General features: G+C 51.1%; 69 protein-coding genes and 2 pseudogenes (2 of these 71 only partly in view). 19 read left to right on the top strand and 52 right to left on the bottom strand.

Annotated features, from left to right (window positions below):
* Positions 1 to 715: the 5' portion of a GlxA family transcriptional regulator gene (locus ACTJJI_RS04975; protein ID WP_440653543.1), read on the bottom strand. 350 nt of this gene lie to the left of the window's left edge; only the first 715 of its 1,065 coding nucleotides appear in the window; it begins with the start codon at positions 713 to 715; its stop codon lies beyond the left edge, outside the window.
* A 71-nt stretch (positions 716 to 786) separates the two neighbouring features.
* Here ACTJJI_RS04975 and ACTJJI_RS04970 point away from each other — a divergent pair, with 71 nt between their 5' ends.
* From ACTJJI_RS04970 to ACTJJI_RS04960, 3 genes and pseudogenes are all read left to right on the top strand, one after another.
* Positions 787 to 1,566, top strand: coding sequence for an alpha/beta hydrolase (locus tag ACTJJI_RS04970; RefSeq protein WP_440653288.1), 780 nt, complete (start codon positions 787 to 789; stop codon positions 1,564 to 1,566).
* Between the two features lie 25 nt (positions 1,567 to 1,591).
* Positions 1,592 to 2,227, top strand: a pseudogene (locus tag ACTJJI_RS04965) (FMN-dependent NADH-azoreductase).
* Between the two features lie 3 nt (positions 2,228 to 2,230).
* Positions 2,231 to 2,539, top strand: a complete 309-nt coding sequence (locus ACTJJI_RS04960) for a YciI family protein (protein ID WP_014831483.1) — start codon at positions 2,231 to 2,233, stop codon at positions 2,537 to 2,539.
* Between the two features lie 151 nt (positions 2,540 to 2,690).
* Here the strand turns inward: ACTJJI_RS04960 and ACTJJI_RS04955 are convergent, their stop codons facing one another.
* Positions 2,691 to 3,992 (bottom strand): oligosaccharide flippase family protein, encoded by a 1,302-nt coding sequence (locus tag ACTJJI_RS04955; protein WP_440653285.1) that lies wholly within the window; start codon positions 3,990 to 3,992, stop codon positions 2,691 to 2,693.
* A gap of 565 nt (positions 3,993 to 4,557) precedes the next feature.
* Between ACTJJI_RS04955 and ACTJJI_RS04950 the strand changes: the two genes are divergently transcribed.
* Complete coding sequence (locus ACTJJI_RS04950; protein ID WP_014831481.1) at positions 4,558 to 5,157, top strand: helix-turn-helix domain-containing protein; 600 nt, start codon at positions 4,558 to 4,560, stop codon at positions 5,155 to 5,157.
* Positions 5,158 to 5,299: 142 nt separating this feature from the next.
* Here ACTJJI_RS04950 and ACTJJI_RS04945 read toward each other — a convergent pair whose 3' ends face one another.
* From ACTJJI_RS04945 to icd, 3 genes are all read right to left on the bottom strand, one after another.
* The gene (locus ACTJJI_RS04945) at positions 5,300 to 5,836 is read right to left on the bottom strand and encodes a helix-turn-helix transcriptional regulator (RefSeq protein ID WP_050859540.1); all 537 of its coding nucleotides are present in this window, start codon (positions 5,834 to 5,836) and stop codon (positions 5,300 to 5,302) included.
* A gap of 17 nt (positions 5,837 to 5,853) precedes the next feature.
* Positions 5,854 to 6,336, bottom strand: a complete 483-nt coding sequence (locus ACTJJI_RS04940; RefSeq protein ID WP_440653283.1) for a hypothetical protein — start codon at positions 6,334 to 6,336, stop codon at positions 5,854 to 5,856.
* A 397-nt stretch (positions 6,337 to 6,733) separates the two neighbouring features.
* Entirely contained in the window at positions 6,734 to 7,984 is a 1,251-nt protein-coding gene (gene icd, locus ACTJJI_RS04935) for an NADP-dependent isocitrate dehydrogenase (RefSeq protein ID WP_440653281.1), read from the bottom strand.
* Between the two features lie 117 nt (positions 7,985 to 8,101).
* Between icd and rluE the strand changes: the two genes are divergently transcribed.
* The 7 genes from rluE to ACTJJI_RS04900 all read left to right on the top strand — a co-directional run bounded on the left by rluE (position 8,102) and on the right by ACTJJI_RS04900 (position 15,724).
* On the top strand, positions 8,102 to 8,755 hold the full coding sequence (gene rluE / locus ACTJJI_RS04930; protein ID WP_014831478.1) for a 23S rRNA pseudouridine(2457) synthase RluE: 654 nt from the start codon (positions 8,102 to 8,104) through the stop codon (positions 8,753 to 8,755).
* A gap of 9 nt (positions 8,756 to 8,764) precedes the next feature.
* A complete protein-coding gene (locus ACTJJI_RS04925) occupies positions 8,765 to 9,238 on the top strand; it encodes an NUDIX hydrolase (RefSeq protein ID WP_050861093.1) in 474 nt (157 codons plus the stop codon).
* A gap of 40 nt (positions 9,239 to 9,278) precedes the next feature.
* On the top strand, positions 9,279 to 10,391 hold the full coding sequence (mnmA, locus tag ACTJJI_RS04920) for a tRNA 2-thiouridine(34) synthase MnmA (RefSeq protein ID WP_014831476.1): 1,113 nt from the start codon (positions 9,279 to 9,281) through the stop codon (positions 10,389 to 10,391).
* A gap of 27 nt (positions 10,392 to 10,418) precedes the next feature.
* Positions 10,419 to 11,048, top strand: a complete 630-nt coding sequence (gene hflD / locus ACTJJI_RS04915) for a high frequency lysogenization protein HflD (protein WP_014169611.1) — start codon at positions 10,419 to 10,421, stop codon at positions 11,046 to 11,048.
* Positions 11,049 to 11,067: 19 nt separating this feature from the next.
* Positions 11,068 to 12,438 carry an adenylosuccinate lyase gene (gene purB / locus ACTJJI_RS04910; protein WP_014831475.1) on the top strand — a complete coding sequence of 457 codons (1,371 nt, stop codon included), beginning with the start codon at positions 11,068 to 11,070 and terminating at the stop codon, positions 12,436 to 12,438.
* A 573-nt stretch (positions 12,439 to 13,011) separates the two neighbouring features.
* Complete coding sequence (locus tag ACTJJI_RS04905; RefSeq protein ID WP_440653278.1) at positions 13,012 to 13,593, top strand: BRO-N domain-containing protein; 582 nt, start codon at positions 13,012 to 13,014, stop codon at positions 13,591 to 13,593.
* Positions 13,594 to 14,191: 598 nt separating this feature from the next.
* Positions 14,192 to 15,724, top strand: coding sequence for a flagellin N-terminal helical domain-containing protein (locus ACTJJI_RS04900; protein WP_440653276.1), 1,533 nt, complete (start codon positions 14,192 to 14,194; stop codon positions 15,722 to 15,724).
* A gap of 27 nt (positions 15,725 to 15,751) precedes the next feature.
* Here the strand turns inward: ACTJJI_RS04900 and ACTJJI_RS04895 are convergent.
* Positions 15,752 to 15,925: pseudogene (locus ACTJJI_RS04895) on the bottom strand (helix-turn-helix domain-containing protein); the annotation flags it as partial.
* 281 nt (positions 15,926 to 16,206) lie between these two features.
* Here ACTJJI_RS04895 and ACTJJI_RS04890 point away from each other — a divergent pair.
* The gene (locus ACTJJI_RS04890; RefSeq protein WP_440653274.1) at positions 16,207 to 16,599 is read left to right on the top strand and encodes a DUF1090 domain-containing protein; all 393 of its coding nucleotides are present in this window, start codon (positions 16,207 to 16,209) and stop codon (positions 16,597 to 16,599) included.
* Between the two features lie 424 nt (positions 16,600 to 17,023).
* On the opposite strand, the gene ACTJJI_RS04885 is transcribed toward ACTJJI_RS04890, so the two are convergent.
* The 45 genes from ACTJJI_RS04885 to ACTJJI_RS04665 form a co-directional block, all read right to left on the bottom strand.
* Positions 17,024 to 17,446, bottom strand: a complete 423-nt coding sequence (locus ACTJJI_RS04885) for a tail fiber assembly protein (RefSeq protein ID WP_440653272.1) — start codon at positions 17,444 to 17,446, stop codon at positions 17,024 to 17,026.
* 1 nt (position 17,447) lies between these two features.
* Positions 17,448 to 19,250, bottom strand: a complete 1,803-nt coding sequence (locus tag ACTJJI_RS04880) for a phage tail protein (protein WP_440653270.1) — start codon at positions 19,248 to 19,250, stop codon at positions 17,448 to 17,450.
* A gap of 2 nt (positions 19,251 to 19,252) precedes the next feature.
* Positions 19,253 to 19,807, bottom strand: coding sequence for a phage tail protein I (locus tag ACTJJI_RS04875; RefSeq protein WP_440653268.1), 555 nt, complete (start codon positions 19,805 to 19,807; stop codon positions 19,253 to 19,255).
* Positions 19,797 to 20,714: a baseplate assembly protein gene (locus ACTJJI_RS04870; RefSeq protein WP_440653266.1), complete on the bottom strand. Its 918-nt coding sequence runs from the start codon at positions 20,712 to 20,714 to the stop codon at positions 19,797 to 19,799. Before ACTJJI_RS04870 ends, ACTJJI_RS04875 begins: the two co-directional genes overlap by 11 nt.
* On the bottom strand, positions 20,698 to 21,051 hold the full coding sequence (locus tag ACTJJI_RS04865) for a GPW/gp25 family protein (protein ID WP_440653264.1): 354 nt from the start codon (positions 21,049 to 21,051) through the stop codon (positions 20,698 to 20,700). Before ACTJJI_RS04865 ends, ACTJJI_RS04870 begins: the two co-directional genes overlap by 17 nt.
* Before the next feature lie 38 nt (positions 21,052 to 21,089).
* Entirely contained in the window at positions 21,090 to 22,208 is a 1,119-nt protein-coding gene (locus ACTJJI_RS04860; protein WP_440653262.1) for a contractile injection system protein, VgrG/Pvc8 family, read from the bottom strand.
* A gap of 1 nt (position 22,209) precedes the next feature.
* Complete coding sequence (locus ACTJJI_RS04855; RefSeq protein WP_440653260.1) at positions 22,210 to 22,425, bottom strand: tail protein X; 216 nt, start codon at positions 22,423 to 22,425, stop codon at positions 22,210 to 22,212.
* Positions 22,400 to 22,861: a phage tail protein gene (locus ACTJJI_RS04850; protein ID WP_410374698.1), complete on the bottom strand. Its 462-nt coding sequence runs from the start codon at positions 22,859 to 22,861 to the stop codon at positions 22,400 to 22,402. Before ACTJJI_RS04850 ends, ACTJJI_RS04855 begins: the two co-directional genes overlap by 26 nt.
* Before the next feature lie 5 nt (positions 22,862 to 22,866).
* Complete coding sequence (locus ACTJJI_RS04845; RefSeq protein ID WP_440653258.1) at positions 22,867 to 24,783, bottom strand: hypothetical protein; 1,917 nt, start codon at positions 24,781 to 24,783, stop codon at positions 22,867 to 22,869.
* A 114-nt stretch (positions 24,784 to 24,897) separates the two neighbouring features.
* Complete coding sequence (locus ACTJJI_RS04840) at positions 24,898 to 25,185, bottom strand: phage tail assembly protein (RefSeq protein ID WP_063435352.1); 288 nt, start codon at positions 25,183 to 25,185, stop codon at positions 24,898 to 24,900.
* A gap of 61 nt (positions 25,186 to 25,246) precedes the next feature.
* Positions 25,247 to 25,753, bottom strand: coding sequence for a phage major tail tube protein (locus ACTJJI_RS04835; RefSeq protein ID WP_440653255.1), 507 nt, complete (start codon positions 25,751 to 25,753; stop codon positions 25,247 to 25,249).
* Positions 25,750 to 27,219, bottom strand: coding sequence for a phage tail sheath family protein (locus ACTJJI_RS04830; RefSeq protein WP_440653253.1), 1,470 nt, complete (start codon positions 27,217 to 27,219; stop codon positions 25,750 to 25,752). The genes ACTJJI_RS04835 and ACTJJI_RS04830 overlap by 4 nt, the downstream gene beginning before the upstream one ends.
* A gap of 38 nt (positions 27,220 to 27,257) precedes the next feature.
* Entirely contained in the window at positions 27,258 to 27,881 is a 624-nt protein-coding gene (locus ACTJJI_RS04825) for a phage baseplate assembly protein V (protein WP_440653251.1), read from the bottom strand.
* Positions 27,874 to 28,428, bottom strand: a complete 555-nt coding sequence (locus tag ACTJJI_RS04820; protein WP_440653250.1) for a hypothetical protein — start codon at positions 28,426 to 28,428, stop codon at positions 27,874 to 27,876. Before ACTJJI_RS04820 ends, ACTJJI_RS04825 begins: the two co-directional genes overlap by 8 nt.
* A gap of 8 nt (positions 28,429 to 28,436) precedes the next feature.
* Entirely contained in the window at positions 28,437 to 29,099 is a 663-nt protein-coding gene (locus tag ACTJJI_RS04815; protein WP_440653249.1) for a hypothetical protein, read from the bottom strand.
* 1 nt (position 29,100) lies between these two features.
* On the bottom strand, positions 29,101 to 29,457 hold the full coding sequence (locus ACTJJI_RS04810; protein ID WP_440653248.1) for a head-tail joining protein: 357 nt from the start codon (positions 29,455 to 29,457) through the stop codon (positions 29,101 to 29,103).
* Positions 29,457 to 29,795, bottom strand: coding sequence for a DUF2190 family protein (locus ACTJJI_RS04805; protein ID WP_440653246.1), 339 nt, complete (start codon positions 29,793 to 29,795; stop codon positions 29,457 to 29,459). Before ACTJJI_RS04805 ends, ACTJJI_RS04810 begins: the two co-directional genes overlap by 1 nt.
* 71 nt (positions 29,796 to 29,866) lie before the next feature.
* The gene (locus ACTJJI_RS04800) at positions 29,867 to 31,987 is read right to left on the bottom strand and encodes a ClpP-like prohead protease/major capsid protein fusion protein (protein WP_440653244.1); all 2,121 of its coding nucleotides are present in this window, start codon (positions 31,985 to 31,987) and stop codon (positions 29,867 to 29,869) included.
* Positions 31,935 to 33,452, bottom strand: coding sequence for a phage portal protein (locus ACTJJI_RS04795; RefSeq protein WP_440653242.1), 1,518 nt, complete (start codon positions 33,450 to 33,452; stop codon positions 31,935 to 31,937). The genes ACTJJI_RS04800 and ACTJJI_RS04795 overlap by 53 nt, the downstream gene beginning before the upstream one ends.
* 8 nt (positions 33,453 to 33,460) lie before the next feature.
* Complete coding sequence (locus ACTJJI_RS04790) at positions 33,461 to 33,676, bottom strand: hypothetical protein (RefSeq protein WP_440653240.1); 216 nt, start codon at positions 33,674 to 33,676, stop codon at positions 33,461 to 33,463.
* Positions 33,673 to 35,790: a phage terminase large subunit family protein gene (locus tag ACTJJI_RS04785; RefSeq protein ID WP_440653238.1), complete on the bottom strand. Its 2,118-nt coding sequence runs from the start codon at positions 35,788 to 35,790 to the stop codon at positions 33,673 to 33,675. Before ACTJJI_RS04785 ends, ACTJJI_RS04790 begins: the two co-directional genes overlap by 4 nt.
* On the bottom strand, positions 35,790 to 36,326 hold the full coding sequence (locus ACTJJI_RS04780; RefSeq protein ID WP_440653236.1) for a DUF1441 family protein: 537 nt from the start codon (positions 36,324 to 36,326) through the stop codon (positions 35,790 to 35,792). Before ACTJJI_RS04780 ends, ACTJJI_RS04785 begins: the two co-directional genes overlap by 1 nt.
* A 330-nt stretch (positions 36,327 to 36,656) precedes the next feature.
* Entirely contained in the window at positions 36,657 to 37,397 is a 741-nt protein-coding gene (locus ACTJJI_RS04775; RefSeq protein WP_112018326.1) for a PP2C family protein-serine/threonine phosphatase, read from the bottom strand.
* Entirely contained in the window at positions 37,394 to 38,161 is a 768-nt protein-coding gene (locus ACTJJI_RS04770; RefSeq protein WP_112018325.1) for a serine/threonine-protein kinase, read from the bottom strand. Before ACTJJI_RS04770 ends, ACTJJI_RS04775 begins: the two co-directional genes overlap by 4 nt.
* Before the next feature lie 115 nt (positions 38,162 to 38,276).
* The gene (locus tag ACTJJI_RS04765; RefSeq protein ID WP_440653233.1) at positions 38,277 to 38,789 is read right to left on the bottom strand and encodes a hypothetical protein; all 513 of its coding nucleotides are present in this window, start codon (positions 38,787 to 38,789) and stop codon (positions 38,277 to 38,279) included.
* A complete protein-coding gene (locus ACTJJI_RS04760; RefSeq protein ID WP_440653231.1) occupies positions 38,786 to 39,325 on the bottom strand; it encodes a lysozyme in 540 nt (179 codons plus the stop codon). The genes ACTJJI_RS04765 and ACTJJI_RS04760 overlap by 4 nt, the downstream gene beginning before the upstream one ends.
* On the bottom strand, positions 39,300 to 39,566 hold the full coding sequence (locus ACTJJI_RS04755; protein ID WP_440653229.1) for a phage holin: 267 nt from the start codon (positions 39,564 to 39,566) through the stop codon (positions 39,300 to 39,302). Before ACTJJI_RS04755 ends, ACTJJI_RS04760 begins: the two co-directional genes overlap by 26 nt.
* Before the next feature lie 130 nt (positions 39,567 to 39,696).
* On the bottom strand, positions 39,697 to 40,350 hold the full coding sequence (locus ACTJJI_RS04750) for a hypothetical protein (RefSeq protein WP_440653227.1): 654 nt from the start codon (positions 40,348 to 40,350) through the stop codon (positions 39,697 to 39,699).
* Positions 40,351 to 40,392: 42 nt separating this feature from the next.
* Complete coding sequence (locus tag ACTJJI_RS04745; RefSeq protein WP_440653225.1) at positions 40,393 to 40,584, bottom strand: hypothetical protein; 192 nt, start codon at positions 40,582 to 40,584, stop codon at positions 40,393 to 40,395.
* A gap of 372 nt (positions 40,585 to 40,956) precedes the next feature.
* The gene (locus ACTJJI_RS04740; RefSeq protein WP_440653223.1) at positions 40,957 to 41,739 is read right to left on the bottom strand and encodes a hypothetical protein; all 783 of its coding nucleotides are present in this window, start codon (positions 41,737 to 41,739) and stop codon (positions 40,957 to 40,959) included.
* Positions 41,740 to 41,741: 2 nt separating this feature from the next.
* A complete protein-coding gene (locus ACTJJI_RS04735; protein WP_232938547.1) occupies positions 41,742 to 41,975 on the bottom strand; it encodes a hypothetical protein in 234 nt (77 codons plus the stop codon).
* A gap of 145 nt (positions 41,976 to 42,120) precedes the next feature.
* On the bottom strand, positions 42,121 to 42,717 hold the full coding sequence (locus ACTJJI_RS04730) for a hypothetical protein (RefSeq protein WP_440653221.1): 597 nt from the start codon (positions 42,715 to 42,717) through the stop codon (positions 42,121 to 42,123).
* The gene (locus ACTJJI_RS04725; RefSeq protein WP_440653219.1) at positions 42,714 to 43,070 is read right to left on the bottom strand and encodes a RusA family crossover junction endodeoxyribonuclease; all 357 of its coding nucleotides are present in this window, start codon (positions 43,068 to 43,070) and stop codon (positions 42,714 to 42,716) included. Before ACTJJI_RS04725 ends, ACTJJI_RS04730 begins: the two co-directional genes overlap by 4 nt.
* A complete protein-coding gene (locus ACTJJI_RS04720) occupies positions 43,063 to 43,356 on the bottom strand; it encodes a Ref family recombination enhancement nuclease (RefSeq protein WP_440653217.1) in 294 nt (97 codons plus the stop codon). Before ACTJJI_RS04720 ends, ACTJJI_RS04725 begins: the two co-directional genes overlap by 8 nt.
* Before the next feature lie 139 nt (positions 43,357 to 43,495).
* Positions 43,496 to 43,663 carry a hypothetical protein gene (locus ACTJJI_RS04715; RefSeq protein WP_164879454.1) on the bottom strand — a complete coding sequence of 56 codons (168 nt, stop codon included), beginning with the start codon at positions 43,661 to 43,663 and terminating at the stop codon, positions 43,496 to 43,498.
* Between the two features lie 184 nt (positions 43,664 to 43,847).
* Entirely contained in the window at positions 43,848 to 44,171 is a 324-nt protein-coding gene (locus tag ACTJJI_RS04710) for a hypothetical protein (protein ID WP_440653215.1), read from the bottom strand.
* 185 nt (positions 44,172 to 44,356) lie between these two features.
* A complete protein-coding gene (locus tag ACTJJI_RS04705) occupies positions 44,357 to 44,866 on the bottom strand; it encodes a class I SAM-dependent methyltransferase (RefSeq protein WP_440653213.1) in 510 nt (169 codons plus the stop codon).
* Between the two features lies 1 nt (position 44,867).
* Positions 44,868 to 45,377, bottom strand: coding sequence for a hypothetical protein (locus ACTJJI_RS04700; protein ID WP_440653211.1), 510 nt, complete (start codon positions 45,375 to 45,377; stop codon positions 44,868 to 44,870).
* Positions 45,374 to 45,607 carry a hypothetical protein gene (locus tag ACTJJI_RS04695; protein ID WP_440653209.1) on the bottom strand — a complete coding sequence of 78 codons (234 nt, stop codon included), beginning with the start codon at positions 45,605 to 45,607 and terminating at the stop codon, positions 45,374 to 45,376. Before ACTJJI_RS04695 ends, ACTJJI_RS04700 begins: the two co-directional genes overlap by 4 nt.
* Positions 45,604 to 45,810 (bottom strand): hypothetical protein, encoded by a 207-nt coding sequence (locus ACTJJI_RS04690; protein WP_440653208.1) that lies wholly within the window; start codon positions 45,808 to 45,810, stop codon positions 45,604 to 45,606. Before ACTJJI_RS04690 ends, ACTJJI_RS04695 begins: the two co-directional genes overlap by 4 nt.
* The gene (locus ACTJJI_RS04685) at positions 45,803 to 46,465 is read right to left on the bottom strand and encodes a DUF1627 domain-containing protein (RefSeq protein WP_440653206.1); all 663 of its coding nucleotides are present in this window, start codon (positions 46,463 to 46,465) and stop codon (positions 45,803 to 45,805) included. Before ACTJJI_RS04685 ends, ACTJJI_RS04690 begins: the two co-directional genes overlap by 8 nt.
* Before the next feature lie 17 nt (positions 46,466 to 46,482).
* The gene (locus ACTJJI_RS04680; RefSeq protein WP_440653204.1) at positions 46,483 to 47,223 is read right to left on the bottom strand and encodes an ATP-binding protein; all 741 of its coding nucleotides are present in this window, start codon (positions 47,221 to 47,223) and stop codon (positions 46,483 to 46,485) included.
* Positions 47,224 to 47,225: 2 nt separating this feature from the next.
* The gene (locus ACTJJI_RS04675) at positions 47,226 to 48,143 is read right to left on the bottom strand and encodes a helix-turn-helix domain-containing protein (RefSeq protein ID WP_248229676.1); all 918 of its coding nucleotides are present in this window, start codon (positions 48,141 to 48,143) and stop codon (positions 47,226 to 47,228) included.
* Positions 48,144 to 48,165: 22 nt separating this feature from the next.
* Entirely contained in the window at positions 48,166 to 48,618 is a 453-nt protein-coding gene (locus ACTJJI_RS04670; protein ID WP_440653202.1) for a toxin YdaT family protein, read from the bottom strand.
* A complete protein-coding gene (locus ACTJJI_RS04665; RefSeq protein WP_440653200.1) occupies positions 48,618 to 48,872 on the bottom strand; it encodes a YdaS family helix-turn-helix protein in 255 nt (84 codons plus the stop codon). The genes ACTJJI_RS04670 and ACTJJI_RS04665 overlap by 1 nt, the downstream gene beginning before the upstream one ends.
* A gap of 99 nt (positions 48,873 to 48,971) precedes the next feature.
* Between ACTJJI_RS04665 and ACTJJI_RS04660 the strand changes: the two genes are divergently transcribed.
* Positions 48,972 to 49,412 carry a helix-turn-helix domain-containing protein gene (locus ACTJJI_RS04660; protein WP_440653198.1) on the top strand — a complete coding sequence of 147 codons (441 nt, stop codon included), beginning with the start codon at positions 48,972 to 48,974 and terminating at the stop codon, positions 49,410 to 49,412.
* Between the two features lie 307 nt (positions 49,413 to 49,719).
* Positions 49,720 to 49,914 (top strand): hypothetical protein, encoded by a 195-nt coding sequence (locus ACTJJI_RS04655; protein WP_440653196.1) that lies wholly within the window; start codon positions 49,720 to 49,722, stop codon positions 49,912 to 49,914.
* On the opposite strand, the gene ACTJJI_RS04650 is transcribed toward ACTJJI_RS04655, so the two are convergent.
* Positions 49,892 to 50,146: a hypothetical protein gene (locus ACTJJI_RS04650; protein ID WP_020884641.1), complete on the bottom strand. Its 255-nt coding sequence runs from the start codon at positions 50,144 to 50,146 to the stop codon at positions 49,892 to 49,894. The two genes, ACTJJI_RS04655 and ACTJJI_RS04650, sit on opposite strands and share 23 nt — an antisense overlap.
* A gap of 428 nt (positions 50,147 to 50,574) precedes the next feature.
* Here ACTJJI_RS04650 and ACTJJI_RS04645 point away from each other — a divergent pair, with 428 nt between their 5' ends.
* The 5 genes from ACTJJI_RS04645 to ACTJJI_RS04625 all read left to right on the top strand — a co-directional run.
* A complete protein-coding gene (locus ACTJJI_RS04645; protein WP_440653194.1) occupies positions 50,575 to 50,847 on the top strand; it encodes a hypothetical protein in 273 nt (90 codons plus the stop codon).
* Positions 50,848 to 51,069: 222 nt separating this feature from the next.
* Positions 51,070 to 52,941 carry an exodeoxyribonuclease VIII gene (locus tag ACTJJI_RS04640; protein WP_440653192.1) on the top strand — a complete coding sequence of 624 codons (1,872 nt, stop codon included), beginning with the start codon at positions 51,070 to 51,072 and terminating at the stop codon, positions 52,939 to 52,941.
* A complete protein-coding gene (locus ACTJJI_RS04635; RefSeq protein WP_010429806.1) occupies positions 52,928 to 53,167 on the top strand; it encodes a DUF4060 family protein in 240 nt (79 codons plus the stop codon). Before ACTJJI_RS04640 ends, ACTJJI_RS04635 begins: the two co-directional genes overlap by 14 nt.
* A gap of 61 nt (positions 53,168 to 53,228) precedes the next feature.
* The gene (xisR, locus tag ACTJJI_RS04630) at positions 53,229 to 53,444 is read left to right on the top strand and encodes an excisionase family protein (protein ID WP_010429804.1); all 216 of its coding nucleotides are present in this window, start codon (positions 53,229 to 53,231) and stop codon (positions 53,442 to 53,444) included.
* Positions 53,444 to 53,711 carry the 5' end (the start) of an Arm DNA-binding domain-containing protein gene (locus tag ACTJJI_RS04625; protein WP_440653542.1) on the top strand. The gene runs 1,019 nt beyond the window's last position, so the window shows 268 of its 1,287 coding nt (coding positions 1-268); it begins with the start codon at positions 53,444 to 53,446; the stop codon falls past the right edge of the window. Before xisR ends, ACTJJI_RS04625 begins: the two co-directional genes overlap by 1 nt.

The following is a 53,711-nucleotide window of genomic DNA, read 5'->3' as shown; positions in this document are numbered from 1 at the left end:
AGTTGAGAAAACCTGCGGGCGCATAGATTTGCTGTGACAAAGGCTGGTTGTCAGCAACGGCCATGTCAGCTGTCAATTTTGCCAGCTCATTACCAGCATGTTTGCGTACGAGGTATATAACCAGATCGACCCATGAAAGCGGGCCGCCCGCGGTTATTACATTGTCCTGTTCGGCCAGGGTTTTTCCCCAAATGGGTTTTGCAAGTGGATAGCGTTCAGCGAAAGTTGGATATAACCACCACGTAGTGGTGCAGATCCGTCCGTTGAGTAAACCCGCCTCTCCCAGTACAAAACCGCCCGCACATGCTGAGGCAATACAGCTTCCCGCTGAATACTTAACTTTCAACCACTCGGCTGCACTCGATACAGCTGCTCTGTCAGCCGGAAATCTTTGCTCATCCAACTGCATACCGCTGGCAATGATCAGCTCGAAGTTGTCAGGTTCATTAAATGAGCCATCACTTTCAATGATTCGTCCCTGAACGTCCCTGACGGGCTGCCCATCCGCGGTAATCGTCCTGACGTCAAAAAATGGATTAGCCCTGGATATTTCAGGACTCACTGTAGGGTTTAGCCTGATCACCTGATTCGCCAGCCAAAACATATCAGCCAGCCCTGCCAGCGCCGAACGCATGTTGCCCGGAAGCGCAAGTAACGCAACTCGCATTTTAACCCCAGTGTCAAAGAATGTCTTATTTCGCATGTTACCTGTCATTAATGACACTTCATACCCCCCTGTCAGCATGATTACACTGCCTGAAACTGAGAAATACGGGAAATAGAGTTATGCGTAAGCAAAATTTAATGTCGGTCGCGCTGCGAAAAGGAGTATTTGCTTTGTGTCTTTTATTTATGAGCAACCCGCCGCTTATGGCACAGGATTCGGGTGTAAAAAATATCGTGCTGGTTCACGGTGCCTTTGGTGACGGATCGAACTGGTCAGCCGTCATCGCTCTCCTGCAGGACCGGGGCTACCACGTTACTGCTGTTCAGAATCCCCTGACATCCTTACGAGAGGATGTGGCTGCAACAAAGCGTGTACTTGAGCGTCAAAATGGTAACGTACTGCTCGTTGGCCATTCATGGGCAGGGGCGGTGATCACCCAGGCTGGTAATGCGAATAACGTAAAGGGGCTCGTCTATTTGTCCGCCCTTGTTCCGGACAGCAATCAGTCTGTTTCTGACGCACTTGCGCACTTCAATGCCCCCATGAAAGGTATGGAAGCCGATAAAAACGGCCTCATCTGGCTTGATAAGCCAGAGTTGTTTCATCAGGTTATGGCTAATGAGCTAAGCATGAAACAGAGCCTTCTGATTTCTGCGGTGCAACAGCCTATCGCCGCTGCCGCTTTTAACGAAAAAGTGAATGCGGCAGCCTGGAGAGAGAAACCCTCCTGGTATCTCATCACAGAAAACGACAACGCACTGAACCCGTTAGTACAGGCAAGTTTTGCCCATGAAGCAGGCGCACATATCACACGAATTCACTCAGATCATCTATCCATGATTTCTCATCCCAAAGAGGTTGCAGCACTGATTGAAAATGCTGCGCAGAGTATCCACTGACCCTTACACAACAGGACGATATGCAATGAAAATTCTCCATCTTGATTCAAGTATCAATTATGAATTTTCAGTAACCCGACAGTTGTCGGCTGAAACAGTGAAACAACTGATGGCAACCAGTCAGGGGAATCAACTGACTTACCGGGATCTTGTAAAAGACGAAATCAGCCATCTCACCGGGGAAATCGCTGCAGAATTCAGACCTGTTACCGGACGACCTGCAACTACAACTCGCCTGGACTCTGAGCGAGAATTATCAAATGCTCTGGTCTCTGAGTTTCTTGAAAGCGAGGTGATTGTTATCGGAGCGCCAATGTACAACTTTTCCGTTCCCAGCCAATTAAAAGCCTGGATGGACAGAATCGCGCAGCCAGGGAAAACCTTCAACTACACCCCAACAGGCCCTGTTGGTCTTGCAGGGGAAAAAAGAGTCATCATAGCCTCAGCCCGGGGTGGTTTTTATGCCGGTACGGCATTTGAAGAAATGGACTTTCAGGAGCAATTTCTGCGTAAGTTTCTGGGCTTCCTGGGCATCTCAAATGTTGTGTTTGTCCGGGCTTAAGGCGCATCTAAAGGGGAGGATGTAAAGCTCAGAGAACTATCCCGTGCTTTCTCTTTAATACCACAAGCCATTAATAACGTTTCTGCCGCTAAGGAATAAACCATGTTGCACGCCGTCACGCTGAGTTACCTGACACAACCTGATGCGATTTCTGATCATCTTGAAGCACATAAACAATGGCTGCTGAGGGGGTTTGATGAAGGAGCAATTCTTTTTGCCGGCCCGCTCAGCAATGGTACTGGCGGCTTCATTCTTTTTCAGGGGGATAACATCAGCGATATTCATAACTTTCTTCAGGATGACCCCTTTATAATTCATAACATTGCAGATGCAGAAGTAATGAGTATCGAGCCGGCGTTATGCGCGCCGGGATTCCCAAAAAAATGGGCGGAGAAAGCTCGTTTCATCTGACCATTACTCACTCTAAAGCGTCCTGAAACCTATGAAATGAGTCTGTTTCATGGTTTTCGAGGACGCTTTTATTTGTCATTGAACAGCGCACCATTAAAGATAAATCATAGAAGGCTTTTTTAATTTGACTCAGTTTTGAGGCTGCACTTAATTAGCTTCCATCTAATTTTTTCATTCCAAACACCCTCCGGAAACATACATAAATAATTTTAAACATCTCGATATGGACCAGTAATATAAATCCCTGCATAAACAAATAGTTGATAACTGTCAGAGAAAAAAATTCAGTAATGATAACCGCTGATGCAGCCCCCATCAATCCGAACCTGATAGACAAGAAATAAGAAAGGACCAGACTTAAAACCAATATAAATATAGTCTTCCATAATAAAAACCTATACCCAGAAAACTTAATTATTATTTTTGATGAAGCCATGCCAAGTGTAGATAATAATGTTGAGAAACATAACAAAATACAGGGTGCTATTGACTCCTTATAAGATTCCCCGTATAGATAGAGAATTGCGAAGTTTACTAAAAATGTAATCACCAACATTACTGGAATCGATAATAAAATAATATTTAAATGTAATCTAGCCCCTGCTCTAATTATTTTTTGATTATTTTTCTCTCGAAAAACAGACGGAAGACAAGAAGTCAACAACGATAATAAGATGAAACTCCAACTCGTTGCAATGCTTTGAGAAACTGAATAAATACCGACATCATGATTACCATATAAAAAAGAGATTATAAGCACATTCAACCTTGGATAGATTGATGAAATGATTGAAGGGATAACAAGAATGCTACCAGCATAACTCAGATGGAATAATCTTTTTTTTAGCACGTTATACTTAACTGTTACCATCCCTTTATATTGTTTTCTAAATACATATGATTTTAGAAAATAAGGAATAGCACTTATCATTATAAGAGGCAATCCAAAATAGATAATCGGCACTTTATATCTAACCATTAATGCTCTGGCTACTAAGCCGAAAATAAGTCCAACTACGTTTGCAATAGCATTAACTCTAGAGTTCAGCAGTGACTCATTAAAGCTTGTATAAGTATCAATAGTGTAAAAATAATACGCCGTACAGATTGACAGCACTAATGTCATACCTGTTAAATCCATTCTCACATTTAAAAACAGTATGCAAACGCTTGCAAAAAAGATAAATATTATACTTCTCAACATAAATATAGGCATCATTAATTGTATGCCGCTAATCAAATTTATGCTTATTCTTTTATAGAAAATACTATCGCTGCCAAACACCCCAATAACCTGAACAATTTGAAAAATAGCAGTTGCAATTGCTATTTGACCAATTACCACAGGCCCCAGGTATTTAGCCACCAAAGCATTTATAAAGAAAAGACCCACTACGCCGATTGTTTTTTCTGCAATCATCCACAAGAAATTCTTTTGAGTTTTGCTTAACACTTACTCAACCTCATATAAATATTTATTTCTCTTCATCATCTCTATAAAGTAAATCTATGAATTGAGTTACATCCATACTGTTTTTATTTGATCGAATAAAATAAAAAACAACTGCTATTAGTATCAATAAGGCTATACATAACAATAGAAATAACATATCGAGTCCCCGTTTTGATACTCAACCCAACTTAAAAATGAGATGATTCTTTAAGTGTTAAGCATCAATTTATATAGAATTAAAGAGTTGTTTTGAGCAATACCAATAAATAGTAAATAGTCGTATATCATTCCTATATAAAAATTAATCCCCACGTAAATCATTAACTCAAAAAATCACGCTCAAATAACATAAAGCCATCTTCGAATCGACTATTAATAATGATAGGTTGATAAAATTTTACGAGCTCAGCACTTACTTATTTTTGATGATCTGGTCTATAAAAATTAAATTATGTATAATTACACAAACACATATTTAAATTTAAACTTGCCATCTTCTAAAAAGGTTATATGATTACCTAACATCAAACTTTAAGAATGAAAATAGTAGCAGAGGCTTCACACCATGTTTAACCATATCTTAGAGATTGTTGAAGGATCTAACAAGTTTATGCGCATTTATGCGTCAAATGGACAACGAATAAACTTCACGCTTAATAATAAACCACACGTATACTTTCTCACAGAAGGAAGAGTAGACATTTATAGAAAAGCAGACGATATTTTAATTTTCACTGTATATGCGCCCTATATTTTAGGGATAATCTTTATGTTCGAAAAGGATGATTACCATTACTTTCGAGCTTCAACGGATGCAACTTTCACAGCAATTTCAACTGTGGAATTGGATTGTTTGGCTGATAGTAATAACTTGTGGAAACATTTTTTCTTAATGACTTGTGAAATCACTTTAAACTTTTTCAAAAGAGACCAAAGATTTTCATCAAAAAATGCCTACGATATTATAAAAAACAATTTAGAAGCCATATGGGAATTACCAGAGAATGAAAGATCTCAAATTTCAGTTTTCAAGTTCATTTTATCCAGAAGCTCAATTTCTCGTAGTTCCTTAAATAAAGTCTTAAAAGATTTGAATGATGGTGGATATATTAATATTCACAGAGGAAAGCTACTAAACATCAAAAACTTACCATTAAAATATTAATCATTTAGGAGGCAGAAATATCTTTCGCCATAATGGTGTTGTTTCTGATGCAATTCTTTTGTTTTCATTGATGCGATAATTAGCATAAAAACAATAAATTGAAAATGGAATCAATACCATTATCGATAAAATAGATATTATATTATACGTGTTCATACAACCCTTCTTTCGTTGCCAAAGCATACATATACAATTCATGCCTATTTTTCAAGTTTAATTTTTGCAAAATATTACGCCTATGAGAGCTGATTGTCTTTTTTGTTATATTAAGCATAATAGCAATTTTGTCATCTGTTGCTCCCTCCGAAAATAAAGTTAACAACAGGGTCTCTTTCGATGATAGTTTTTTAAAATAAAGCGCACTGTGAAGATAATCTTGGTTTGTTAAATCATTAAAACACTCTATATATTTCTCCAAATCATAATTACATGGCAAAATTAAAGTTTTTTCCGGTCTATATTTTGAAACTGCGTAACAATGTAAGAAATTATCTGTAATGATTATATCTTGAGTATGATACTTATGATAAAAAATAAGAGCTGGAAGCTTAGTGGTTTGCTCAACGTTATATGTATAAGATTCAAATACTTTAGAATCGTAAATGAGCTCCCTGATGCCGTAATATAAAAAATAGTTATCAGTAATAACATATATTCTTATTATTTTTTTTGATATCATTTCATTCACCTTGAAAGTCAGAGCAAATATCCTATCCCAATGATGAAAGTATCTATTCCTTTGTTATCAACAAGACCCAATTCATATCCTGTATTTAATTGAATATTGTCTGTTAAGTTGTAAAACAAACCAGCACCAAAAGCTGCCCCATAAATCTCATGACTTTGATCAGGTTTCATTTTTGAACCACAAGAAATACCAGCAAGCCCATATAAATTTATATCTTGTGTGATATTAATAGCAAGCCCAGGCATAATTGATGCATATTTGTTTTTCAAATAAGAGTCCCCGGAACCGCTGGTGTTCTGTATATAAGAACCTGATGCGACCAGTGCAAAATTACCCATATCGTGTTTAAACATCACATTCATGCCATGCATCTTTTCGGCCCCACTCTCTTTGCCTGCAGCATAGTTTATAGACATTGAATTACTGGCAGATACCGGCATGGTAAAAGCGCCAAAAAAAAGAAAAGAAGCTGCTAGATTAAATTTATGCATAGTTCCTCCAATAATTTCTCTTAAATATACAGAGATAAAATTGTGTTACCAGCATATAAATACACATGCAAAAGTTTTAATTGCACAACAAAATGTTTATTTTTATATATTGACTAAGGGTACTAACACGAACCAGTCATTCCTGGATAAAGGATTTTGAGGAAATGAAATTCGGAATTGTTTATTTTTGATAAGTGGGGAAGTGAAATGCGAATACAGTTTTTATATTTACAGTAGCGAATACACCCTGCCCTAAATTGTTGTGGCAGATGCAGAGAGAACAGGAAATAACATCTGCTTAAGAAAGGGTTTTGATAACTTATTGATAACAATACGAAAAATAATAATAAAAACGGGAACCAACTGGCTCCCGTTCTTTACTAACCCAGCGAGTGGATTACATATTCGCGATAATCGCGTCGCCAAACTCTGAACATTTCAGCAGTTTAGCGCCTTCCATCAGACGTTCGAAGTCATAAGTAACGGTTTTGGCGTTGATCGCGCCTTCCATACCTTTAACGATCAGGTCTGCGGCTTCGAACCATTCCATATGACGCAGCATCATTTCTGCGGACAGGATGATAGAGCCTGGGTTCACTTTGTCCTGACCTGCGTATTTTGGTGCAGTACCGTGGGTGGCTTCGAACAGGGCGCACTCGTCACCGATGTTCGCGCCTGGGGCGATACCGATACCGCCAACCTGTGCTGCCAGGGCGTCAGAGATGTAGTCACCGTTCAGGTTCATACAGGCGATCACGTCGTATTCCGCTGGACGCAGCAGGATCTGCTGCAGGAACGCATCGGCGATCACATCTTTAATGATGATCTCTTTGCCGGTGTTCGGGTTCTTGATCTTCTGCCATGGGCCGCCGTCGATCAGCTCACCGCCGAACTCTTCTTGCGCCAACTGGTAACCCCAGTCTTTGAACGCGCCTTCGGTGAACTTCATGATGTTGCCTTTGTGAACCAGGGTCACAGAGTCACGGTCGTTGGTGATCGCGTATTCAATTGCCGCGCGCACCAGACGTTTGGTCCCTTCTTCGGAGCACGGCTTGATGCCGATACCGCAATGCTCAGGGAAGCGAATTTTCTTCACGCCCATCTCTTCGCGCAGGAATTTAATCACTTTTTCTGCGTCAGCAGAGTCGGCTTTCCATTCGATACCCGCGTAGATGTCTTCTGAGTTTTCGCGGAAGATAACCATATCGGTCAGTTCAGGATGCTTAACCGGGCTTGGGGTGCCCTGATAGTAACGAACCGGACGCAGACACACGTACAGGTCCAGCTCCTGACGCAGTGCCACGTTCAGAGAACGGATACCGCCGCCAACTGGCGTCGTCAGTGGGCCTTTAATAGCAACGCGGTAGTCGCGGATCAGGTCCAGCGTTTCGGCTGGCAGCCAGACATCATGGCCATAAACTTGAGTAGATTTTTCACCGGTGTAAATTTCCATCCAGGAAATTTTACGCTCGCCTTTGTAGGCTTTCTCAACAGCGGCATCAACCACTTTCAGCATTGCCGGGGTAACGTCTACACCGATACCATCACCTTCGATGAATGGAATGATCGGATTGTGAGGAACGTTAATCTTGCCGTTTTGCAGGGTGATCTTTTTACCTTCCGCCGGAACAACTACTTTGCTTTCCATTAACCTCTCCTTCGAGCGCTTCTGGTTGTTACTGATCTTATGTTAATAAATTGTAATGAGCCCTTCGATAGTACCTGATTGTCCGACGCCATGAAAGGTCTTCGTTATTAGGCTATAATGCGGCAATTGATAACGCCTGAAAATACCATGAAGAAAACTTCTTTTACAAAACACCGGGTTGAGCGATTCAGCTCGCGACAAGCCGCCAGAAGACCGCAGGAAAGCCAGCCAAAGCGGGTCATTTTGTTCAATAAACCCTACGATGTTTTGCCGCAATTTACCGACGAAGCCGGGCGCAGCACGCTCAAGGATTACATCCCCGTTCAGGGTGTCTATGCCGCCGGTCGTCTGGATCGTGACAGCGAGGGGCTGCTGGTTTTAACCAACGATGGCGCCTTACAGGCGAAACTCACACAGCCGGGAAAACGTACCGGCAAAATTTACTACGTGCAGGTGGAAGGCGAGCCGGATGAAGCGGCGCTCGCGGCACTCCGCAACGGTGTGACGTTAAACGATGGCCCCACCCTGCCCGCAGGGATTGAACGCGTGAATGAACCGGAGTGGCTGTGGCCGCGCAACCCGCCCATTCGCGAGCGCAAATCTATTCCTACCAGCTGGCTCAAAATCACCCTTTATGAAGGCCGCAACCGACAGGTTCGGCGCATGACCGCCCACGTGGGCTTCCCTACCCTGCGCCTGATTCGCTATGCCATGGGCAGCTACACGCTGGATGCCCTGGCTAACGGTGAATGGCGGGACGTTGCCCCTTAAGGAGTCACTATGTTTAAACCTCATGTTACGGTCGCCTGTGTGGTTCATGCACAGGGGAAATTCCTGGTGGTGGAAGAGAGCATCAACGGTAAAGCATTGTGGAATCAACCTGCCGGGCATCTCGAAGCGAACGAGACGCTGCTGCAGGCCGCGAAGCGCGAGCTGTGGGAAGAGACGGGTATCCGTGCCGAACCGCAACATTTTATCCGCATGCACCAGTGGATTGCCCCCGACCACACGCCGTTCCTGCGATTTTTATTTGCCGTTGAGCTTAGCGAAACGTGCGCCACTGAACCGCACGATGACGATATCGATCGCTGCCTGTGGGTCAGCGCCGACGAGATCCTGAACGCGCCAAACCTGCGCTCACCGCTGGTTGCCGAAAGCATCCGCTGCTGGCAGTCAGGCGCACGCTTGCCGCTGGAGGTCATCGGAGAATTTAACTGGCCGTTTACAGAGGGTGTCAATGGTGGGGGGGCGTGATAGAATACGCCGCCTTGAAGTTCAATGTCGTGAGTATTCCATGTCAGATAACAGCCAGAAAAAAGTGATCGTCGGCATGTCCGGCGGTGTCGATTCCTCCGTTTCCGCCTACCTGTTGCAACAACAGGGCTATAAGGTGGAGGGCCTGTTCATGAAGAACTGGGAGGAAGATGATGGCGAAGAATATTGCACTGCCGCTGCGGATCTCGCCGATGCGCAGGCCGTGTGCGACAAGCTCGGCATTGAACTGCACACCGTTAACTTTGCCGCAGAATACTGGGATAACGTGTTTGAGCTTTTCCTGGAAGAGTACAAAGCGGGCCGTACCCCGAACCCGGATATTCTGTGCAACAAAGAGATCAAATTTAAAGCCTTCCTCGAATTCGCGGCGGAAGATCTGGGCGCAGACTATATTGCGACCGGTCACTACGTGCGTCGCGCCGATGTGAACGGCAAAAGCCAGCTGCTGCGCGGTCTGGACGGTAATAAAGATCAGAGCTATTTCCTTTATACGCTAAGCCATGAACAGATTGCACAAAGCCTGTTCCCGGTTGGCGAGCTGGAAAAGCCGGAAGTCCGTAAAATCGCTGAAGCGCTGGATCTGATCACCGCGAAGAAAAAAGACTCCACCGGTATCTGCTTTATTGGCGAGCGCAAATTCCGCGATTTCCTTGGTCGCTACCTGCCTGCGCAGCCGGGCAAAATTGTCACCGTCGATGGCGACGAAATTGGCCAGCATCAGGGGCTGATGTACCACACCCTCGGCCAGCGTAAAGGCCTGGGCATTGGCGGTACCAAAGACGGTAGCGAAGATCCGTGGTATGTGGTCGACAAAGATGTCGAAAACAATATTCTGATTGTCGCTCAGGGGCACGACCATCCGCGTCTGATGTCCGTTGGCCTTATCGCACAACAGTTGCACTGGGTCGATCGTGAACCACTCAAAGGTACCCTGCGCTGCACGGTAAAAACGCGCTACCGTCAGACGGACATCCCGTGCACCCTTACCGCGCTGGATGACGATCGCATTGACGTGCGTTTTGACGAGCCGGTTGCAGCCGTTACCCCGGGCCAGTCTGCCGTCTTCTACAGCGGTGAAATCTGCCTGGGCGGCGGGATCATTGAACAGCGCCTGCCGCTGACCGCTGTTTAACCCGATTGCACACATAAAGGAGACCGTGTGGCGAAGAACTATTATGACATCACCCTGGCCCTGGCAGGAATTTGCCAGTCAGCCCGTCTGGTGCAACAGCTGGCGCATCAGGGTCATTGCGACGCTGACGCGCTGCACGTTTCGCTCAATAGCGTTATCGATCTCAACCCCGGTTCAACCCTGGGTGTCTTCGGTGGCAGCGAAACCAATCTTCGTCTCGGTCTTGAAACCTTGCTTGGCGTGCTTAACGCCAGCAGCCGTCAGGGCTTAAATGCGGAGCTCACCCGCTATACGTTAAGCCTGATGGTGCTGGAACGTAAACTGAGTGCGGCAAAAGGCGCGCTGGATACGCTGGGCGACCGCATTGCCGGATTGCAGCGTCAGCTCGACCATTTTGATCTGCAGTCTGAAACGCTGCTGAGCGCCATGGCCGGTATTTATGTCGATGTTATCAGCCCACTCGGCCCACGCATTCAGGTCACCGGTTCACCTGCCGTACTGCAAAGCCCACAGGTTCAGGCAAAAGTGCGCGCCTCGCTGCTGGCCGGTATCCGTGCCGCCGTGCTGTGGCATCAGGTTGGCGGTGGCCGCCTGCAGTTAATGTTTTCTCGTAATCGCCTGACGACTCAGGCAAAACAAATTCTTGCTCATTGTTAACCTCCCGGAGTTGCGAATTATGGAATTATCCTCACTGACCGCCGTATCCCCTGTCGATGGACGCTACGGCGATAAAGTCAGCGCGCTGCGCGGGATCTTCAGCGAATATGGCTTGCTGAAGTTCCGTGTTCAGGTTGAAGTACGCTGGCTGCAAAAGCTGGCCGCCCAGGCAGCAATCAAGGAAGTTCCTGCTTTTGACGCCCAGGCAAACGATTACCTTGATAAAATCGTTGCTGACTTTAATGAAGAAGATGCTGCACGCATCAAGACCATTGAACGTACCACCAACCACGACGTAAAGGCGGTTGAGTACTTCCTGAAAGAGAAAGTGGCGAGCGTCCCTGCGCTGCATGCGGTGTCTGAATTCATTCACTTCGCCTGTACATCTGAAGACATCAATAACTTGTCTCACGCGCTGATGCTCTCCACCGCGCGCAAAGAGGTGGTTCTGCCTTACTGGCGTAAAATCATTGACGCGGTGAAAGCCTTGTCTGCGGAATACCGTGATATTCCTCTGCTCTCCCGTACTCACGGCCAGCCAGCCACCCCGTCCACAATGGGTAAAGAGATGGCTAACGTGGCGTACCGTATGGAGCGTCAGTACCGTCAGCTGGAGCAGGTTGAAATCCTGGGCAAAATTAACGGGGCGGTGGGCAACTACAACGCCCATATCGCCGCCTACCCGGAAGTGGACTGGCATCAGTTCAGTGAAGAGTTCGTAACCTCTCTGGGTATTCAGTGGAACCCGTACACCACTCAGATTGAGCCACACGACTATATCGCTGAGCTGTTTGACTGCATCGCTCGCTTCAACACCATCCTGATCGACTTCGATCGTGACGTGTGGGGTTATATCGCGCTCAACCACTTCAAACAAAAAACCATCGCCGGCGAAATCGGCTCTTCAACCATGCCGCACAAAGTGAACCCGATTGACTTCGAAAACTCCGAAGGCAACCTGGGTCTGGCCAACGCCGTACTGCAGCATATGGCGAGCAAACTGCCGGTTTCCCGCTGGCAGCGCGACCTGACCGACTCCACCGTTCTGCGTAACCTGGGCGTGGGTATTGGCTATGCGCTGATCGCCTATCAGTCGACCCTGAAAGGGGTGAGCAAACTGGAAGTGAACCGCGATCGTCTGCTGGACGAACTGGATCACAACTGGGAAGTGCTGGCCGAGCCGATCCAGACCGTGATGCGTCGTTATGGCATCGAAAAACCGTACGAAAAACTGAAAGAACTTACCCGCGGTAAACGTGTCGATGCGGAAGGTATGAAGCAGTTTATCGATAGCCTTGCATTGCCGGAAGCGGAGAAAACCCGCCTGAAAGAGATGACACCGGCGAATTACATTGGCCGTGCCATCACCATGGTCGACGAGCTGAAGTAATCCACTCCTCCCCCTTTTCGCCCGAAAAGGGGGCTGCTTTTTCCCCGGTTTACTCAATGTTTATCTCCACAACAACATAATCAGCGTTAGACTGTTTAGCGAAAAATACAACTAACATCAAAACAATAACTTATATATTTATCAGTAGCTTACAACAATTACAATGCAGACATTATCGGACAATATTGGTCGTTTTAACGCCCCAAATCATGCCCCCTGCTCAATTATGCCCCCAAATTTGCCCCCAAAATTGACACTTTTTTGTGGCATTTTTGCACTGGCATAGAGAACTTTTTTTACCGACGTTGACTTAAAAATGATTTTTTCTCATACTCACCTTGCACCAGCAAAATCTGGTGTCGGGATTGGCGTCCCGGAACAAGCAAAGCGCATAACCGCGCCAAGCGGTTTTTTTATGCGTTAAGCACGGCCACATTCGCATTATGGTGGGGCGTGCGGGGGCGGAGAGATCCGCGCCGGGTCTTTGCTGCCGGTTACGCCAACCCCGTACGTCTCACCACCTCAATGATTGGCGTCATACGTGGTGTTAACCTTTACAGCAAAGGAATATCCATGAATACCGAACTCACGTTTCGCAACCATACCTTCACTCCAGCCATCCGCGACAATAAACTTTGGCTCACTTCCTCACAGATCGCAGAAGCACTTGAGTACTGCAGCACAAAATCTATAAGTAATCTCTACAAACAAAATGAGGATGAATTCACGCCGGAAATGACTCAGGTCACTGATTCAGTGACCTCAGGAAATTATCGGAAAAAGGTCCGCGTTTTCTCTCTGAGAGGCGCACACCTGATCGCCATGTTTGCCAGAACGCCGGTCGCTAAAGAATTCCGTAGGTGGGTATTAGACATCCTCGAAAAAGAAGTTATGAAGCCAGCAACTCAGGCGAGGCAGGCTGATGCTCGTCAAAATTACGCAATAATCACCTATTTCGAAAATGGCCTGCCCGTGGCCTGCCACCCTCTTATGCCTGGCGAAGTAGTTATGAACCCAGATTCATGCTTGGAACATGTGATCCGTTCTGGCTATGTGGTAATGCCATGTGATGAAGCAGAAAAATTCACGCTCGGTGAGATACAGGAAATGATCGCCATAGCACGTCAGGCTCGTAATAAGTATATGCGGCCATAGTGCCCTGCAGCCGCCCGCTTGAGTATATAGCGGGTGGCGATGCTATCCGTTTGAAGAAAGATAAAGTTCTTATAATTCTTATGAAGAGCTCGCTGAAAGGAGAATGGATAATGCAGAAGTACAAGGAAAATGAATTTAAAAAAAAGCCTGTACCAACGCAGAGACAGGCAGGATAGAAGAAATGTTAGTTCACCATTGAAATCATTTGCAACTGACCAGTGATGTGCTTCGCGCATATTTTCGCACGTATATATAAACCTCCAACGACAGAGGTGCATACACTAACCAAAACATTGTCATATGTTTGAGTCAAATAGTCAACAGAATGACAAGCCGCCCATTCTTAGATATAGCTCCATTATTTCCTCCATTTTACCAAGTAGATATTAAAGCTGATTTCCGCCCCATAACCCCGCCACCAAAAGCAGAATATAGTATCAATATTGACGCCATTTCTTAAAATAGAAAATTCATCCCCATAATCCACAAAAAAAATTTTAGTAATTTCTCTCCCCCTCCGATTCCTAAGTTATGCGCAACATGAATCGCATAAACTCGTTAACTACATTCGAACGTTTATATTTATCAGGAGAATTATATGGCCCAGGTCATTAATACCAACGCACTGAGTCTGATGGCTCAAAACAACCTGAACAAATCTCAGAGTCAACTGGGCACCGCTATCCAGCGCCTCTCTTCCGGTATGCGTATTAACAGCGCAAAAGACGATGCAGCCGGTCTGGCAATCTCTAACCGCTTCACCTCCTCTATCCGCGGTATGACCCAGGCGGCGCGTAACGCCAACGACGGTATCTCCCTGGCGCAGACCACCGAAGGCGCGCTGGAAGAAGTGACCGAAAACATGCAGCGTATCCGCGAGCTGACCGTACAGGCGAAAAACGGCACTAACTCTGCAAGCGACCTCGACTCCATCAAGAAAGAGATCGGTACCCGTCTGGAAGAGATTCAGCGCGTAGCGGAAACCACCAACTTCAACGGCGTGAAAGTATTCGACGGTTCTAAAGAAAAAATCACTATTCAGATCGGTGATAAAGACGAAGATACCATCGATATCACCCTGAATAAGCTGGATATGGAAACGCTGGGTCTGGATAAATTTATGGATGATTTCGCCGATATCGGGATCACCATGAATGGTGCGGGTATTGCCAGCAGCAAGTATGACGGTGCAGCAGCGAAAAAGATTGCTGGTGAAGATACCGGTATTGAGACAGGCTCACCTGGCGGCACAGCTACAGATAAATGGAAAGTGGATGCTGCCGATATAACGGCGCTCAAGACTGCAATAGCAAATGGCGGTGCACCACTGACCAACGATCCCGAGATTTATATTAAGGATGATGAGGCTTTCGTCCTGAACAAAGATGATGGCAAGCTGTATAAAATCGACACTGATGCAGTTACCTGGGCTGATAATGGCGCTGGTGCATCAAAAATCGGTGCGGTGACTTTTGGCAACCTTCAAGAAATGAATGAAGAAGATACTGACATGCTGCTCAATGGTCCGAGCGATTTCACCACAGGCACGTCGACTCCTCTTGCAGCAGGCGCTACAGTTAAAAACACCGCTGGCGGGGATGTGACCCTCGACTCTGCCAAACTCGACGAAATCGCTACTGCCGCATTTGGTCAGGACGCTAAAGCGTCAGGCATGAAGATGATCATGATGAATGATGGCACAAGCGACCGTTACTTTGCTTACGGCGAAGATGCTAGCCATAATAAGATTTTAAAAGAAATTACTTTTGATGATGCTACTGGTAATGCAGCAGTTGCTGATGATGTTCGTCCTGCCGATTCCGACATTGTTATGAAGGAGTTTGGTGCAGCTGCGGCCGACGGCCTGCTGGCTAAGCTGGATGGCGCGATCACTCAGATTGCCGACTTCCGCGCCGACCTCGGTGCCGTTCAGAACCGCTTTAGCTCTATCATTGCCAACCTGAACACCAACATCATCAATACCACCGAAGCGCGCTCCCGTATTCAGGACGCTGACTTCTCCGTTGAAGTGTCCGCCATGAGCCGCGCCAACATCCTGCAGCAGGCAGGTGTGTCAGTACTGGCCCAGGCGAACCAGGTTCCGCAGAACGTCCTGTCCCTGCTGCGTTAATCTGGACAGAACCACCTTACATTGTGATTACGCGCGTGCCTCACGCGCGTTTTGCCCTCCTCCCCCGGAGGGCTTTTTTATTTCCTTAGGGAATTTTCTATAAAGCGTGCACACTGCCACATCGTATATGATCGCCACCAGCTACCTGTCCACGCCGCCCGCAATCTATCTACCAGCCTGAGCCCATTGCTCGGCCAACAAGTCGCCGGTTGAGCATCAAAGGACAAATAAACAGCCATATAACAGATAATTGCCATCGTTCTGTTTGTTCGACCTATCCATCTTTGTCAACATTAACTCTTATTGTTTATTGTTTATTGTTTATTGTTTATTGTTTATTGTTTATTGTTTATTGTTTATTGTTTATTGTTTATTGTTTATTGTTTATTGTTTATTGTTTTCTAAGGGATTTAAGGATTCGTTAAGAGTTTTCTGTAAAATTGTCTTTGCTCATAAGGATGAGCCAAAATTTTCAGGAGAATATGATGAAACACACTAAATTTCTGCTTGCTGGTATGCTGATAATGGCTCCTGCCTTTTCCACGCTGGCTGCGCCTCAGGCGGCAACCGGATGCGAAGCCAAGCGCCAGAATATTGAGCGGCAAATAGATTACGCCCGCACACACGGCAATAATCATCGCGTCGCTGGTCTGGAAAAAGCCCTTTCTGAAGTCATTGCTAACTGCACAGACGAAGGGTTACGCGCTGAACGTAAATCTGATGTGCTTAAAAAAGAACAAAAGGTTGAGGAACGCCGCCGGGAACTGTCCGAGGCTCAGGCTGATGGTCGTGCTGATAAAATTAGTAAAAAACAGCAGAAACTTGACGAGGCTCATGCTGAGCTTGATGAAGCCAAAAGCCAGCTAAATAAATAGTTACGCATTGATGACACAGACTGTAGCGCACGAAATTTTCTGAACTGTTTTGCACTCAGTTTTGGACTATGGTTCGACACGAATTAAGATGATTTTGGATCATTCCGGAATTGATTGCAAATGGTCAATAGCAGATAAAAGTAACCCCGATTTAAAATCGGGGTATGTTTGTTAGCTTGCCTCTGTGTCGAGTTTTAATTTCTCCGCTAGTCGATGTAGCCCATTTACCCCTAAAAATTCTTCCGCCCTTGTGGCGAACTCCTGCCAGTTCTCGCCAATAAACCAGGTCAAAACCTCGCGTTCAAGCTCTGTAAGTTCCACTAATACACCCCTTATCAAGTTAGGGGATAAGTGTTCTTTTAATATCCTCACCATTCAAATAGATACTACAGATCAATTATCGGTTATTGATCGTTAGCAACGATCAATCAGGCGCGACAGGCCATTCGATATCGGGCGCATGCCACGTATCGACCCGCATTAACAGCACGCGATACTCTCGCCATGCCAACAGGCAGGCCTCCTCTTCCTTTGTTGCCATGCCCAAATCAACCGCATCCTTCAATGGTGCAATGGCGTCGCTGGCGATACTCATAAGCGCCGCTTTCTGAGCTTCAGCTTCGGAAATAAGTTGCTCTTTAGTCGGGAGGGCCGGGTCAGCAAGAACCGGCTGCCCATATTCATTAACCGTCACAATCCTACCGAGAGATTGTCCATTGAGAAGATGCTGATACCATCGGTCTGATATTGCCGCTGCATCAGTTGGCCACGTTCCAGCAGCCATATAATCATTCTTGAGCGCATCATCATAAAATCCGTTTTCTGCTGCACTAAAATAAATAGTCATCTCAATACCCCGTAGCTATAAGCATGAACTTACCATTTGCATTCCACGCTTGGATAGTGCAACCCGTCTTTGAATAAGCTGTCACTGCATATGCTGAATCAGAATCATTTCCGTGCCCATTACCGTCATAAGAAATCACAGTGGCCACACATGCATTCGGAAATGCTGTTGGGAATGTAACCGCAACTGAAGCGTTATTCCCTACAGTAATGTTACTCATCGCAATAGTGATAACACCAGTCGATGCATCCTTGCTGTACATGGAGTTTGCGGTTTTTGACGCTGTATTAATTTGTGAGTAACGTGCATCACTTTCAGCTTTGGTATATGACGCCCCAGCTGCTGCGTAATTGCCTTTAGGCTGGAAACGTCCGTCGCTCTCTGTTTTGGTATATGCGCCTGTTTTTGCCATATAGCCATTATCAGATTCTGCTTTAGTATACGCGTCGCCTTTTTTCGCCAGCTCCACTACAGCATTGCTGGCCTTGTGACGCATGTAAGGCCTTGTAGCATCTCCGCTTGCAAATCCGGCATGAGTTGCACTGTCAGCTAACAGGTAGCGGGCGTCAAAGTTCGAAAAGTCTCCGGGAACAAACTGTCCACCTGTTGTAAGCTGCTTGCTGCCGCTCGCGTAGGAGAGAATATGATCTCCAGCGGTAGAATCTTCGTCAATACGAAAACCACTGCCATCGACTACGATGAAATATTTTTTCCCGGTGTCAGTTTCGGTTAACTGGATAATTGGAGCGGCGTGATAAATTTCTAAAGTCCCTGTTAGCCGACCGCCTCCAGTTGGCAGCGCCCCTACATCCCCGGCAGTGGGTTTATTCTTATCGGTATAAAAATATTGGTAACTCTTTGTTTGCCCACCATCCCAGCGAATCGCAATTTTATTTCCGGTGCCTGTTGGAATAATCAGATGTATGTCGTTCCTGTTTCCCCCTCCGTCCTGTTGTAATGTAACTGTGTGAGCGTACGGACCACCACCAACAGCATGCGTCCAGAAGCCTGAAGGTAATCCGGTTGGGATATTGTCATAGCTATCAGATGCAGCTACCGCTGTACGCGGCGCTACACTTCCCAACCCCATCCAGCCAACTACAGGAACACGGTTCGCTGTCGTATCTGTCATTGAGGTGACAACTTCTTTTTGCGCGGCCGTTTTTAATTCAAGGTGTTCTCTTGCTTTAGCCTTATCGGTAAGGTCGGACAGGTTGTTATTTTTCTGCAGTGCATTAACGATGCGCGTGTCATCCCCAGCAGCAACCGTACCGGCAGTTTTCCCCACATCCAGCACGGCCGCCCCTTTCAGCCCAATATTTTCCCGTGATTCAGCGGCATCCTTTACATCACCCAGATTTGCATCCTGGCGAAGGAACAGGCCATCCCCGGTAGCCACCTTCAGCTCAATATCTGCTGTCTCTGATACCGCAAGACGGTACTGCATCCGGATGCTGACGCTCTTCTCCGGCTTTTCGATGGCCGCACAGTTCGCCAGGGAGTAAAGCTCACCGGCCTCCGTCAGCAGCCCCACCTCACGCACCACAAAGCCCCCCACGTCTGCCGGCAGCACCAGCTGCGCGATAAACTGGTTTGCCTGGTCGGGCGAGACCTGCAGTGCAGATACCGCGCTGCGGTACACCTCATTCATCAGGGCCGTACGGACCGGATCGGGAATAACTGGCGCGCCGTTACCGTCCCCGACCACAAAATCGGTGATCACCACCGGCTTGCCTGTCGCCGCCGACTCCGCCTCGAGTTCCTTTCCCCGGTTGGTCAGGATGCTGTAATATTTTTCTGCCATCTTTATTCTCCTGCTGCTATATCAATATCTGCCCAGGCGGTCACTGCCCCGCCGGTGTAATACGTCCCTTTCGCGCCCAGATCGGCAATCACATCAATAGTGGTGAGCTGGCTGCGCAGATTCTTGGCTTTCTCCACCTGACGACGGATGCGCCGGTACAGCGCCTCATCAATGGCCTGGATGCTGTACACCACCACCCGGAAGGTGTACGGCGCCCGCCGTGGCTCATCCTCCCACCACTCCACCACCGTCGTGGGCAGGCTGACGGCGCTTAGCGACCGTCTCACCGCGCCGGCAGTCCCCCGGTGCTGATGGACATAGGCCGCATCCCGCAGCACCTGCCGTTTTTCCGCTTCGGTCCAGGCGTCTTCCCAGAAGTCCACCGCAAACTCCCAGGCCAGCCACGGCAGCAGGTGCGCCGGACAGGTGTCCGGATTTTTCATCTTCCGCACCATGTCTGCGTCCAGGATGAGGATCTGCTCCGTGGTGGCCTGCTCCTGCGCCCGCTCTGACGGGAAAGACGAGGGGGGAAGCAGGGACCGGAATTTATCCGCCATCGCTGCCTCCCGGACGCGTCACATTAATCGCACTGCACCAGGGGGCCTGCCCGGCTGCAGCCTCGATATCTGCCGCCGGGTTTATCAGGCGCACGCGGGACACCCCGGGCTGCTGGAGCGCAGCGTAAATGGCCGACACCGGCACCAGGGCGTTGATGCGGTGCGCGAGCTGCGTGTAACTTCTGAGCGTGTCGATGGCGTTATCCAGAACCGTCTGCACATCGGGTCCCTCGGGGATCTCCAGTTCGGCCGTCACGGTGTAGTCCTTAATCGTCGCGCTTTTTACGCTGACAAAATCCGTGAGCGGGCGGACGTCATCCACGCTCAGTCTGTTCATCACCGCCTCCTGCAGTATCAACCCCGCCTCACCGTTGCCGGTGCGCGCCAGCACATACACATCCACCTCGCCCGGGCGGTTATGGGTTTCCGGACCATACGCATCCGCGTCCAGCACCTCGCTGTCGGCGGACCGGGCGTGGTAGCGGTACGCATCCCGGGCGCCGGCGGTGTTCAGCTGTGCCCACGAAAGCTGGATGCGCTCCCGGTAGGCGTCGTCCGTTTCCATCACCCGGTCAACGGGCGGAACCGCCTCCGGATCCCCCGGATGGATCACCAGACGCGGGACGTTAAAATTGGCCCCCAGCTGATCAAGGTCTGCCCCCCGGGCACTGGCGAGGAAGACGGCCCGCACTGCATCGTTGACGCGCTGAAAGGCCAGCGTCAGCTGATAGGCACTGACCTCTCCCTGCTTGTACGCGGGGTCGGATTCCAGCAGGGCATCAAATTCTGGATCCAGTTCCCGCAGGCGGGCCAGCCAGCGGGAAAAAAGCGTGGCGGCGTCCGGAAGCACAATCGCATCCGGTACCGCCAGCGCCGAAATGTTAATCACGTCATAGCTGTTTGCCATAAATCGGTATGCCTCCGGTGCTGACAGGAAGATTGTTCTCTTTGTTAATCCCTTCGATATCCACCACACATCCCGTTTCATCAGCAGGGAAAGAAACGACAACGCGCGTGACCTTCAGCCGGGGTTCCCAGCGCGACAGCGCCGAGGCGGTCGCGGCGATAATGCGCAGCCTGGTCAGGTCGTCGCGGGGGTTGTCCACCAGCGAAAACAGGTCACTGCCATAATCACGAACCAGCACGCGGCTGCCGAGCGGCGTGGAGAGGATATCGCTGACCGACTGGCACAAATGGTCGCTACCGGACAGGCGTTTACCCGTCCGGCTGTTTACACCGTTCATAATGTTTTTCCGTATGAGGATCGCCAGGAGGCGGAGAGTTAACCGAAATAATCCGGGCCGGTTTTATCGGTGCTGCCGGATTTTTTAGAGGACTTCGCAGGCTTGCGAATATCAACCACCAGGTTGTACGTGTAGCTGAACCCGGCAGGCGTCAGGGAATAGACCAGTGATTCCACCACCCAGGCACGATCTTCCCGCTCGCCAAAACCTGACGTGGAAACGCCGGATTCTGCCGTAAGCGGGACATGTTTCGGGCGGCACGGCCCCGTCACCGTCATTTTCTGCTCATTGCGCCGGGCCTGCGTTTTTTTCGATTTGGCCTGCTGGTCAGCAGTGGCCTTTGCCGGCTGGGTATAGGGATTCGCCATCGAGGGACCGTCATGGTCAACCGTGGTGGTTTTGGTCTTGCCGTCCGCTTCATCGTAATAGCGAACCCCGATTTTTCCTGATGACTTACCGCTGCTGCCGGTCGCTTTCCCCGTCGAACTCCCCCGCTCTCCCTCACTGTATGACCAGTTTGAGACTTCCTCCGGAGTGATAACCAGTTCCCCGGTCTGTTCACCTGAAGCCTTAGCCGTTGCGCCCTGCCGTAGAAAAAGCCAGTACCCGCCGGAGGGTTTGCTGACGGCGTTCCACGTTCGGGCAAGACGAGTCAGCAGGTTGGCGTCGGACTCCGCCACCTGATCAACATGGTCAATATGGATATTCGCAAGCTCCGTGGCCACTTTGGGTACCAGACCGTTTTCGGTGGCCACAGTTTTAACCAGATCTGCCAGTCGCAGATTGTCCCAGCTTCGGGTCTTCTGGCTCAGCACATCACCGGGCTGTTTCTGCGCGTTCATGGGCGCAGCCGTGGCATAAATTTCCACGCGCCGTGGCGGACCGCTGCTGCCGACGCCGGATACCACGAACCAGCCCTTATCCACCAACTGGTCGTTGAAACCCAGCGCCACGCGTAGACGTGCGCCTTTTGTCGGCAAAGGGAGCGTTTCCGACAACAGCGTGATTTTCAGCTCATCCGCTTTTGCCGTGGCGCCGCCGTAATCGGTCAGCGTCAGCTCTGCCAGGCTTTGCTGCAGCGCGCGGGTGATATCCTGTCCCTCCGCGCTGACGCTGAAAGCGGGCGCATATTCAGGTTTAACACTCTGTTCGGTCATTTTAATCCCACAGACTGAACGTAGAATCCTCAACCGGCGGAGCCAGATCCGGCAGGGTGATAAACAGGCCTGACGGATAAACAGCACCGACATCGGCCAGCCCCGGATTCGCTTCGAGTACCTGCGTCACAATATAAGAAAGGTTTTCCGTGCCGTAATGCGCCGCGCAGACAGCATCCAGCACGTCACCGTCACGGGTTTGATATATCGTCTGCATAATGTTTCAGCGTCATCGTCCAGTTTTTATTACGGTGGCCGCCGCCAGGCAGGAATCGACTGGTCGTGTCGGAGAAGTCGATCACCACCCACCAGCCCAGCACATCCCCTTCGCCGCTGACCAGCTGCTGTGGCTTGTTCTGGTCTGCGAGATCGTAGAGATCGTTAACGGCATCCACCCCCTTACGGAAGAAGGCATGCGACTCCCCCTCAAGCCGGACGGTTCGCCCGGGCTTGCCGGTATACTGCAGCAGGTCCTGTTTGCCGATACGCTCCTGCTCGCTCCATCGCCAGCTGGCCTCGCGGGTCAGCTGGTTGTAAGCCGTGGTGTCGATGGAAAAGGCAAAATCGCCCAGCATCATCATCACCCGGGCAGCCTGTGCACCACGAACAGCGCTGGACCGGGACTGCCCGAAGTCTTCAAAGACCGGAATAATTTCACTCACCAGATTTGCCCTCCGTCCAGCATGCTGCTGTCACCGTTAAATACCGGATTGGTTTTAGTTACCGCGACAACCTCATCCCCGATCGCCCGTTCGTCCTGCCCCGGTGCGCCGTGAATTTCATAATGAAAGTCGAAACGACGGTTGTCGGTCAGTTGCCGGGGAGGCGGCGCTTTGTCCGCTGAATCCAGCTTCTGCAGTAACGTTTCCCAGTAACTTCCGCCCTCTTCGCCAGACTGGCCTGCCGGCGGAACAGTATTCGGGATGGCGTTTCGCATCCCGCCATATTCAGGTGAAGGATAAACATCAACATTCACCATCGGGTTAACCGTTAAAGGCTTGTCTGAGGATCCTGTCAGTTTCTCCGCTACGGGCCAGCTGAGGCTTTTTTCAAATGCGGGGACAGAAGGGAGTCGGTAATTATTCCAGGCGCTGACAGACTGCCCGGATGTTTCACGCCCGCGCTGCGAAGACGCCCCCTGGTTCTGGCTGAGCACTGAGTCCCAGGAGAACGGCGCGCCGCTGCTTTCCGGTGTCACATATTTATCGAGCGTATTGTTGAAAGCGTCCTCGTCATCGCGGAAAAAGCCCCGCGTATCCCGCCAGGATTTTTTCACATCGTCCTGCAGGCCCGGCTTTTCCTGCAGCTGCTGTTCGAACCACTCTCCCTGACCGGTGCGCTGCGCCGTCATGCGCGCAATATCAACCGATCCGGTCATCGCCAGCGACTTGAGCACATCCCGCTGATCGCTTCGCTCATCCGGCAACAGCCAGGAGAGTTTTTTCGCCAGCGCGTACGCCACTTTCCCGACGAAAAATATGCCCTGCCCGAACGTCAGCACGCCGGGATAAAGGTCATTACGCAGAAAATTGACAATGCGCTTGATCCCGCCGCCTTTAAACCACTCTGCCATATCGTCCGTCAGACGACGGATATCCGGAGCCAGCTCGTTACCCAGCTGACCGGAGATTTCCGCCACCGCAGAGGAGAAGACAGTGCGCAGACTGGTGATGGCGCGGTTGCCCTCCATCGCCCCTTCAGCGCCTTCTTTCGTGACGAGGTTATAGCGCCGCTGCTCGTCCATCAGGTCGCGATAGCTTTTGCCGGACTGCTTCAGCAGCATCAGCAACTTGCTGGCCTCACCACCAAACAGCGAATCCAGCGCAAACGAAGCTTTCGACTCATCCTGCAGGCTGAGCGCACGCTCGACAATTTTTTCAAACTGCGCCATATCGCTGAGCCCGGCAAAATCACCCGCCTTAAACCCCAGCGTTTCAAACGCATCCTGCAGCGAGCCCTGCTTGCCGTTCTGTTTGTACTCACCCGACTTATGCAGATACTCCTCAAACAGATCGCCGATGTTCTCCCCGTTCATGTCGTACTGTTTCGCGAGGGTGTCCCAGGCATCAAACGTCGGGATATCGACGCCATAGCTTTTCGCCACGCCAGCGCGTCGGGCCGTTTCTTCGTTGGTGGCCGCCGGAGCAATCAGGGTGCCCAGGGCAGAAGCCACCACACCACCACCGCCAATCGCCAGCCCGGGCGCCACCATCCCGCCCAGCTGTCCGGCCATACCGAGCCCACGGCGAAACAGCCCCTTCCCTGCCCCCTTAAATGCTGCCAGTCGCTGCGCCTTCTGCATCTGCTGATTCAGCTTCTGCTGCTCGGCCTCCGTTTTGCGGATTTCACGGGATACGTCGCTGTAACGCCGTTTAAGGTCGCCCAGGCTCTGTCCTGCCAGCTTTGCGCGCTTAATCTCTGCCGCCAGCTTAGTCTGGTCTTTCGTCAGCTTTTCTGACTGCTTCCCGACGTCCTTCAGGCTCTTTTGCAGACTGTTCGCTGAACGATTCCAGGAGCTGTCGATACTGCCGCCAAAGGTAATGACGGCCTTAAGGTTCTGGCTTAATCCGGCCACGGTTTACCGCCTCCACTTCGTCGGTGAGAAAATCAGAAAACACGCTGAACGGCATATCCAGGTATTCCGTCATGGGAAAATGCAGGCGCCGCCCCAGAAAACGCATCGCCCGGATCAGTCCTCTTTCGGTCGCTTCCCGGGCGGGAGCATAAAAACGTTAAACGCGTCCAGCAGCTGAGCATAATCCGCCGCCGTCAGTTGCCAGATATCCTGCTCACTGAGGTTGCACAGCAGCGCAATCATGCGCGCTTCTTTTTCTTCTTCACTGCCGCGGTCTTTGGAAAAAGCGATGCGGTCACGCACCAGCGGCTCCCGCAGCGTCACCTGGTTGAGCGCACTGCCATTTTCAAGCGTGACAGGGGAATACAGTTTGATAACGCGGGTTTCACCAGGAAAAGACATGTTTATCTCCATAAGAAAACGGCCCGCAGGCCGTTACAGAGTTATATAAAGGAAGAAAGACTCAGAGGCGGACTTTAGCCGCCAGGCCGGACAGCACATCCACGCCATTCACCCGGCGCGCGAAGCGCTCGGTATCGATGGCAAAGAGTTCCCGGCCGTCTTTGGTCTGACGGTAATAGCTCACGGCGATATCCACCGTGATGGCGTTTTCCGAAAGACTGTCCTTGCCCCGCGCATCCGGGGTGACGGTCTGCACAAAACCTTCAATTTCCTCGATGGTGCCCAGCGCGGTACCGTTCGCCAGATAGCCCTGATAGGCTGTAAAGCGCGGGCGGCTGCCGCTGACAAAACCGAAGGCAGTCAGCATATCCGTATCCACGCCGTAGAATTTCAGCTGGCAGGTCAGTGCCTCCATGCCGTCATCCACGGGAGAGGGAGCATCCTGCGCGCCGGTGCGCAGATCGGTTTTGACAATGGACAGTGTCGGCGGCGTAAATTCATGCGCGCCCTGAATACGGATCCCCTGCCGGAAGAAGGTCCATACGCGTAGTGTGTTTTTCTCGCTCATGCTGCCAGCATCTCCTCAAGCGCATAGTTGTTATTCACCCGGACGCGCAGGCTGATAAGCTCAGTCGGCGATTTCGGTCCAAAGTCATAGTTGATGTACAGCACGCCCGCCGCCATGCTCTCAGCGGTATTAAGCTCCTCATCCAGCCAGGCGCGACCACCGAAAATGGCGCCGAGCCCGACCAGCTGGCGCATATAGGCGTTGATCGTGCCGATAATGTCGTCGGCGTTCTCCCGATCCAGAGGACGGTCAACGTACTCCAGCATCGTTTCCTGAATACTGTCCTCGATGACGTCGGCGGTACGGCGAACCGATTCAAAGCGCCACTGTGGGTCAGTACCACACAGTCGATTCCCCCAGTGCTTAAACCCGGCACGACGAATGATGGTAGAGACGTTCTGCATGTTGAGCAGGTTCGCATCACAGTTTTCATCACCGAGAATGAACTCGTCGATCTGCTCCACGCCGAGGATGTTGTTGATGTCCTGGTTGGATTTACTCCACCACCAGCCCTTCTCAACGTCGATACGGGCACGCAGCCCCGCCGCAAAGGCAGAATACGGACGCCAGACCAGCTGGCCGTCGGCGTTGCTGACCTGAACACGCGGGCGCAGCAGCTCGGTGCGGGTACCGTAAGACTGACGACGCTGCACCACCTCCTGCAGCGTGGCACCGGACGCACAGTCAACATATGCCACCGCCCGCAGCTTGCCGGCAACGGTTTCCAGCGCCTTGCCCACCGCATCATCCTCACTGAACCCCGGCGCAATCACGATTCGCGGCTGGTACGTCGTCACGGATTTCGCCGACGACAGCGTGCTAATACCAGCCAGCACCGCCGCACGCTGTTTCGCTTCATCGGTTTCTTCTGCCACACGCACCACCACTGTCAGGGCATTTCGCTGGTCATTGATTTCAGTGAGCGCCGGTTTCAGCGTCCCTTTATCACCGAGACGGGAAAGCATCGTGGTACCGGCAATCGCAACGGGCGTGTTCAGCGGAAAAGGCTCATCCTCCCCCCCGGTCAGCTGCTGACTGAAGGGGGACACGATACCCTTGCCGCTTCCTTTTGCAGTCACTTTCACATCGGCCGCTGCGCCCACGGCAGCGACCACCTCCGCAGGCGTTGCGGTCAGTTCGCCGCTCGCGTCACAGCCAAGGGTGATGGTCAGGGTCTGCGACGGCGCATTCCAGACCGCAGAGGTTTCCACCGCTTCCGGCATATCCTCATCTGGCTTACCGGCCACTGCCTCAACCTTCATGAGGTTGCCCGCCCTGCCGGCCAGACCTGCCGTAAACGTCACAACATCATCCAGAATGGGCGTTCCCGTGCTGGCAGTTGCCTGCGTGCCGGCTGAGGCTGCGGGTGCCGTCCCGACCAGACCAATAATCGCGGTCTGGATGGTTGTGACGGCCACCGTACCCGAGGTCAGCTCGATTGTTTCCACACCATGTAACTGGGCCATATTTTTTCTCCAGGCATAAAAAAACCTGCGCAAGCAGGTCACATTTTTTGATTGGGGGGATTTGTGGTACCACCGCCGTCACCATTTTCCTGATGGTTATGGCCGTTGTAGGTTTCGCGGATCCCGCTCATTGTCCCGGTACCGTCCGAAATCTCCTGGGTTGCACCGATGTTTCCCTTCACGTTCGTGTTGGAATTGATTTGCGTAACACCCTGAACTGTGAGGGTATCAGTGATTTCCACCGGACCATCGAGCGTTCCTTTTCCGATAATTTTGTAGGTCCCGCCCTCTGCCAGCGTGATGGTCAGGGCATGCGCCTCCCGGTCATACCGGATCTCGGTACCGTCGCCGTAGCGGGTGATATGTTCACTGTCGCTACCCTCCGGTACCGGCAGACCGCCGGTATTCCAGCCGGGAAACACCCGGCCATTATTCAGCTCACCCGCCTCCGACAGCACCGTAACCGCATCCCCCACCGCATACGGATTCGAGTCAGCCCGGTTAGCACCCGAAAAGCCCTGGCAGAGCGGCAGCCAGGTAGTGATGATGTCGCCCAGATCCACCCGGCACTTCGGTATGTCGTCATGCTTAACGGAATGAATAACCCCGCGCCGGACAATATTTGCCAGGCGGCGCTGTAAATCGCCCTCGATATCACTCATCGGGTTTTGCCTCGTAAATCAGCTGATAGTCATCCACATGTGCCCGACCGATATCCGGCGCCTTGCCCAGCCAGGCCGCTTTCAGCGGGGCATTCAGCTGTGCAAACGGATCCGCACCAAAGGCGGCTGACTGTGTGAAAGAGATTCGCCAGACCAGGTAATCATCCATGCGCGGATCAAACTCATCGCGTGCGGCATCGATAAACACAGCTGGCTCCAGATGGGACAGGCCGAACTGCTGGCCGTCAATCCACTGGGTGATATCTGCGCCCGCCGTGCGCAGAAAAATCTCCGGTCGGCTGACGCCCGCGCCGGCCGCATCCACCACCACGAACAAATCGCAGGACAGAGTGACGTTAAGCTGCCCCTCGTTGCCGCCGCCCTGCTCCCAGCCGTTAATGGAGAAATACACTGCAGGGGTGATCAGTCCGGTAAAGCGGGGGATATTTTTTTCCGGGTACGCATCGGCGTCTCGCACCCACGCAATGTTTTTCAGCGCGGCGGTGACAGCATCGTGATACTGCCCAAGCAGTAATGGCTCAGCCATGGTTTACCTCAGACAGAAATACGGGCTTTCACGCGCCCGCGCAGATCGGTTTCAAAGTGATGCATAAAAATCTCCATCGCCTCCGCAAAGGCGTTATCCTCGATGTAGTTCAGCATCGGCTCATAAATATCGACTTCCGCCTCGCGGGCACGACGGGTATCCGGATCGCGGATAACCACCGTCCGCCGGTTTTCACGGCGGGAGCGCGCCACTTCCCCGTTTTCAAACGTGCGCGGGGAAAGCAGGCTGCCCTTTGGGGTGAACCCGGCGTTTTCTGCCTGGCGCCGCGCCTTTATATACCGCCCGGTGGATTTATCTCGCCGGGTATGGTGAGGCCTTACCCGCCCGTTAATCCGGCCTTTCAGATCTTTTACCTTGATGGCATTGAGACCAAACCAGAGACGAAAATTATCCAGTTGTGACTGAGAAGCGCGATCAAGACGAAAGGAAAGCAGACGCCGGCGCACCAGATCCAGGCTGCGTGGCGCCAGCCCGTCTTTCAGGTCTGCCATCGCTTTTTTACGCAGGGTGGCGGCGGTACGTTTCAGCGCGCGGGAGTACGCCGCCCGAAACTGTTTATGGGTGGCACCGATGTGATCCGCTATCCGCCAGATGGCATCCACATCGATATCGACGGGCAAATCCCGCCGCAGTCTGGACTCACGCGCCATATCAGCTCCACTTATTGATGTCCGGCTGCATCTTACCCGGTGCGCCATACGCCAGCGTGACGCGGGTGCGGCCTTCTTCATCAGCCCCGACGTGCGTCACACGATAAGCCGTACCGTTGATCTCCACGCCGTGGCGCTTCTCAAGCCCCGCGATATCGGTGGTCATCGCGCTGAAGGCCGGAGAGCGATCCTGAATTTGCCCCCCGCCGGGCACGTCAACCGGGGCATCAGGCGTCTCGAAAATCACGGTAACAGGACGCAGCTCGCTGCCGATAGACAGGACGGCTGGCACCTCTTCGGCAAATGCCCGGGAAATCCGGGCATCCGCGTTTAACAGGCGTTGACGAAAGCGGTTCATCAGAACCCCAGACGCACACGGGTTTCGGTTTCGCCCGGGTTGTTGGTGATCCACGCCGTGCCCGCCACCACCAGTTCGTCGTCGGCAGGTTTCACGGCTGTCAGCAACCCGGCGTCATTCAGATACAGTTTTGTGCCACGCGGCCAGGGTTCGGCCTCCACCTTGGGCAGTACAAACACCCCGGTGGTGTGCAGGACGCCCTGACCGCCGTCCGGGATATCCGCGTGCGCCACGCCCATAAACTGCCCGACCGCCACCGGTTCGCCGGATTTCACATCCTTACCCGTGCTGTTGCTCCAGTCCATCGTGGTGCCGTCCTGATAATAATTTGTCGCCATCGTTATTCTCCGCAAAGAAAAGGGGCGGTCAGCACCACCCCGGGTATAAAAAAACCGTCAGATGACGGTCGTTATTTTTTGGTGACTTTCACCATGCCACGGTGGTCAAGCGCGGCCACCCCGGCATCGATGCGCACCTTGAAGGCGGCACCGTCAACGGTGAAGCCCTGCTGCTGCTCCAGATACGGCGTATCGATGCCGTCGAGATAGGCCACTTCAATGGTGTCGCGCCCCTTCGCCGCCGCCAGGTAATAATCCGTCGGGCTGCTGTCATCCAGTCGCGCCTCTGAAAGGACAGTGGCAAAATTCTGGATCGGGTTGGAAATGCCGCTGTTGGCATCCGCACCTGGCACGCTGGCCGATTTGATCAGCTGGTTCGCACGGGACTCAATCGCCACCGGCGTCAGCATAAAGGCCGGACGGATATTGAGGCGACGGTCGCCGGATTTCTGCAGCAGCATCGCCTGGCGTCCGGCATCAAGCCCTTCGATGCTCAGGTCCGCTGCCACCAGGTTTCCGTGGTCGGCGTGGAAAAGTGGTTTTCCGTCGGCCATTTTCGGGTTGCTGGTCAGCACCGCCCACACCAGATCGCCGATGGTGGCACGTGCCGCGCCGCCCATCGCCATCGGGAGACGCGTCAGCATGTCCATGTCATCGTTGATGATGGTCTGACGGTCAAGGCTGAACAGTTCGCCGTAAGTCGCCAGGGCAATCGGCTCACCGCGATCTTTCAGGGTGACATACTTATATTCCGCCCCGGCGCGTACCTTGCGCAGGGTCGGGAAGGCTTCCAGGCCGACGCGGTGCGCGGTTTTGAAATCGGTCAGCGTGCCCTTGCGGGTCCACTGGTCAAAGGTTTCGCTGGCCTCATCCCAGCCCATCAGCGCGGCTTTATGCGCCACATCCATCAGGATATTGCCGAAATCGCTGCTGCTGTGGGTGAACGCCAGGCCGACCATCGCCAGCGGCGCCGCGTGACCGGAAATGCCAATTCCACGATCCACCAGGGAGGCACGCGCCAGCTCACGCAGGGTATAACCGTTGTAGGCGTTATCCTTCTCGGCCTGCGCATAACCCGCACGGGTCATGATAGCCGCACGGATGGAGTCACCGACCAGATTACCGTTGCCGGCGTGGAGGTGAATGGCCCCCGGACCGGCGCTCGGGGTGGTACCCGCCGCCAGCGCCTGCAGCAGTTTGTCGCGGGCGTTTTCGGCGCTGCAGGTGAAATCGGCGAGGCACTCCGCCTTCAGCGTGGCGAAGGCCGGGAACGCCTCAAAAACGGCAGATACCGTGCTCACGCGCTCGGCGTTTGATGCCTGCATCTGCTGCTGCAGCTGCTGGGCCAGAGCCGCGACATCGATGTTTGTCATCTGCGGCGCGGGCTGCTGTGTCGCTGGCGGGGTAAGGTTTGCCTGTACCGGCGCAGGCTGCTGTACCGGAGCAGGTTGCTGTGGCTGATTCACCGGAGCTTCGGCGCGCGGCGCAAAAAGGGATTTAATCTGTTCTGGCATGTTCTGGTAATCCTTCAGTTTATTTTCATTCACACAGGCCGCGGCCTGCAGTTCAGGTTCAAGCGTATCGGCGAAACCTTTTTCCACCGCCTCGGCACCGTTAAGCCAGGTCTCCGCTTTCAGCATCGCTTCCAGCTCCTCCTGCCCCAGTCCGGTTTTGTTCATGTAGGCACTGAGCATCAGGGCTTCATTCCGGTCAAGCCAGGCGGCATAGTCGCGCATGTCGTCAGAATCCCCGGCGATGCCGCCCCACGGTTTGTGGACCATGATCCAGGCGTTCTCCGGCATATGCACCGTGGCGCCGGGCAGGCAGACAATCATCGAGGCCATGCTGGCTGCCACGCCGTCCACCCAGATATCCACCTTAGCTTTCAGCCGCGACAGGGTGTTGTAGATGGCAAAACCCTGCATGACATCGCCGCCGGGGCTGTGGATATGCAAATCCACCGCGCTGGCCTCAAACACCCCCGCCTCTTTACAGTCGGCGACGAACTGCTGGGCAGTGATGCCCCAGCCGCCGATCACGTCATAAAGGAAGATTTCGACCCGTCCGGCAGCCAGCGCGCGGATTTCGTACCAGCACTGACCGTTTGCCGCATCGACACCCGCCAGGCTGGCGCGGGGGTTAATCATCATCGTCCGGCTCACGCCGTTTATCGTCTGGTTTTGCCGTTGCATCTGGCATCGCTCCTTTGTCATTGGCGGCGTCGGAATCAAACACCAGCCCGTTTTTACGGTTAAACTCGGTTTCGCGCAGGCGCTGCTTTTTCACTTCCTGCGGTGACTGGCCGCGGGCGCGGATCCATTCAGCCTCCGTGCCGGCACCGCCGCGCAGAATGGCTTTCCAGGCGCTAGCCTCTTTAATGGGATCAATCCAGGGCATCACCGGCCCGAGATAGGTGGCGTTGAACAGCGTGGTGCGATCAACATCCGGGGGAAGATCCATTGTGAGCAGGGCCATCGCCAGCCAGGCACGGTAGACGGGGCGGGCATGCTGACCGACAAACCATTGCTGCAGGACGTTGTACCCTTCCTGCCCTTCCACCAGCTCCTGGCGCTGTGCGCTGTAGGTTCCGTTATAGTCCCTGGCAATACTGGAATAGGTGACGCGACTGCCCGCCGCCGCCGCACGCAACTGGCCGTTACGGAATTCGTGAAGGTGAACGTTCGGGCGGTTTGACTCCACCATGCCCAGGTCTTCACCCGGTGCCAGATCGTCAATAATCATCCCCGGCGCGATATCAAACTGGCGGTATTTCTGCTCGCCGGGCTTCCAGTCATCATCTGAAAAAGTCGCCGCATCACCGCGCTTGATATAAAAGCCGAACGCGGCGGCAATACGGGCAGCCACGCGCTCACTCTCTTCATAGTCTTTGATATCACTCAGACGCTTAATCACCCCGTGCAGCAGGCTGATGCCACGGACCTGATGCAACCGGCGACGCATCGCCAGATGTAGCATGCTGTCGGCGGAGACGGTTTTCAGCTCCGCGCTGAAACGCGTCATGTTCGCCGGGTGGTATTTATAGACGCGGTATCCTGCGGGTTTGCCCCAGGCATCGAGGATGACGCCCTGGCGAACCTGCTGGCCGGCATTGCTGCTGAGGCTCATCGGCACAAAGTCCGCCTCCAGCAGCTCGAGTGAAAATGGCACGTTGGTGGCATGCTTCAGCCCGGCAACCGGCCCGCGTACCAGCTGGGTAAAGATTTCCCCGTCGCGCAGGGCTGAGCGGAGCGCCAGACGCTCGGCCTCAGGACGTGTGAACATGCCCGTGACCTCCGGGCGCACCGACCATTCCGACCAGAGTGCAGAAATTTGTGCCGCGACGCCTTCATGTAACTTACCGTTGACGTCAAGCGGCTGCGGCTCTACCTGTATGCCCTGCGCGCCGATTACCCGCTCTTCCAGTTTGTCCAGCATGCCAATCACAATGTCGTGATCTTCATCCAGAGCCCGTGCCTGCTCACGCAGGGAGACCCCGGCGGCAAAAACGGCAGTATCTGCAGACCTACCTTCCCGCTTGGCTTTATGCAGACGCGACGGGTGAGCAGCTTCATACGCCTGCAACAGCATTTTATTTCGCGCGCGCCCCACCGCCCACCCGGGGGCTATGGCGCCCAGTGCTCTGTCAAAAATTCCCATGGCTGACCTTACAGAAAGTTAACGAGCTTGAATGAACCACCGCGCCGACAAAGAGAACTCCAGCGGGCTTCCCAGTATTCGAGCTCTTTACGCAGCGCGATGGGATCATGGTTCGTGATGGCGCGACCGTTCACGCCGGTAAAGGAGACGCTTTTACCGTCCAGCGAATCCTGATAGGCCTGGCGCACCAGCAGCACCATATTCCAGACTTCATTTCTCGTCACAGCCACCCTCCTTTAGCAGAAACACCCAGCCAGCTGCCGGACAGTCCGGCGCCCTTTTCAGGTTCAGCCTGGACCGGCGACTGAACAGTTTTTGTTTTTTCCACAGTTATCTCCCTGGGGCGCTCCCCTTCATGAATATTTGGGTTGAGATCCTGCGGCTCAGCCCATGCAGGGGGTTTTTCCCAGTCACGAATTTTTTCGTAGCCGCGCAGAACCGCCACGGCATGGGCATAGCAGAACAGGTCAAAGGCTTCGTTGGCACCCTTGCCGGGCTTGCGCCATTTACCGTCCACGCCGCGCTCTTCGTAGGTCAGTTCGTCGTAGAACCACTCACCCAGCCAGTCGGGAAAATGGATATAGCCCGCACCGGGGGTCTCACGGTCCAGATTGTTGCTGAGTTGATCCTTGAGCAGGTCGGTCTGCAGCAGATACACCGGCACCTCGCCGCGCGCGTCGGCGCGACGGTCGGTGCGTTCGGTATTGTTCGGGTGGGTTTTGGTGATGATTTTCTGGCGTTTTGTGCTGTCGCCCTTGACCAGGTAAACGCGTTTACCCAGGCCGTCACGGCGGCACTGTCTCCAGAATTTATAGGCGTTGTCGGTTACGCCCTCTTCACCGCCGCTGTCGACGGCCATTGCCAGCACCGGCATACGGCGCGTCGGGTCAGACTGAAGCGCATACGTTTTTCCCAGCACATCGGAAACCAGCAGCTGCCAGTCCTCCGGATACGCGCCGGGGTGGATCGGCTCCGCTTCACCATGCTCATTACAGCGCAGCGACTGGCGGATGTTGTAGCGATCCACCAGCCAGCGTTCTCCGTTTTCGCCATAACCGATAATCTGCACGACGAAACGGCGCTTTTTGCCGCCCTGGACGTCAACGGCCGCCAGCAGGAAACGTACTTTGGGCGGAACCAGGCGTTTACCGTAATCCTCAGCACGCAGCATCAGCGCATCGGCGCGTCGCTGTTCACTGGCCGAGCGCGGCAGGTACGGCAACCCCCAGTCGGTGTTGATCACCGCCTTGAGGGTTTCTTCGCTGCCGGTCGCCTCATACTCCTGCTCAGCGGTCAGCAGCTTGTACACCAGCTGTGCCCAGGTCTGGTACGCAGCGGCGGGTCCCTCCATCCAGAACGACGCTATGCGCGAACGGCGTGGCTCACCGGACCGCACACCATCCCGGCCAATCTGCTCTCCTTCCCGCAGCCAGACCCCAAGACCATTCAGCTCACGCTTTTTGTCGGCGGTGATCATGCCATCACAGTGCGGACACTGCAGGAAAGCAGACTCGCAGGCCTTCAGGGGATCCGGGTTATCGCGATAGCCGGTCATTGCGGTCATTTCCGGCTGAAAATAGTCTCCGCAGTGCGGACACGGCCAGTACCAGCGACGGCGGTCTCCCCGGTTGTACAGGGAAAGAATACCGGTGGTCGGTGGTGCCTCATGTGGCGTCTTACGTCGCCACTTACTGTCGCGGATCTCACGGCCCGGTGAGCTCTCCACCAGCGTCATCCCGGCGGACATAAAGGTGGTGGTACGCTTGGAGGCCAGCGAGAAGCCATCACCCTCACTGTCGATATTCTCCGGGAAGCGGTCGTAATCGGTTAAGGCAACAAACCGGTAATCCGACGACGACATAATGTTGACTGACGGCCAGCCAATTTTAAGGAATGAGCCATCCCTGAATGTCTTATCATGGACGTTATTGTCGTTGCGACGGGGGCTCATTCTTTTCTTTACCGCCGCGCTGCTTCTGAAGGTTCTGTCGAGACGCTTTTTCGAGTGCTCACGGGCCTTGTCTTCGGTCATCTGAACAATGAGCATGTCCGAGGGATCACAGACGATGGTATAGACAATCCAGCCATCGATAAGGCCGATTGTTTTCCCGGTTCGGGCAGGACCAACAAAAATCACCGCATCGTATTCCCGCGATGAAAGGCAGTTCATGGGTTCGATGATGTAGGGCGTCAGTTCAGGATCCCATGGCACTGAGTTACCGGCCCCCTTGGGAACGCGCATGAATTTTTTAACAGCCTCCGAAATCGGCATGCGACGTGGTGGGGAAAATCCTGCCGATATGTCCCTGCCAAAATTTCGGGCTGATGAAAAACCCATTATTCCTCCTCGCGGCTCTCTCCTTCCTCGTCCGGAATTAATTCAGCGGCACAGGCTTCATAGGACTTTTCCTGAAGGGTATACCGCAAATCATCGATGGACTGCTGAACAACACCGACAGCTAGGGGGGTCAGGGCACAATCGCGCTCCAGGATATCCGGAATGGTTTCCAGTACCTGGACGACAGCCTTTCTCATGGACGAATAAACGATGACCACTTCATCGACGGGAATGAGTTTTCGCTGCTCCTTTTCCAGCTTGATCCTTTCATTTTCCGACTGGTACCAGTCCTTCCTTTCTTTCGGCTCCATTTGCGACGGATCATGAACAGAGTCTGCCGCTTCATGCTTCGCGCCAAACAGGGCTGGCCCAACATGCTGCAGGGCATAAACGGGGTTGCCCCTGACAGTTGCGGCCACCGGGATATTGGCGGCGAGAAGCCGCTTTTTCACGGTGTCACGGTGAATCCCGAAGGCCTCGGCGATTTTGAAAACACTCCAGTGATAAGCATCACCGATCCCGCTTACATTTGACATAGGCAGCTCCGTCCGGCAGGTGAATGTCAGATTTATTGATAAATTTCAATTAATTACAAACTGGTCTAATGACAGGAAGAAAAAAAGAATGTACAGGTCATTTCGGGAATTCTTCATTGCGATCAGCAAGTTAACAGACCTGCTGCCGCCGCCATGAAAATGCAAAAACTAGCCGTTTTCCGCGTGTCCTGGCCCCCTCGGTGTTCAGAACCGTCAGGAGTACCTTTTCAAATAATAATCAATCTCGAATATTTAACCCCACTAAGGGATACAGCTGATGTTGATGGATAGCTGTTGAGGAAAAGAAAACCGCCCTCAGGCGGTTTATTACTACTTCGATGTTTGGAAAGAGGCAGCGATTAGCGTGTAATCATCTATGGGTCCGGATCGCTCAATCCTTCTCAGCAAGCTTGCGGCAAACTTTGGCGCTTTCGAGATAGTTTCAAGGGAGAGTCTTGGCCTTTGTTCCCAGAAATGATGTGCGCCATCTGACATGATGTAAACAGTAATGAGTCCATTTTCATCTACCAGTTCCGATAAGGGCAACTTAACGCTTTGGAAGCGTAAAGCAATGTTTCTGGATATTGCCGAAGTAAGAGTGTTTTTACCTGGTAAATCACGTAACTCTTTCTTCGTGTAAATCCCATCATCAAAAAGTTCTTGGTGTTGAGTGTGATCTTTGGTTATCAATGCCAACTTAGCGCCTTTTTTAACATAGACGCGGGTATCACCAACATGCCCAACATACAAAGCTTCATGGTCAATAAAACAGAATGAAAGAGTTGTCGCTGCATTGATCCATTCAGACTTAGCATCTACAACCGCATCTACCTTTTCTTTTAGACCCAGAAATGTTTTTTGAATATCCGTAATACTTTCGTTATTGGTATACCGAAGAGCAGAAGTAGCAACATCGGCTATCTCTTTAGCACCTTCGTATGAGCCAACGCCATCAGCGACTGCAAAAACGAATCCGTTACCTGTCGGTGCTGGCAAAACATATGAGTCCTGATTGCCGCGGTCGGAATCCTTAGGACATGAGAAAAAGCCGCAACTTAGAAGATTTATCATGCCTGCCTCCCTTCAATTATGGCGTCAAGATCGGCAAGCATCTCACTGACTGAATCATATCTCGCAGTCGGTTTGTAAGCTGTAGCCTTGCCTATCAGAGCATCAATACCATCCACATGGCTTAAATTTAAAATATTCACTATCGCACCCGCTGCATAGATGTCAGTTTTAGGGCTATACAGACCCCTGTTTACTTCTGGAGCTTTATACCCATCAGTTCCCATGGTGACAGCAATATTCGTTAGTACTGCCGAAGCTGCGTTAGGGTCATCGTGCTTAACTAAACCAAAATCAGAGACTTTGTACTGCCCATCAGAAAACTTTAGGATATTTTCTGGCTTGAGGTCTCGATGAAGATACCCTCGTTTGTGGATGTATTGGACGCCGAGTAACATCATTCTAATCGCCAGTAGTTTCTCATCATCACTTAATACGTTCCCGTCGATCTCCTTCATAAGATCCGTATCTGCTAGCGGCATAACAAACCACGGATGCTCTGCATCTAGATTGTGTATTAACACAGGAACAACATTTGAATGTCGACAGCGAGATTGGTATGTCACTTCTCTCTCAAATCGTCTTCTCCAGTCATCAGGACTGAAGATTGAACCAACAATGTCGTGATTGACTGCGAGACTTTTGCGGGCGTAATAGCCACAAAAATGCTCACTAGAATTGAAGAGTTCGATTTTCTCTACTCTCCCAAATGTCCCGCTTCCAAGTTCTGAAATTGGCCTTAAACGATAATTCCCTCTAGCTTCCATTTTGGCTCTCTTTCATACAAGTCAATTCCAGATAAATTACTACCAATTAAGATAGTAAGCCATTGACTTTTACTTCAGAAATCCGATTGCTATCAACTAATGTGCGATCCAATGGTTAGCGCTGTTGCTCGATCTGACGAATCCCAGCGAAATTGTTGTTGCCCTTTTCAATCACGGCCAGCAGCGGCTTAATCCAGAGCACAGCCTGGCAGTACGTTATTGAGCTGGTGGCAGCGGTACGATCATCGGCTGCGTCAGGTTCGTCGGTATCGGCGTGCATTGCGCTGGAACGTAAACGGTGCGCGTATTCGAGCAACCCACCAGCAATGTCATCAGGAACAGGCAGATCACAGGTTTTTTCACGGCGGAGAATCTCCCGGTATTCGATTACGGTTTCTTCGGTGCTGGTGTCGATCAGGGAGTTGAGCCTGTTGGCTTGTTCTGCGACCTGATTGAATCGATTGAAGTTGAATGCCTGGGTGGCTATCGCCTGCCTCTGCAAAGAGTTGTCGCTTCGCAGAACGTCGTTATCGCTCTGAAGGCTACTAGCGTTTGAGCAACTCTTAATGAGCGCGACCGAAAGACCAGCAATAACGACAACGCCGACTAGACCCGTAGTAATTTTCATTGGTCCAGCCCCCAGCACGCCAGCGCGCTTTCCTGATCGCGCCGCTCGACCTGCCCATAACAGCCATTCTTCTGGCCTTTAGTCAGGCGGCAATCACGTCCACCGTCTTTGATCCACCAGCGGATTGCTTCGCATGCACCTATGCGGTCGCCTGCATTGATGCGCCTGTAGAAGGTCGAAGGGAAGCATTTACCCGGACCAATGTTATATGGGCAGAAGGATGCGATACCTACCTTCTGCGGCTCTGTCAGAGGCACTTTGATATTGCGATCAACCCAGGCTAATGCCTTATCGCGTTCAATAGCGTTAACCTTGTGGCATTGTTCTTTTGTCGCTGTCATGCCTTTAACAACGCGCCTGCCATCGATGACAGTCACGCCGTGACATAAAGACCAGACCCCACCCGGATCAACAACGGCCACCAGCGCATTGCCTTCTTTCTCGCTTATGAACTGATCGAATAAAACTGGTGCTGACGCTCCAGCAGCAAGAAGCGCCAGCATAGCAGCACTAAGCTTCGCTCTGCTGACGGACATTTAACCTATCCTCTCGTTCTTTACGGCGGTAATACCAGTTAACGCCGCATGTGATAACAGTGCACGCTATACCGACTAGGATTGCCCAATCGCTCAGGGTCAGCCCTGCTATCTTGTCAGCCAAGATCCAAACCTCTGTTTTTGCTGTGTCGGCATATGCCTTTGAGGAGACACCGCAGCCGGTCAAAGCGGTTCCAGTGCCGTATGAAAGTCTGCTATAAATGGTGCTCATTCTGTTCATAACCTCACCTCCGATAATTCGGATGGCGTTAAATTTTTTGAAAGTTTAGGGTGCGCACAATACTCAAATGGAATATAAATTATCTTTATTAAAAAAGGCTCCTTGCAGGAACCTTTTATTAATGCAGTGACTATTTTGTTGGCTTGGGTCCTAAGGTGAATTTAGATTTAATCCCTTTTCGTAATCTTTTTACATCTGGGAAAATTTCAATCATTCTATCAGTGCATTTAACTAAGCTTTCAGTGCACATCATCATACTCATTATGATGTATCCAAAATCGAATTCATTATAACAGCCGGTACCTCTACCATTTGCTTCCATTTTATAGTACGACATAGGGAGTATGTGTGTATAATGAGACAGAAAATCGAACATGATTTTGAATGAGACGGGGTCCTTCCCAAGCTTAACAAGCAATTCGTCACGATTCGGTATAGTGATAGCTTTACCTGTCAAACATCTTTTCCTAGTCCCAGAATCAAGTGACATAAACACAGGGTTGTTATGGAGCCTATCAGAAATCACTTTTTGTTGTTCATGATAAAAACTTAAAGCTTCTGAATTGTCACTTGCAGTAAACATCTCAATTCTCTTAACGCAATCATTCATATGCATAACGTTAAGTTTTGCTGACCACTGCTCAGTCGACTCAGGCACCTCTGATAAATATAAGAATAACAACTCAGCCTCTAGTATTGCCCTCAAATGTGATGCTACTGAAGAAAAATTCCAAAAATCATAATCACGTTTTGCCCATCTAGATTTTGGAACATTAGATATCATTATTGAGGCATGAATACAAATTCGGGCGAATATATAAGTAGACTACCCTTGATAAGCTTCGGCCATTCTCACACCTACTCCCTGGCTTACAGCATTGGCTTCACATACAGCTTTGTCAAATTCCCTGAGATGAGAATAAAACTCATCCCATGTGAAACCACTGCGTTCAAGAGGATTGTCTGGATTTTCTGTTTTCATAAAACCTGTTTCCAATAACGAATGAGTAAGGGTCATTATACTCAATCTTTGTCGCCTTCAAATTACTCTAAACCCTCGCAGAGATTAAAAGTAAATGAAATGCCCGGATGGCAGCCTTATGATAGATATTTGATTTATTAAAACTGGTGAGATCGACGATATGACAGGGGTACTGGTGCAATGCACTTTCGCGAATACCCCTGTCGTATCGCCGGATAACAAAAAACCCCGGCAGGCGGGGTTTAAAGTTTTTTCAAATTGTCGCTTTACATCGCTGCCATCGTGGCGCAGCTCTGCCAAGCATGAATGGATTATCTGATTTTCTGGCCCGTTTTCAATAGGCACAAATTAAAAAAAGCACTTTTTGCTAAAAAGTGCTTTCTGTGTGTGCCTTTGTATTAAAGAGATTTATTGTTTCTCTTTTTCATTCTTAAGTTGTTTAAAATGAGAATACATCGCTGAATTAAAAAGAGAAACTGATTCTATCTGATCCCTTGGAATAACATGCCGGTACTGCTTAAGAGAGATCGGTTGTGACGTAAATGTTATACCGCACTCTTTATAGTGGTCGGCATAATTTACCTCTTCAATAAATGACAAGGTGTCCTTATCACGGTATCCGCTCAGGAACGGGACGATGACCACCGTATCGGTGTCATGCTCTTCCAGGCGCGCCTCATGAACCATGCCAATATAAACTTTTCGCGACTTGAGTGTAATGGAAACGAGCAGCTGTTGTTGGCTATCCAATGACTCAAGAAGAATTGCCTCAACAGGGCTACTTTTAGCAACTTCCTCGAAAATTTTTCGGCGCTGCGCTGGGTCTCTCAACTGTTTCTCGGCTTGCTTAGATTCACCCAAACTAAAAATTATGGTTGCAGCGACCAAAGCAACAAAAGGCATACCTACACCCGCAAAGTGGATCTCCCAGAGATCATACGCGAAGGTAAAATGATGCAAAGTTGGTTTGAAAAAATGAGGTATGTTGAAAATCAACATAAGTAGAAATACAACAATCCAAACTATCAGCAGGAAAAAAAATCCCATAATCAAGTAGATGGAGCCTTTCAAAGCTACCTGAAAGTAGGATTGCCAACCAGTAGATTTTTTGAAGAGAATCTTGGAGGGTATGTGGCTATTTATGTATAAATAGCCACATACTAAAATTACCACAACTAACGCTGCGCTCATGCCTATCCTTGATGTTTTTTCTTCGAAGACAGAGCATTTATATTATAATCAAAAGCATTTTGCACACTTTCGTTATGTGGATTGATTTTTAACGTACCGCTACGGTCAAAAAAGTATGCTTCGGTTGCACTATTTTCAGCCGGGTTTTCTTTGGTATCCCACCTATTGCTGACCAGGATATCCATAATACGGTCTGGAGTGGCCAGCGTCGCCATAAGGCGGTTAATCATTTTCATATGTCACTCCTCACCAGTCAAAGTCGGCGCTGCGCTCTTACCTGGTACTGAAAGCGTAAACAATACCACTGTATTTAGCAACAGCTATTAATGCTATATGAATAGGTATGATGTTGTATGAGCAACCTCTACAACATCAGATTCCTCACCTTAACAGCGCCCGCGCAGCCAGAAAAACCTTAGCCCTGAATATTTCCAGGCACCAGCGCACACGCTTTCTGGCCTCCGAATCGGTGAGCCACGGGGTCAGTCTCTGCAGTTCTCTGGTGATATCCGATATTTTTTTGCGGGTGGTGTAATACTGACGGCCAACCAGATAAACCGGATCCTTCAACTCGAACGCCTGCAGCACCACATCCTCAATAAATTTCGCGTCATCACTGCACATCGCTGCGTCAATGACACTCACCGGCGGCTCAGGCCAGAGTATCGAGCGCGCGCGCCTCATTGCCTGCTCACCACGGAATCCCTCTTCTCTCGCCTGGTTCAACGCCGCCGTAAATCGCTCAAGCGCTTTATCAGACCAGTTTTTTCCGCTTATCACGTTCCAGCACGAATGGCCACACGGTTTGGCCGGGTCTGTTCCGCCGCGGACAGATTCCCCCCATACAGTTAGCAGTGATTTAATCCACCCGGACTGGATATCAGTCAGGAGAATACTTTTCCCGAGCCAGCTCTTGCGTGGCGCCATTGCGGTTTTTCCCAGCCCTTCAAAATACTGGCGTTTCTGGCGTGGTGTCATTTCATGTCCTCGATAATTATCATTCCGGTTTCGCCCCATACTTTTGATGTCCGGGCGTCCCAAATGTGGGAATCATCCTCAAACAAGGCGTCCAACAGAGATTTTGTTAAGTTGTCCAGATCTGGCTTGTGCTGGTGTGGCTGGCCGTCCATAGCTGCGCGCTTCTTCTTGCTCCAGCTCGTCGGCATCGGCAAAACGAAAGTGATATGGGAACCGCTCTCCGGTACTTGAATTCCATGAAGGCGAGCTTCATCGCAAAACATGCGATAGCGCATCACCGGCGGGCGCTGTTTCCATTTATCGCGGCGAGTCATGCGGGGTTTTCCGACTGGGGTGATGATGTATTTAGGCATAGAACACTCCCAGCTCTAACTGGACCTGCTCCATCAGCTGCAACTCGGTACCGAAGTTTTTCTCCCATTGCTTACGGCCAGCATGAATCGCCACACCATAACCGCCGTTGCGATGATGCATATGGCCCAGGGGAATTGATTTTCGATGGTCAGCGCGCTGGCTTGTGCCCTGCCCGGTTCGGATATGGTGAATTTCCGCGGGCGTCTCGCCCAGGTTCTGGTTTCTGCACACGATGCAGCCCAGTGCGGCCACACGCGAAAGATGGAGGCTATCTGCTTTCTTCATGCTGGACCACCAGCATAAGCAGAAACACCGCGCATAGACTGGCGGTGTGAGTAATTCGAGGTAGTTTTTTGCGCCATCACTTTTCTCCGGTGATGGTGCGACAGGCGCTGGTTGTTCAGGCCAGCTTGATTATTATAAATCAGTTGTCAGGGTTGCGGAAGCGCTCAGCATGCTGCAGGAGAGATTCGCGGGTAATCAGTATTGCTTCGAGCGGGATAGGTATCACGATAAAAGAACCATCGTCATTGGTCACTACCTCATAACGTCCAGCGGGGCGAACGGCAGCTATTAATTCTTGCTCATTCATAACGCAAAATCCTATTCAATTCAGTCATCCCCGAAACGCCGGGGTCAGCCCTTTTCTCCCTGCGCACTGAACGTTACTGAAGCAGCCCTTCTCGCGAACGCTTAATAGGTTAGATAGACCAATTAGCCGTAATTGGTCTGTGTAACCGATCTGCTTTCAAGACACAGGAATCAGATCCAGCCCTCTAAATCACAGGCCGATTGTCAATATCTGTTACACGATTCAGGAGGTGCGTTACCACGCCCATTACGGTTGCATCGTCCAGCGCATCGCCCTCGATAGCCTCTCCATCCTGAGTGATCAGCGCTTTCCCCTGGATTTTTGCGAAATCCAGACTGCCGCAGAACGATATCAGCACGGTATCACCCACTTCTGGCGTTCTCGCGACGTTTATGACCGCGTACCCGGCTGATGTTTCGAAGGTTCGGCAGTTGCCGTCATAGCCGTAAAGGCTGGTAAAAGTGAGTGTCTGTTCTGCGTAGTCTACTGCTGGTGATGGAAAACCCATGATAACCACCCCTGATAATTAACTGTATATTTATACAGTAACACCAAAAAAACGAGGGTCAAGATTTGGGGTGAAAAAAACCCGCCGGAGCGGGTAAGTGCTTAATCAATAATCAATTCTTCTCATGATCAGCACCACCAGCAGGATCAAAACCACTAGCCATACTGCCCCTGATAACAGCTCCATCAGATACACTGTTTCGCCTCCTGCAGAGGCGCTGCAGGCTCCTTCACGAAAATGATCCAGTGGGTTTTGTCGTTCTTCCCGGTACGCTGACCGATCGCAGGTTTCTCGTCAGTAAGCTCCAAAATCTGGCTCACCGGGATCTGAGTTTCATTCCATTTGAAAATAAGCACACCATGTGGCCGCAAAACTCGGAATGCCTCTTTGAACCCAGCACGCAGGTCAGAACGCCATGTTTTTTTGTTCAATCGACCATATTTTTTACCCATCCATGCCGTTTGGCCGACACGCTCAAGGTGTGGGGGATCAAACACAACAACCGGAAACGACGCATCAGCGAACGGCAGCGCGCGGAAGTCTGCAATCAAATCAGGACGGATAATGAGGCGGCGGCCGTCGCATAATTCGTGCTCTTCGCTGCGAATATCGGCGAAGAGCGTGCGCGTATCGCGTTTGTTGAACCAGAACATGCGGGAACCACAGCACATATCGAGGATTGTTTGCTCAGACATATCACTCTCCCCTGCAGATGCGGATGCCAGCAGAGGCTAGGGACGACAATACGTCATCGCGTGAATACCATTCTCCGTTTGGCGCAGGCAATGGTTGCATTTCAATTTCATAGCGCTCAGGCAATTTCACTTCTCGCGCCTCCAGCTCTGCAATCCTCAGCTCAGCCGCTTTCCGTTTCCTGAACTGAGCTTTACGGCTGGCCCTCAGGTTGCGCTTCGCCAGTTCTGCCATGTGGAGCTGATGCTCTGCGTTAGCCAGCTGTTGACGTACTCCGTCGTTTTCCAGCTCAGCAATCCGCTTCTCTGCTGCGTCCAGGTCTGAACCAAGTTTTTGCGCCATCTGAAACCAGTTAGCACGTTGCTCTTCTTTGCGCTCCAGCTCATCCATCAGCGTCAGCACGCGATTCGCCAGCCAGCATTTCTCTTCGTCGCCGTAAGGATTGTCAGCAATCTCTCTCAGGCGATCGGTGCTGATATCACCGCCATCAGCACGGAAAGGTTTAACTGTCATTGGGCGGACTCCTCAAACAAAACTTCACCATCAATGCCGCCGACCTGATAAAGCACTGAACCATCTTCACGGTATTCCATCGGCGCTGCGCTCCATCCCTCCCCGTCCAGTTCGTCATCATCACCGACCAGAACAAAACCGCCTGCATCTACACGGGCTGGGTACGTTTCCCCCTCAGTCCACCAACCCTCGGTATCTTTTGTGCATTTGAGAAGTAATAATTTGCTCACTTTGCCTCCACTAACTCTTTCCATTTTTCTTGAAGCAGCAGCCGGGCCGCTTCCTCTCCTTCAGGCGGGAACGAAAATCCCGCGCGGACTCCAGGGCAGCCGTTAGAACAGCGGACCTCTGCCGAACCCCAGTTCATTCCCCTGCTGCGAACTTTCAGTGAAGGAGCCATGCCGCATTCAGGGCATTTCGGTAAATCAGTCATTCCCCAGCCCCTCCAGCAGATGCTTATGGCGGCGCAGCTCGCGAACGGCCCCCTGCAGACGCTGCAGGTTTGCCAGCTTCGCTTTCGTGCGGCGGATTTCGGTTGAGATATAACGCGATGACGGAATAATCAGATCATCCGGACGGCTGGCGAAAGCCGGCATATCGCCAATAATGTCTTCCAGCGTTTTGCTCTCCAGATCCGGTGCGGGTGCGCCCTTGGCTTCCGCTGCTGCGGGCCCCTGCTGCTCTGGCTGTATTGCCGGTTCACCCGCCAGGCTCCAGGTGATGTTTTTACCGTCCACATGGCGCAGAACCAGACCGTCCTTGCACATTGCACCAAGCGATGCATTCAGGGCTCGCGAACCCTTGCCCAGCTTTTCAGCGACCTGATTTGCGCTCATAGCTCCCTGGCCCTGCATTGCTGCCAATACCCTCTCCACCAGCGGCGATGGCTGCTTGGGTCTGATACGCTTCGGCTTATGCTCCTTCGCGGTACCGACCGACCATGATCCATCGAAGAAATCGCACAACCCCTCTTCCTTCTGCTCGCGAAGCATTTTCAGTGCCTCTACGGGCTCGATATCCAGGCGGGCTGCTACATCGAGGTAGGTTGCTTTACCCATTGCTTTCAGTGCGTCGATTACGGATTCCATAATTTTCTCCTCAAAATTCACTTAACAGGTCTCAGGTGGCTAACGTTTCCGCGATAGCTCTCCCAGTCAAAATTCACCCAAATGCCGTTATCCATGCGCAGGCGATCGATGACCCTTTCCCCCAGGGTCTCTACCAGCGCGTCGTAATTCAGGTTGGTCAGAACGCCAACGGGGCGCATAGCGGCCAGCCGGCGATCGATAATCTGGTTCAACAAAACTTTCTCGCCGCGGCTGTCGCGCTGAATGCCTACTTCGTCGAGCACCAGCAAATCCACTTTGCAGAGGTCATCCAGCAGCGCGGCTTCAGAACGTCCTTCGTCATAACAAGCCCTGGCTCGCAGGGTCAGGTCCGGCACGGTCACAATCAGAACCGTTCGCCCCTGTTTCAGCAGATAATTCCCGATCGCCGCTGAGAGGTGGTTTTTCCCCGTGCCAGGCTTTCCAGTGAAAACGAAGCTCGCAAAGCCGGTTCCAAAATTTTGCGCATAGCTCTTTGCCATACTCAGGGCATGGCGCTGGCCGTCGCCGTTCACCGTGTAATTCGCGAAGCTGCAACTGCGGTGCAGGTTCTGGATCCCGGATCGCCCGAAAATTTTCTCTGCACGTGCCTGCTGGTTGAGTTTGTCCACCTCATCGGCACGTTTTAGACCTTCCTCGCGCTGCCACGCCATCAGCTCAGCAGCGTTCTTGAATTTGGGTTCTACGCCTGCCGGAATGACGCGGCGAAGGCGATCGAGAATGGAACCTGCGTTTTGCATGCTTACCCCCTGAATCCTGGCGGAACGGTGCTGTCAGGACGGGAGATCCGATTGATATCCCGGCCACCAGCCTGATTCTGAGCCGCCCCTGCCGATGGCAGCCGTAGAATTAAGTCATCCCATTTTTCGCGCAGTTTTGACGGTGACATCACGTTTCGGCACCAGAACGGATCACGCTGTACACGCGAAAACATTTCGCAAATTTGCTTATGTGTTCTGCCATCAATGGCACACATCAGCCGGATTTCGTTGGACCATGCAGCCCAGTTAGGCTCTTTGGGGCGCACTAGTTCCCCGTCTGTCTCAGCGGCTTTTTCATAAAGCTTGACGATGCGGTTCCACATCCACTGAGCGCAGGTCAGATCTTCCTTGCTTCCCCACTGCCGTTTTCCTGCATGGGCAACCACGGCCTCTGGATGACGATTTAAAAACGCATCTTTGGTCAGCTGTTCGTCCGACAGCGAAGCGTCCGGACAAGAATTATTTTCTGGTTCTTTGACTGGTTCAGAAGAGTGACTGATTCTGGGTGAATCTCCTTCACTATCCCCTGGTGAATGTGGCGCACCATCTGGTGAATCTCCTGCACCAGCCCCTGGTGAATTTGCTTCACCACCCTGGTGAATCTCCTGCACTACCCTTGCGCTGGTATTTGCACCACTCAGGGTTAGTCGGTAGAAATTACTGCCGTTACCTTTTGGGCCCGATCTGGTCTCTTTACGCATCAACCCAGACTCGCAAAGCGCGGCAACGTGATTCATGACTGAACGACGGCTGATCTCACACTGATCAGCAATATGCTGATAGCTCGGCCAGCACTCGCCCTGGTCACTTGCGTTATCGGCCAGCTTAAGCAGGACCAGCTTACGAAGCGGGTTGCCTACCTTGACCTTCATCGCCTGAACCATCAGTTCCATGCTCATAGAACACCTCGATACAACTGAACTAGGCTGCGTTCGAACAAGTCGAAACCAGCTTCACTTTGACGCCAACCAGCTGCGCCAGCGCGTCGATCGCTTCCAGAGTCTCGCGCCGGATTACCGGTTGCGGTTTGCCGGTGAAGACTGCATTGGTGGCTTCGATGCACTCTTTGTTAACTCTGGCCGCCCGGTAGTGCATGCAGTCCTTCTGCGCCAGCTCGTTATCGATGGCGGTACGGATGGCATAGCTCAGCGCTTCCGCCTGTTTCAGGTAGTTCGGCGTATCGTTGCGGAACGCACGCTGAATAATCTGCTTGTTGTTGTGCAGCCGCCGCGCGTACTCATCCGGATCCGAAACGTCATCCAGTGACTGGAGCAGATCACCAAAGTGATGCGGGGTTATCAGCTGCGTCACCGTCTTCCAGCCCCTTTCCTGTGCCCAGGACTCCAGTTCACATGCCAGTTTTTTGATTTCCATCAGTCAGACTCCTTTTGCTCATGGGTGGTAGCCTGCACAGGCAGCGCATCAGAAGGGTTTGGGTAAAGGGCTGGATCAAGCTGGTGTGGTGTCACAGCAAATCCAACAGCCCGACAAAATGGCAAGATTCTACGAGGCGGAAACTTGCCTGATGTGACCCATAAACTAACGTTTTGCTGACTCGTCTCTAATTGACGAGCGATTTCTGCCTGATTGGTAATGCCAAATAACTTGTTTTTTGTTTGTGGTTGCATAAAAACCTCCGTCACACACTCACAAAATACAAAATGAATTTGTAATTGACAAGTTTTATTTTGTATGACGACAACAAGCTTTGCTTGTAAACTAGAGGCATGAAAGAGAAACCCGAAACTGCTCAATACGAGACATCAGCCAAAAGGATCAAACAGGTCCTGTATGAACTTGGCTGGAACCAAAGCCAATTGGCTAAAGAGATTGGCGTTTCAGCCCAGGCGGTTCAGCTTTGGGCAAAGGGCGCATCAAGGCCAAACGGACCTAATCTGACACGGTTATCTGAAGCAACAGGTAAGCCGGAAGCTTGGTTTTTTTCTGAGGAAGAACTGCCGCAGGAAAGCGTAAGACTTATGGATCCAGTCCTAGGAGCCAGCGCCGGAACTGAACTTTTGCCACTGACTGAAGAAGAGATTAGGTTGATTACGGTATATCGACAGTTCCCAAGCGTTGAAGCAAAAAACATGCTTCTCGCCTTCGAAATGCGTTACAAGCAGCTCTATGAATTCTTCATAAAGTACGCCAGTCAACCCAAAAAATAACCACACCTATCCCATATAGCCCGGCCATTGGTCGGGCTTTGTTGTTTCCAATCTCCTCCAAAAAACTTTAATACGATATTTTTCAATAACATCCTTTACATTTCCCATTTTCAGCATCTTTTTTATTTGTAATTATCAAATTGAACTTGTAGCCTTACAAGCATCGAAGCACAACAGGTGCGACAGGTAAACGTTCCGCCTACCCGGCGATAAGGGTAAACAGAGCGAACAGGCAGGATGCCCACGAAGTAACCGCCCGGGACAGATGAAGACCGGGATGATTCGGCAGTGTGAAGTGGAGAACGCAATGGATAAGAAATTAGAAGCGCTTTTCGAAAAGATTGCGCGTCTGGAGCTGGCAGCCAAACGAGGGTTGCAGTTCAACGAAGAGATTAAGCCCCATTTAACACAAGGCAAGGTGATCTCCGTTGAATACTGCAACACGACGTTAAAGCACTGTGCTCTTTTTCGGCAGTGGATTAACGAGTGCCTCGGATCATGAGAATTGATTGCTGTTCAGACATGCCGTAGCCCTGAACAAATACTTCAATTTCTTCTTCCTCAGTCTCGTTCGTGAAGGTTTCACCACCGAGACTGTGGAGCTCACCGGATATGACGTGTCCCTTCTCAACGTCATACCCACCGAGCAGCTCAGCAACTGTGAATTCTCCGATTTGGTCACGGATAACGATGTAACCAATGCGGTGCTCATGATGTACGACGACTCCGCGCATGAAAGTTTCCTTCTGGCTGTGTGAGAGCAACCAGAATACCACCGAGCCTGAAGTGATGAAAAGACAGGCGCACACATGGAAGCACATTCCACCCTTTCACTAATGGGGATTGGTTTGTTAGTTGGCGGAGTGCGCTTCCAGTTGTGGGCAATCGAAAATTGTAGATGGCTGTTAATAACCTTCATAGGGGATTCATTATGACTGACTTTAATCGTCAACCATCACGGCAACAGGCAGTCCGCCTTAACTGGTTTGAAATAAAACTTCGACAACTTTGTTATTTGCTGGCTCAAAAAGGCAACCCTGAACTCTGAATATTAATAGCGTCGATAAAAACGCATTAAGCTGACTACCATTTAATTATATGTGGTTAAAAATCGATGCCTTAAACGGCAGGGATTTCCACATCTTAAATTAAGGATCATAAAATGGAAGCAACTCTTCCTACCGTAGGAATGAAATTGACAATCGTAAATAAAGAACTTGCAACCTTTAATTTTAACGGAGCCATTTCTGGCGTTGTTCATTTGCCATCCTCCGGCCCTGTTACCGTTGTGATTGATGGTGGCTACGTACTCGGGGAGTTCGATTGCCCTGCCTGCGCTGTTAAACACGTTAGTTTGCTGTCTGTGAAATTCGCAGAAGCGCAGAACTCCTGTGGTTTGTCCTATTACGACCATAAGCGCCAACAACTTAATTGATATGGATGACATCATTTGTCATTGCGCTGTTTGCTGCCACGAATATAAAAAATCGAAAATGCACGAAAGGAAAACAGACATATATCCCTTTAAGCGCACGATTTATTTATGCGAGCAATGCAATGAAAAAAGAGAGAAGCGTGACGCTTTAAGAAAGGTAAAGCGCGGCATCCGCAAGCCAATTCATTCAACATCATTTTTCAAATATTAAACGAGGTTATTATGTCTGTTGAGTCAAAAGTATTTGGTGGTGCTTACTTCCCAAAAGATAAAGCATTAAAAAAACACCCCGATTTAAAACCGCTTGCCACAGCAGTTAATGCGGCAACAAAAGCCATCGCTGAAGCCGTCATTTTCGGCAAACTGGCGGCTGAACATCCTGAACATATTGATGATTATTTTAAGGTGAAAATCTGGGAGCACCATGAAGATCTGCCCCGCCCTGAGCTTGATGTGTTTAGCTCTGATTTCTTTGGTGAGCACGTTGTCTGGAATACCAACCGAGGTGAACCAGCTGCTGCGCCGCAACCAGAAACCGATAATAACGAAACCGGACGCACTGCGGCGGGTATGAAGATTGTCCGCAACCTTGATCAGGACTCCCGCGCAGCATGCCTCTCCCTGTTCGGCGCAGTGGAGGAAATCACTGATTCGCAATACGGTCAGGTTGTAGATTTAAATAACGATGACGATGGCTGCTTCCAGCGAGAACTGGCCCAGGCTTTTGTGAAGGAGCCTCGCGTGTTTGCCCTGAGCGGCGAGCGGCAGGAAGAATTACTGGCGTGGGTTCGCAAAACCATGAAGGTCTCAACGCAGTGGCCTGATATAAAAAAAGGGATCACTAAATGGATCGACACTCCGGCAGCAAAGCGGGAGCCTGTTGCCACCGACATCAAACCTGACACAGAAGCCAGCCTGGGCGGTAATACCCCTACCGATCGCAGCCCTGACCTGGTGCATAATCTCGCAACTCTCCGTCTGGAAACCGCACTGGGCATTCTCTCGGCCGCTATGGATTTCGATATCTATGCCATTCCATCCGAAATTGTGCGCCGCGCCAAAGAGATGGAAAGCGAGGGAAGAGATCCGCGCTTTTCTGCCTGGTGGAATAAATTACGTGGCACTCCAGGCATCCTGGACTTCTCTCGCGCCGCCATTATCGCGCTGATTAAAACTGCTCCGGAAGACCTTTACCTGAGACCAGTTGATCTGCGTGCCTATATCAACCGCAACCTGGTCGAATCTAATCATGCTAAACCAGATCAGAAAACAATTGATATCGCATGCGGCAACATCAAGCAGGAGACTCAAAATGATGAAACCAAACCGTCTTTACCGGGCGAAACTCTGCCACCAGCAGTTTGCCCTGGCAAAGCTGCGCAACTCGACAAAGAACTCAACGAGGCATTCGCTCAGGACCCCACACCTGAAAAGCAGGCTGGTGATCAGCCGCGGGTGGAGAATCTGGGCGGTGGAGTCTTCTCAGTTGATACTCTGATAAACGCCACCTCCTCAAATGAAGTCGAAAAACAGGAAGTGCCTCCCGCGCTAAATGCTCGCGAGATTGAAATAGCCCATGCATTAAACGAGCTGATGTCCGGGCGCACAAACATCGGTGACCAGGACGATATCGAAAATCTCACCGCCACCACAGGTAAAGACATCGAGCATATTTTCCCGTTACTGATTGCAGATATCACCACAACCGAATTCTCTCTGTCGCCTTATTTCAGTGATGAAGAAGTACAAGACGTTGCTACTACGATTCTTGAACAGTGGTCTGACGATATCAGCGTTCGTCAGAAAATAGCGCTTGATGCGATTGTGGAATACCGCCGCCCTGAGTTGCCAAAACATGTCGTGCTCGATCCACCGACCGTTACTGCAAAGCCGACAATCGAGTCCGAACCAACACCTGAAACATACTCGCCGCTTTCGTCTGTTACCTACCTGCAACAGCTGACAATTGCAGCGCTGCAGGGCTTATGTTCCAACCCGGCTTATTGCAATCAGTATGAAGAATTACCGGTTATGGCCGCCGGGCTTGCCCACAGCGTGATCAACCATCAGGAAGGATCCTGTGCGTCTGATTAACCGTAGCAAGGGAGACAGCATCGGCGGGCCAGCATGCGCCGCCGCGCTCAAATGCCATTTTGAGAAATATGGCGCGCATGGTCGCAGCGACAAGCAGACTTTTTACACCATCAAGTTCCAAGGGAGAAAAATTACGGTTGAGGTTGTTAACCGCCCCCGTAGTTACGTGGCCACGGCAATGACCGGTGCCAGGCATCTCCGGTGCCTCCCTGGCCTTGGCCGGTGATTTTTGACAATCAATATACTATCTGCCGCTGCGGTATCGTGGCGGCGTCATGGAGTTAAGCATGGCGCAAATCATTTTTGATGAAGAGTGGATGGTGGCGGGAAAGCTAACTGAAAAAACGGGGCTGGATGACAGGCAAATAAAAGCTTATCGCCTCGGATGCTGGATTGAAGGGGTTCATTTCAAGCGAGTACCCGCGGTGCCCGGTGGAGAAAGCAAACGCGCTTTGGTCTGGTACAACTTCCCGCTGATCAATAGATTTATTCAGGAAGCATGATGAACTTTCCAACCGGCGTTGAACTTCATAACGGAAAAATCAGGATCACGTTTACCTATCGCGGCATTCGCTGCCGCGAAGTTCTCCGTGGCTGGGTGGTTAACAGCAGCAACATCAAGAAGGCTGGAAACCTTCGCGCCGTCATCGTGAGTGAGATCCAGTTCGGCCAGTTCGATTACGCGGCGCGCTTCCCTGAATCGAAGTCCCTTAAAAAATTCTCATCAACTAAGCGGATCACGACTTTTAAAGAGCTGAGCGATTTTTTCA

The sequence above is a fragment of the Enterobacter sp. 22466 genome, assembly GCF_052044775.1.
Lineage (GTDB): Bacteria > Pseudomonadota > Gammaproteobacteria > Enterobacterales > Enterobacteriaceae > Enterobacter > Enterobacter dissolvens.
The sequence above is the reverse complement of the archived record's forward strand: the minus strand, read 5'-3'. Positions and strand labels throughout refer to the sequence as shown.

What these genes read in the sequence shown, in the direction of transcription:
- ACTJJI_RS04730 (WP_440653221.1), bottom strand. Translation starts at nt 42,717, where the DNA reads ATGACACCACGCCAGAAACGCCAGTATTTTGAAGGGCTGGGAAAAACC.
- ACTJJI_RS04950 (WP_014831481.1), top strand. Translation starts at nt 4,558, where the DNA reads ATGTTTAACCATATCTTAGAGATTGTTGAAGGATCTAACAAGTTTATG.
- rluE (WP_014831478.1), top strand. Translation starts at nt 8,102, where the DNA reads ATGCGGCAATTGATAACGCCTGAAAATACCATGAAGAAAACTTCTTTT.
- ACTJJI_RS04700 (WP_440653211.1), bottom strand. Translation starts at nt 45,377, where the DNA reads ATGACAGTTAAACCTTTCCGTGCTGATGGCGGTGATATCAGCACCGAT.
- ACTJJI_RS04795 (WP_440653242.1), bottom strand. Translation starts at nt 33,452, where the DNA reads ATGGGAATTTTTGACAGAGCACTGGGCGCCATAGCCCCCGGGTGGGCG.
- ACTJJI_RS04810 (WP_440653248.1), bottom strand. Translation starts at nt 29,457, where the DNA reads ATGAACCGCTTTCGTCAACGCCTGTTAAACGCGGATGCCCGGATTTCC.
- ACTJJI_RS04875 (WP_440653268.1), bottom strand. Translation starts at nt 19,807, where the DNA reads ATGGCGGATAAATTCCGGTCCCTGCTTCCCCCCTCGTCTTTCCCGTCA.
- ACTJJI_RS04855 (WP_440653260.1), bottom strand. Translation starts at nt 22,425, where the DNA reads ATGCAGACGATATATCAAACCCGTGACGGTGACGTGCTGGATGCTGTC.
- ACTJJI_RS04860 (WP_440653262.1), bottom strand. Translation starts at nt 22,208, where the DNA reads ATGACCGAACAGAGTGTTAAACCTGAATATGCGCCCGCTTTCAGCGTC.
- ACTJJI_RS04735 (WP_232938547.1), bottom strand. Translation starts at nt 41,975, where the DNA reads ATGAAAATGATTAACCGCCTTATGGCGACGCTGGCCACTCCAGACCGT.
- ACTJJI_RS04775 (WP_112018326.1), bottom strand. Translation starts at nt 37,397, where the DNA reads ATGATAAATCTTCTAAGTTGCGGCTTTTTCTCATGTCCTAAGGATTCC.
- ACTJJI_RS04940 (WP_440653283.1), bottom strand. Translation starts at nt 6,336, where the DNA reads ATGCATAAATTTAATCTAGCAGCTTCTTTTCTTTTTTTTGGCGCTTTT.
- ACTJJI_RS04655 (WP_440653196.1), top strand. Translation starts at nt 49,720, where the DNA reads ATGGATAAGAAATTAGAAGCGCTTTTCGAAAAGATTGCGCGTCTGGAG.
- ACTJJI_RS04770 (WP_112018325.1), bottom strand. Translation starts at nt 38,161, where the DNA reads ATGGAAGCTAGAGGGAATTATCGTTTAAGGCCAATTTCAGAACTTGGA.
- ACTJJI_RS04750 (WP_440653227.1), bottom strand. Translation starts at nt 40,350, where the DNA reads ATGATATCTAATGTTCCAAAATCTAGATGGGCAAAACGTGATTATGAT.
- ACTJJI_RS04680 (WP_440653204.1), bottom strand. Translation starts at nt 47,223, where the DNA reads ATGCAAAACGCAGGTTCCATTCTCGATCGCCTTCGCCGCGTCATTCCG.
- ACTJJI_RS04690 (WP_440653208.1), bottom strand. Translation starts at nt 45,810, where the DNA reads ATGACTGATTTACCGAAATGCCCTGAATGCGGCATGGCTCCTTCACTG.
- ACTJJI_RS04755 (WP_440653229.1), bottom strand. Translation starts at nt 39,566, where the DNA reads ATGAACAGAATGAGCACCATTTATAGCAGACTTTCATACGGCACTGGA.
- ACTJJI_RS04835 (WP_440653255.1), bottom strand. Translation starts at nt 25,753, where the DNA reads ATGAGCGAGAAAAACACACTACGCGTATGGACCTTCTTCCGGCAGGGG.
- ACTJJI_RS04825 (WP_440653251.1), bottom strand. Translation starts at nt 27,881, where the DNA reads ATGAGTGATATCGAGGGCGATTTACAGCGCCGCCTGGCAAATATTGTC.
- ACTJJI_RS04670 (WP_440653202.1), bottom strand. Translation starts at nt 48,618, where the DNA reads ATGGAAATCAAAAAACTGGCATGTGAACTGGAGTCCTGGGCACAGGAA.
- ACTJJI_RS04665 (WP_440653200.1), bottom strand. Translation starts at nt 48,872, where the DNA reads ATGCAACCACAAACAAAAAACAAGTTATTTGGCATTACCAATCAGGCA.
- ACTJJI_RS04760 (WP_440653231.1), bottom strand. Translation starts at nt 39,325, where the DNA reads ATGTCCGTCAGCAGAGCGAAGCTTAGTGCTGCTATGCTGGCGCTTCTT.
- ACTJJI_RS04725 (WP_440653219.1), bottom strand. Translation starts at nt 43,070, where the DNA reads ATGCCTAAATACATCATCACCCCAGTCGGAAAACCCCGCATGACTCGC.
- ACTJJI_RS04660 (WP_440653198.1), top strand. Translation starts at nt 48,972, where the DNA reads ATGAAAGAGAAACCCGAAACTGCTCAATACGAGACATCAGCCAAAAGG.
- ACTJJI_RS04800 (WP_440653244.1), bottom strand. Translation starts at nt 31,987, where the DNA reads ATGCAACGGCAAAACCAGACGATAAACGGCGTGAGCCGGACGATGATG.
- ACTJJI_RS04740 (WP_440653223.1), bottom strand. Translation starts at nt 41,739, where the DNA reads ATGAGCGCAGCGTTAGTTGTGGTAATTTTAGTATGTGGCTATTTATAC.
- ACTJJI_RS04815 (WP_440653249.1), bottom strand. Translation starts at nt 29,099, where the DNA reads ATGGCGCGTGAGTCCAGACTGCGGCGGGATTTGCCCGTCGATATCGAT.
- ACTJJI_RS04640 (WP_440653192.1), top strand. Translation starts at nt 51,070, where the DNA reads ATGTCTGTTGAGTCAAAAGTATTTGGTGGTGCTTACTTCCCAAAAGAT.
- ACTJJI_RS04675 (WP_248229676.1), bottom strand. Translation starts at nt 48,143, where the DNA reads ATGAGCATGGAACTGATGGTTCAGGCGATGAAGGTCAAGGTAGGCAAC.
- ACTJJI_RS04960 (WP_014831483.1), top strand. Translation starts at nt 2,231, where the DNA reads ATGTTGCACGCCGTCACGCTGAGTTACCTGACACAACCTGATGCGATT.
- ACTJJI_RS04780 (WP_440653236.1), bottom strand. Translation starts at nt 36,326, where the DNA reads ATGTCAAATGTAAGCGGGATCGGTGATGCTTATCACTGGAGTGTTTTC.
- ACTJJI_RS04745 (WP_440653225.1), bottom strand. Translation starts at nt 40,584, where the DNA reads ATGACCCTTACTCATTCGTTATTGGAAACAGGTTTTATGAAAACAGAA.
- ACTJJI_RS04720 (WP_440653217.1), bottom strand. Translation starts at nt 43,356, where the DNA reads ATGAAGAAAGCAGATAGCCTCCATCTTTCGCGTGTGGCCGCACTGGGC.
- ACTJJI_RS04880 (WP_440653270.1), bottom strand. Translation starts at nt 19,250, where the DNA reads ATGGCAGAAAAATATTACAGCATCCTGACCAACCGGGGAAAGGAACTC.
- ACTJJI_RS04710 (WP_440653215.1), bottom strand. Translation starts at nt 44,171, where the DNA reads ATGGGTTTTCCATCACCAGCAGTAGACTACGCAGAACAGACACTCACT.
- icd (WP_440653281.1), bottom strand. Translation starts at nt 7,984, where the DNA reads ATGGAAAGCAAAGTAGTTGTTCCGGCGGAAGGTAAAAAGATCACCCTG.
- ACTJJI_RS04715 (WP_164879454.1), bottom strand. Translation starts at nt 43,663, where the DNA reads ATGAATGAGCAAGAATTAATAGCTGCCGTTCGCCCCGCTGGACGTTAT.
- ACTJJI_RS04765 (WP_440653233.1), bottom strand. Translation starts at nt 38,789, where the DNA reads ATGAAAATTACTACGGGTCTAGTCGGCGTTGTCGTTATTGCTGGTCTT.
- ACTJJI_RS04970 (WP_440653288.1), top strand. Translation starts at nt 787, where the DNA reads ATGCGTAAGCAAAATTTAATGTCGGTCGCGCTGCGAAAAGGAGTATTT.
- ACTJJI_RS04650 (WP_020884641.1), bottom strand. Translation starts at nt 50,146, where the DNA reads ATGCGCGGAGTCGTCGTACATCATGAGCACCGCATTGGTTACATCGTT.
- ACTJJI_RS04905 (WP_440653278.1), top strand. Translation starts at nt 13,012, where the DNA reads ATGAATACCGAACTCACGTTTCGCAACCATACCTTCACTCCAGCCATC.
- ACTJJI_RS04805 (WP_440653246.1), bottom strand. Translation starts at nt 29,795, where the DNA reads ATGGCGACAAATTATTATCAGGACGGCACCACGATGGACTGGAGCAAC.
- purB (WP_014831475.1), top strand. Translation starts at nt 11,068, where the DNA reads ATGGAATTATCCTCACTGACCGCCGTATCCCCTGTCGATGGACGCTAC.
- ACTJJI_RS04830 (WP_440653253.1), bottom strand. Translation starts at nt 27,219, where the DNA reads ATGGCCCAGTTACATGGTGTGGAAACAATCGAGCTGACCTCGGGTACG.
- ACTJJI_RS04840 (WP_063435352.1), bottom strand. Translation starts at nt 25,185, where the DNA reads ATGTCTTTTCCTGGTGAAACCCGCGTTATCAAACTGTATTCCCCTGTC.
- ACTJJI_RS04900 (WP_440653276.1), top strand. Translation starts at nt 14,192, where the DNA reads ATGGCCCAGGTCATTAATACCAACGCACTGAGTCTGATGGCTCAAAAC.
- xisR (WP_010429804.1), top strand. Translation starts at nt 53,229, where the DNA reads ATGGCGCAAATCATTTTTGATGAAGAGTGGATGGTGGCGGGAAAGCTA.
- mnmA (WP_014831476.1), top strand. Translation starts at nt 9,279, where the DNA reads ATGTCAGATAACAGCCAGAAAAAAGTGATCGTCGGCATGTCCGGCGGT.
- ACTJJI_RS04925 (WP_050861093.1), top strand. Translation starts at nt 8,765, where the DNA reads ATGTTTAAACCTCATGTTACGGTCGCCTGTGTGGTTCATGCACAGGGG.
- ACTJJI_RS04685 (WP_440653206.1), bottom strand. Translation starts at nt 46,465, where the DNA reads ATGGAATCCGTAATCGACGCACTGAAAGCAATGGGTAAAGCAACCTAC.
- ACTJJI_RS04785 (WP_440653238.1), bottom strand. Translation starts at nt 35,790, where the DNA reads ATGGGTTTTTCATCAGCCCGAAATTTTGGCAGGGACATATCGGCAGGA.
- ACTJJI_RS04870 (WP_440653266.1), bottom strand. Translation starts at nt 20,714, where the DNA reads ATGGCAAACAGCTATGACGTGATTAACATTTCGGCGCTGGCGGTACCG.
- ACTJJI_RS04705 (WP_440653213.1), bottom strand. Translation starts at nt 44,866, where the DNA reads ATGTCTGAGCAAACAATCCTCGATATGTGCTGTGGTTCCCGCATGTTC.
- ACTJJI_RS04885 (WP_440653272.1), bottom strand. Translation starts at nt 17,446, where the DNA reads ATGACTATTTATTTTAGTGCAGCAGAAAACGGATTTTATGATGATGCG.
- ACTJJI_RS04890 (WP_440653274.1), top strand. Translation starts at nt 16,207, where the DNA reads ATGATGAAACACACTAAATTTCTGCTTGCTGGTATGCTGATAATGGCT.
- ACTJJI_RS04820 (WP_440653250.1), bottom strand. Translation starts at nt 28,428, where the DNA reads ATGGCTGAGCCATTACTGCTTGGGCAGTATCACGATGCTGTCACCGCC.
- ACTJJI_RS04945 (WP_050859540.1), bottom strand. Translation starts at nt 5,836, where the DNA reads ATGATATCAAAAAAAATAATAAGAATATATGTTATTACTGATAACTAT.
- ACTJJI_RS04865 (WP_440653264.1), bottom strand. Translation starts at nt 21,051, where the DNA reads ATGAACGGTGTAAACAGCCGGACGGGTAAACGCCTGTCCGGTAGCGAC.
- ACTJJI_RS04645 (WP_440653194.1), top strand. Translation starts at nt 50,575, where the DNA reads ATGGAAGCAACTCTTCCTACCGTAGGAATGAAATTGACAATCGTAAAT.